This window comes from Yoonia sp., from assembly GCF_030731595.1.
Lineage (GTDB): Bacteria > Pseudomonadota > Alphaproteobacteria > Rhodobacterales > Rhodobacteraceae > Yoonia.
Genome location: NZ_JANQTS010000064.1, coordinates 1 through 54,599 on the forward strand (window position 1 = coordinate 1; position 54,599 = coordinate 54,599).

Below are 54,599 nucleotides of genomic sequence, written 5' to 3' on the forward strand. Positions count from 1 at the left end.
CGGCCCCGGGCATCATTCCCATCATGCCTTCCATGCCGCCCATTTTCATCATCTGCTCAAGCTGCATCTTGAGGTCGTTCATGTTGAAACGACCCTTCTGGAAGCGCTTCATCATGCGTTCGGCCTGTTCGGCCTCGATGGTTTCCTGCGCCTTTTCGACGAGCGCGACGATATCGCCCATGCCAAGGATGCGGCCCGCGATGCGTGACGGCTCGAAGGTTTCGATCGCGTCCATCTTTTCGCCGACACCGACAAAGCGGATTGGCTTGCCAGTGATCGCGCGCATGGACAGCGCCGCACCGCCACGCCCGTCGCCGTCCATCCGGGTGAGGACCACGCCGGTCACACCGATTTTGTCGTCGAATTCCTGTGCGACGTTCACTGCGTCCTGACCAGTCAGGCCGTCGACAACCAGAAGTGTCTCGCGTGGTTTGGCCACGTCACGAACCGCGGCAGCCTGAGCAATCAGTTCGGCGTCAATGTGCAAGCGGCCTGCTGTATCCAGCATGTAAACGTCATAGCCGCCAAGGCTGGCTTGGGTCTTGGCCCGTTTGGCGATCTGAACCGGGTCTTCGCCTTTGATGATCGGCAGGGTGTCTACGCCGATCTGCATGCCCAAGATGGCAAGTTGTTCCATCGCGGCGGGGCGATTGGTGTCCAAAGACGCCATCAGCACCTTTTTGCCTTCACGCTCTTTCAATCGCTTGGCGAGCTTTGCCGTCGTGGTTGTCTTACCAGAACCCTGCAGACCGACCATCAGGATCGGGGCCGGCGGGTTGTCGATTTTCAAAGCACCGGGGTCTTCGTCGCCGGTCAGGACATGCTGCAATTCGTCATGCACGATCTTGACGACCTGCTGGCCGGGCGTGATCGATTTGGTGACGGCTTGGCCTGTGGCCTTTTCCTGCACGGCTTTGATAAAGTCACGCGCCACTGGCAGCGAGACGTCAGCCTCGAGCAGTGCGACGCGCACTTCGCGCAGTGCGGTCTTAACGTCATCCTCGGTCAGCGCACCCTGCTTGGTGAGCTTGTCAAAGACACCTGAGAGGCGTTCGGATAGACTTTCAAACATTGGCCAAGGCCCTCGTCTCGTTTCGGTTGCCCAGCGTATATAAGAACGCAAAGCTTAAAGCAGTAGCGCCCCCGTGGGCGCGACGCGCTGACGGAGGGCGATCCCTATGAACAGGGACCGGAAAGCTGATGCTATCCGGATGTTGAAGGGCGTTTAGTCTTGTGTCGGTCCCGAGTCAACCTGCCGCAGCATGCCAAAGAGTTGGTCGCGATAGGCAAACGCCACGCTTGCGCTGGCGGTCATCAGGACAAGCATGTGCCAATAGGGCGGCCCGACCCAGATCAGCAGCGCACTTAACCCGACGATCATCGTGGCGGTTAGAAAGAGGCCCGCAAAACCTTCAAACCCGCGCTTCCACAAAAGGGCCGCGCCGATCACTTCGACCGAGCCCGTGATATAGCGCGGGAACTGGCCGAAACCGATGGCCTCGTAGATCGCTACGTCGGTGCTGTAGCCGATCAGCTTACGGAGGCCGAAATAGAGGAAGGCCACGGTGAGGAACGCGCGCAGCAGCATCAGGGATCGGGTGTGTGTCATACCCTCCAAGATAGCGCACTTGTAGCGATGTCCAGAGAGCAGGTTTCCCGAAATGAGAGCGCCATCACTTTGTCGCGGCGGTGAATGTATCGGAAAGTGCGCGTGATCCAGAATGCGGCTTTCCGCACTGACATTACGCGCCCTGATCCCCTTGCGGCTGCGGATCGTCACAAGATCACCTGTAATTATGCGGGCTGGGTCAAGATCAGAGAATTGTGATGTCTTGGCGAAGAGATGCGATCTTGCATTTGCGAACGTATTATCCCTAATTGGGCAAAGAGTGTTTGTCAGCGCACAGGATCGCAGCATGGAAAATTGGGACGAAATCAGGACAGCATTCCAGGTCGCCCGCAAGGGGACCGTCAGTGGTGCGGCCGAAGAACTTGGCGTGCATCATGCGACTGTGATCCGGCATATTGATGCGCTCGAGCAGCGTTTGGGGGTTAAACTTTTTCAACGCCATGCCCGCGGCTATACAGCGACAGAGGCGGGGCAGGACCTGCTCCAGGTCGCAGCGGCAACAGATGATCAGTTCACCCAACTGGCAGGGCGGATAAAGGGGCAAGGCGAAGGTGTATCGGGTGATCTGGTCGTTACGTCACTTGATGACGCCTCTGCGATACTGACCCCGATCCTGATCGCCTTCCAGCAAGAGCATCCCGACCTGCGGATCCGCTACAGGACAGGTATGCGGGTCTTCCGGCTGGAATATGGTGAGGCCCATGTCGCAATCCGGGCAGGGGCCATGCCGGAAGAACCAGATAATGTCGTGCAGCCTTTCATGCGCATCAAGGTTTCTTTGGCGGCCTCTGACAGTTACGTGGCGCGTCACGGCCTGCCGGCGGGGCCAGAGGATTTGCCTAATCATTTCTTCGTCACACACGATAGCGACGATCACCGTGCGCCTTTTTCCAGATGGTTGCGGGCGCGTGTGCCGGAAAGTCAATTCATCTATCGGGCGAACGATGACCGCAATATGTTTGATGCTATCCTGCACGGGGCGGGCATCGGTTTCGTCGACAGCTCGAGTGGTATGGACCCGACGCTAACGGAAGTGATCCCCACTCAGCCAGAATGGGATGTGCCGCTTTGGCTTGTGACCCACGTCGATCTGCACCGGACGACCAAAGTGCAGACTTTTCTGCGCTTCCTGAAAGAGCGTATCAAATCGCGCGACGTCTGATGAGCGGGGCACGCGCGGGGCATCTGGCGATGCTCGCTTTTTCGATGTTGGTTGCAGGGTCCTTTGCGCTGGGGGCGCTTGCAGCAAATGAGATCGCGCCAAGTGCGCTCAACGCGGTCCGCTTCTGGGTCGCCACGGTGATCATCGGCAGTATTGCCTATGCCACATCCGGGGTGCCACGCAGTGCCATAGCAGCGCCGTGGCGATACATCGTCCTTGCCGCATTGTTCTGTACTTATTTTGTGCTGATGTTCGAGGGGCTCAAGACAGCACCTCCGGTCAGTGCCGCGGCCGTGTTTACGCTCACGCCTATCCTTGCGGCATTTTTTGGCTGGGTCTTGTTGCGGCAGGTCCTGACCCCGCGCATGGCGCTTGCGCTGGTGTTCGGGGCCGTGGGCGCGCTCTGGGTCATTTTTCGCGCTGATCTGGCAGCACTTTTGCGGTTCGAGATCGGGCGGGGCGAGTTCATCTATTTCTGGGGCTGTATGGCGCATGCGATATATACGCCCTTGGTGCGCAAGCTGAACCGTGGCGAAAGCGCTGTGGTCTTCTCCTTTGGTGTTTTGCTTGCCGGCGCGGTTATGCTGACCCTGTGGGGGTGGGGGGCGATCATAGCAACGGAGTGGACCGCCTTACCGCCTATCGTCTGGATCACGATCCTTTACACAGCGGTTTTCGCCAGCGCGGCGACATTTGTTCTGTTGCAGTTTGCGACACTGCGACTGCCCAGCTCAAAGGTCATGGCCTATACCTATCTGACACCTTCATGGGTGATTGTTTGGGAACTCGCCCTGGGAGGGGCGCCACCACCTGCATTGGTCCTTGTGGGTTTGTTGCTTACGATGACGGCATTGGTGATGTTGCTGCGGGAGGAGTAAAGCAAGGTGGATGCCGATCCACCTTACCCTTCCAGTTCTTGCACCAAGAATGCTTCGAAGGCATCCAGATCGAGGGCTTCCATCTGGCCAAAGCCTTGCATCCAGACCGAGGCCTCGCGCAGCGCGTCGGGTTCCAGCTTGCACCACTTCACACGGCCCCGCTTTTCCTGCGAGATCAGACCGGCCGCTGTCAGGATCCCCAGATGCTTTGAGATCGCCGCCAATGACATCGCAAAGGGCTCGGCCACGTCTGTCACGGCCATGTCATCCTCAAGCAACATCGCAAGGATCGCGCGGCGCGTCGGATCGGCAAGCGCCGAGAAAACCTGATCAAGCTGGGTGGTCATAAGGCGATTAAGCGGCTCGGGGGGAAAACGTCAACCATTTGGTTGAATATCAACGCAAGCGCCGTCAGGGCAGAATGGGCGAAATCGGGTGAATCGATTGACGCTCAACGTATTGAAATTTATACATTAAAATTGAAATTTGGTTCTCTTGACTCTGATATGATCCCACCCTAAACCATCCTCAACCTTCCGAGGGGGCCAAACCGATGTCCGACCCGCATGACGCTGACCGCCTGAGGGCACTTGAAGCGAAAATCGCGGCGCTCAAAGCACCGGCAGACGTCAAAGACCATTCGGAGGAACACTATTCTCAGGCGCAGCTTGCTTGGCGGATGGTGATAGAGCTTGTTGCCGGTCTTGGGATCGGCTTTGGCATCGGATACGGGCTGGATACCTTGTTTGGAACCATGCCGATTTTTCTGGTGCTGTTTATTTTCTTTGGCCTCGCGGCTGGTGTTCTCACCATGATGCGGTCGGCCAAAGAGGTGCAAAGAAAGCAGCTTGAAGCTGCACAAGATGAGGGTGACGCACGTGGCGACTGAAGAACATTCCGAAGGTGGTCTTGTATTCCATCCGTTGGACCAGTTTATCGTCAAACCGCTGTTTGGTGACGGTCCAGTTCACTGGTACACGCCGACGAATGTGACGCTCTGGATGGCCATCGCGCTTTTGGCAATCGCCGCAGTGTTTGTACTGGGAAGTCGCGGTCGCGCCGTGGTTCCGACCCGTCTGCAGTCGATCGGCGAGCTGATCTACGGTTTCATCTACAAAATGGTTGAAGATGTGACCGGGAAAGACGGCGTAAAGTACTTCCCTTATATCATGACGCTGTTCCTGTTCATCCTGTTCTCGAACTACCTCGCCCTGATCCCGATGTCCTATTCGCCAACCTCGATGATCGCGGTGACTGCGGTGCTTGGTTTTGGCGTGTTTATCGCTGTGACCATTTTGGGCTTTGTCAAAAACGGCCCGGCTTTCCTGGGTCTGTTCTGGATGTCCGACGCACCGGCGATCCTGCGTCCGATCATCGCGATTATCGAAGTGATCTCTTACTTCGTGCGCCCTGTCAGCCACTCCATTCGTCTGGCCGGTAACATCATGGCAGGGCACGCTGTTCTGAAGGTTTTTGCTGGTTTTGCCGCGCTGACGCTGGTTAGCCCGCTTGCCATATTCGGGATCGTGGCGATCTACGGTCTCGAGATCCTGGTCTGCGGCATTCAGGCCTATGTTTTCACTATTTTGACGTGTGTCTATCTCAAGGACGCGCTTCACCCCGCACACTAACAACGTGGGATTTCCCACATTCTATCTAACTTCCAATCGTAAGGAGAATACTCATGGAAGGTGAACTCGCACACATCGGCGCTGGTCTTGCTGCAATCGGTTCCGGCGCTGCCGCGATCGGTGTTGGTACAGTTGCAGGTAACTACCTGGCTGGCGCACTGCGCAACCCATCTGCTGCTGCTGGTCAAACAGCAACATTGTTCATCGGTCTGGCATTCGCAGAAGCACTGGGGATCTTCGCGTTCCTCGTCGCGCTTCTGCTGATGTTCGCCGTCTAAGAACGAACCCATATCCTTACGGCTGACTGGCGCGCGATCGTGCGCCAGTCAGTAAAACATCAAGGTATTCGGGGGCCATCATGGCAACAGAAACACACGACGCCGTCGCTGGCACATGCGTTGATGCAGGGGGTTCCGCCCTTGGCATGCCGCAACTTTGCGCGGATTGGATGCCCAACCAGATCTTCTGGCTGGTTATCACGCTAATCGCTATCTACCTGCTGATGTCCCGCATCGCACTGCCCCGCATTGGTGCGGTTCTGGCAGAGCGCTCTGGTACCATCACGAATGATATCGCGGCAGCAGAAGATTTGAAGAATAAAGCAGCCGAAGCCGAAGCTGCATATGACCAGGCTCTTTTGGATGCCCGTTCTGAGGCGCAAAAGATTGTCGCTGCGGCCAAAGCCGAAATTCAGGCAGAGCTGGATGTCGAGCTGCAGAAGGCTGATGCGCAGATCGCGGCAAAGACCGCCGAAAGCGAAGCGGCGATTGCCGAAATTCGCGCCGGTGCCATCAAAAGCGTTACGGACGTCGCCAAGGACACAGCCAAAGAACTGGTTGCTGCCATGGGTGGGACCGCTGATGCAAAAACGATCACCGCTGCTGTGACCGCGCGGATGAAAGGGTAAAAATCATGAGACTGATGATCACATCCCTTTTCGCTCTTGCCGCCACTCCGGCGCTCGCCGCTGGTGACAAACCGTTCTTTTCTCTGGCCAACACGGACTTTGTTGTTTCGGTCGCCTTCCTGATTTTCCTCGGCATCCTCGCCTATTTCAAGGTGCCCGGGCTTGTCGGTGGCATGCTGGACAAACGCGCAGAGAGCATCAAAGCTGAATTGGACGAGGCGAAAGCCTTGCGCGATGAGGCGCAAGCCTTGCTTGCCAGCTACGAGCGCAAGCAAAAGGAAGTGCAGGAGCAGGCTGACCGTATCGTTGCTGCCGCAAAGGAAGAGGCGACAAATGCCGCGACCGCGGCAAAGGACGAAATTGTAAAGTCGATCACCCGCCGCCTCGCCGCTGCCGAAGAGCAGATCGCAAGCGCGCAGGCTGCGGCCATCAAGGATGTGCGCGATCAGGCGATTATGGTCGCTGTCGCTGCGGCCAAGGACGTCATGGCCAAACAGATGGACGCCAAAGCTGCAGGTGCATTGATTGACGACGCGATTGCGACGGTTTCTGAAAAGTTGCACTAGCCGCCAGCAATGTCGGAATACCAGAAGCCCGGATGCTAATGCGTCCGGGCTTTTGCGTTGACAGTTGTGCGCATGTCTTCAACACTTGGACGCGGGGCGAAAGCAGGAGAATGCAGAATGCCGAGCCTCTGGCTTGGACTACGGGCCACAGCGATTTATGCCGCATTTCTTGCGGCTGCTACGCTCTATGTGTTTCAGTTGAGTTCTCCACCCGCGGGACTGATCCAATCGCTTGCGGCCTTATTGCCCTTTCAGTTTCTCGCTGCCCTTTACTGCGTCTCTGTCGCGCTGCGCGGATTTGGTTGGCAGGCCGTCGGATTTGGGCGTTTGCGGTGGAGCGCCCTCATTTGGTTTCTGCCTGCATGGATCGTACTTTTGGCAATGGTGTGGAATATTGCGAAGGCAGCGTCGCTGCATGACTTCATGGCGCTGGGCGCTGTCTCATTGACGCTGCTGATCGTAACGCCCTTCCTGATCGCTTTTGCAGAAGAACTCTTGTTTCGCGGTATCTTGCTGCGTGGCGCAATGGCGACTGTGCCACTGATCTATGCAATGCTGATCAGCGCGGTCCTGTTCGGGGCAATTCACACGATCAGTGCAATCTCTGGGCAGGGACTATCTGGTACAACCCAGCAGATGTTTTTCGCCATATCGGTTGGTTTTTTTCTGGCACCGATTGCTGTCAAGCTGGGCAATCTTTGGCCCTTGATCATCTGGCACTGGCTGTGGAACCTCGCGGTCTATGCGAGTCAGTTGGCCGAGGTCTGGCATCCATTTGTCTTGATCGGCATTGGCATGCAGACCGTGATCTGCATCTGGCTCTGGACAGACATGTTGCGGGGCAGGATTGCCGGCTAGCGCTGACCTTCATGTTCGAGGCGCTTTTGTGCAAAGGCTTCGTGGCGTTCAGATTTTTGTTGATCCGACAGCGCCGTTTCCACAAAGCTCAAATGCGACTCCACCGCCAAGCGTGCCCCGACAGGATCGCGCGCTTGCAGGGCCTCGTTTATCTTGCGGTGCTGCTCGAGAAGCATGTCGCGTGTCGTGCGCTGTTTGAACATGATGGTGCGGTTGTAAAAGACGCCCTCGCGCAGCAGTTCATACATCGAGCGCATCATATGGAGCATGATCATGTTGTGGCTGGCTTCGATGATCGACAAGTGGAAATCTGCGTCCAGATGCGCCTCGTCCGCCGGATTTCGTTTTTGATGCGCGGCTTCCATTTTCCTGAAGATCGCGTCAATCACCTTGAGGTCCGTATCGCTGGCTAAACGTGCGGCACGCTCTGCGGCGAGCCCCTCCATGTCGCGGCGAAAACTGATGTAGTCAAAGACCGCCTCTTCATGGGTTGCGAAAAGTGTAACCAAAGCGGGCGCGAATGCGGATCCCAAGACCTCGGCGACATAGACCCCGGCCCCCGCCTTGGATGTCAACAGCCCGCGCTCTTGCAGGTCCGCCAAGGCTTCGCGCAGCGATGGGCGCGACACGCTCATCCGTTCGCTAAGTTCCCTTTCGGACGGCAGCCGCTCGCCGGGTTTGAGGATTCCACGCAAGATTAACCCTTCGATCTGGCGGATGACGCCGTTTGAAAGCTTTTCTTGGTGAACGGGTTCAAAAGGCATTTGATCTACCATGCTGGATTGGTCAAACGATATGACCGGAACGCGGTGTTCACAACAAAAAAGGGCTGCCTTGCAGCAGCCCTTTTGTCTGATCTGGTTGCCCGCCTTTAGTTCGGCGTAATGATGATCTCGACCCGGCGGTTCATCTGACGACCGGATTCATTCAGGTTCGACGCAATCGGGTTGTTCTCGCCGGCACCGATGGACCGGATGCGCGATGGGGACACGCCGCCACCGATCAGGATCGAAGACACGGCAGAGGCACGACGCTCTGAAAGACCTTGGTTAAAGGAGGCATCACCCACGTTGTCGGTGTGTCCGATGACGTTGACTGTGGTGTTGGGATACTTGTTGAGCGAGTTTGCGACGATCCGCAGTTCGTTCTGTGATGTGCCTGAAACCTGTGTGCTGTTGGTTGCAAACAGAAGGTCTTGGCTCAGGACAACAACAAGGTTGTTTCCGTTGTTGGAAACGCCCACATCGCTGCGCAGCGCGCGGCGCAGTTCTTCTGCTTGACGGTCAAGGCTGTTGCCGATCCCGGCACCAACGCCTGCACCCAGTGCCGCACCGATCAGTGCCGCTTGGTTCCGGTCGCGGATTGTCCCGTCGTTGTTGGTGATCGCGCCAAGCAATGCGCCAGCACCTGCGCCAAGCAATGCGCCTTGCTGGGTGTTCTGGTTCGCGTTCGGACCTGCGGGGTCACACGCAGCGACAAAGGTCAGCGATGCGGCTGCGATGACGAGTGGGAATTTCTTAAGTTTCATGGTCATGGTTCCATTTGTGGAAGCGCGGAATGCGCCAGTGATATGGGTCAGCTTATGCCCGTTTTCCCCATGATATCCAATATCGCCCAAATAACGAGCGAGGAATTGCTTACTTTACGGATGATCCCCTTGTGCATCGACCCGCGCTGATTCCCATGCCAGCATCGCGCGCTTGACCGGAAGTCCCCAATGATAGCCCCCCAAGGCCCCGGATTTGCGCAGGGCGCGATGGCAGGGAATCAACCAACTGACCGGATTGCGGCCCACGGCGGTGCCCACAGCGCGGACCGCTTTGGGGCGCCCGATGGAGCAGGCGATCTCGGAATAGGTCGTCACATGACCCGAAGGGATGTTCAGCAAGGCCTCCCAGACCTGCAATTGGAAGGGCGCACCGATCATGTGCAGCTGTGTCTCGCCTGTCATGCCCAGGGCCGCTGTCGCCCAAGGCCGCAGGAAAGTGGGGTCTTCTACAAAATCAGCCTTGGGCCAGCGCGATTTCAGGTCCGCCATCGCCGGTTCCGGTCCTGCCTCTGCGGCAAAGGCCAGCCCGCAGATACCGCGGTTCGTCCCCATGACAAGGGCAGGACCAAAATGGCTTTCGAACCAGCCCCAAAAGATCGTCAGCCCCGCCCCGTCGCGCGCGTAATCGCCGGGGCTCATCGCCTCCCACCGCACAAAGAGGTCATGCAAGCGACCGCTCCCCGACAGGCCAACCGCATGGGCTGTCTCCAGCGTGGTGAAGCGGTCGCGCAAAAGCGACTTGGCGTGGGTTAGGGTCAGGTACTGCTGGTACCGTTTTGGCGATACCCCGACCCACGCGGAAAACACCCGCTGGAAATGGGCGGGGCTCATGTTCATGTCCGCTGCGAGATCAGCAAGCGAAAGAGGGCTGTCGCCTGCCGCATCAATCGCCGCGATGGCGCGGCGCATGATCTGATAGTGATATGTTTCTGTCTGTTCCATGTATTGAAACTAGGCTCAACGGCGCGCCAGAGCGACCCGAAAATTGCGCATCTGGCGCTTGCCCCTTGGGGTGCATCGGGGCATACCGAAGCAATGGCAAAACAGCTTGATTATCATACCATCCGCGCGATCTTTGAACGCTTCCAGGCGGCAGAGGCCGAACCCAAGGGCGAGCTTGAGCATGTGAATGCCTATACCCTTGTTGTGGCTGTGGCTTTGTCGGCGCAAGCGACGGATGCCGGGGTGAACAAAGCCACGCGCGCACTGTTCCAGATCGCCGATACGCCGCAAAAGATGCTCGACCTTGGGTTGGAAGGACTAACCGAACACATCAAGACCATTGGTCTGTTTCGGCAAAAAGCCAAGAACGTCATCAAAATGAGCCAAATTCTGGTCGACGATTACGGCGGAGAAGTCCCCAATTCCCGTGCGGCGCTACAATCGCTGCCCGGTGTGGGGCGCAAGACGGCGAATGTCGTGCTGAACATGTGGTGGGGGCAACCTGCACAGGCTGTCGATACCCACATCTTCCGCTTTGGCAATCGCAGCGGAGTGGCTCCGGGCAAAGATGTCGATGCGGTGGAACGCGCCATCGAGGATCATATACCCGCCGATTTTCAACTGCATGCACATCATTGGATGATACTGCATGGGCGCTACACCTGCGTGGCGCGAAAACCCAAATGCGCGGCCTGTCTGATCCGCGATCTCTGTCAGTTTGAGGAAAAGAACCTATGAAAAAGTATCAGGTTGTCGGGATCGGCAATGCAATGGTTGACGTTTTGGCGCGGGCCGAGGATTCATTTCTGGCCGAGGCAGGGGTGCAAAAAGGGATCATGCAGTTGATCGATATGGCGCGCGCGGTTGATCTCTATTCCCGTGTGGGTCCCGCGAAAGAAGTCAGCGGCGGATCCGCGGCCAATACGATTGCGGGGATTGCGCATCTGGGCGGACGCACGGCCTATGTGGGGAAAGTCAAGGACGACCAATTGGGTGCGATCTTTGCCCATGACTTGCGCGCGCAGGGGGCGGGCTATGAAACGGCCATGGCCCCCAAGAGCGAAGAGGCCGAAACCGGCCGATGCATCGTGATTGTAACCCCCGATGGGGAGCGTTCGATGAACACTTATCTGGGTGTCACCGAATTTCTGACTGCCGACGATATCGACGAAACGCAGATGGCGGATGCCGAGTGGATCTATCTCGAAGGCTACCGTTTTGACGGGCCCGAAAGCCATGCGGCCTTTGCCAAGGCGATTGCGGCCTGCAAGGGGGCCGGTGGCAAGGTGTCGATCACGCTGTCTGACCCGTTCTGTATCGAACGACATCGCGATGCGTTCCGCGATATGATCCGCGATCATGTGGATCTTCTCTTCTGCAACCGTGCCGAGATGCGTTCGATGTACCAGACGGATGATTTCGACGCAGCACTGGCGCAAGCAGCCTCAGAAGTGGCCATCGTGGCCTGCACGGATAGCGAACATGGCGTCCATATTCTTGCGGATGGGCAGCGCTGGCATGTGCCTGCGGTGCCGACACAGATCGTCGATGCCACAGGTGCGGGGGATCTCTTTGCGGGGGCCTTCCTCTGGGGGCTCACGAACGGGCATGATCTAGAGACCTGTGGCAAGATGGGCAATCTGGCGGCCTCAGAAGTGATCAGCCATATCGGTGCACGCCCCGAGGCGGACCTTAAGGCATTGTTTGCAGAGCAGGGATTGCTTTAAGCCAAAGCGCGTCCAGCGCATCTATTTCTGCGGGATCGAAGCGGTCTTCCTCTTTCCAGTATTTGCCGGAGGGGACGTAGTAACCCAGAGTTTCTTCGCGTGCCAAGGCATCGGTCATAAACCGGCCGTGCATGACAAGCGGGCGGGCCTTGGCGGCAGCTGTCGGCGTCGACCGGGGAAACAAAAGGCGGCTGGGGCCGGTCGACAGGTTGACCATCGCACAGTTCTGACGGGCGGCCAGAGCCATAAGGCGGGCCGACTTCGCTTCAAGCGAGCGCAAGGTGACATCCTTGCGCAATGGGTCAGCGGTGCCGGTGCCGTAAAAATGGGTTCCGCGTGTGCCAGCATAGACCATGTCGCACCCCAAAACCGCAATCACCGATGGCTGCAAAGCCGCAAGCGCCCAATAGGCCGCCGTAAATGCCATTGTGCCACCGGCATAGACGAAACCGCCAAACTTGTTTTGCAGCGGCACATAGTCAGCGGCACGGATAATCCGCTGGTCGCGGGTCACATCGATCGGCATCCGTTCCGGTGGAAAGTCGTCCGGGTGGATCAGATCATCCCAATCCGGGCGTACGGCCCAAGCATTATTGATCGCGACGATACGATCAAAAGGCCCCCGTGGCCAAGCGCGACAGGTAACCACATTCGGGCCACTGCCAAGAATAAGAACGACAGACACTGGCATTTCCTTCTTTCCCGCTCATACAAGCATCTAACGCGGGAAGTGATGCTGTCGAGGGCGCAAGAACTTTAATGCCTCCGGCGGGGATATTTATGCTCAAAAGAAGTGGGAATGTCCGCTGATCTGACCGGTCATCCACCCAGATCAGCGGCTTCTTCGTCGACGGTCATCGGCATCCCTGCCTGTTCCGTGCCATCAGATCACACCAATTTCTCTAATTTTGGGTGAATAACAGCTTCTTTTGAGTAAAAATATCCTCGGGGGTGAGGCCGTAGGCCGAGGGGGCAGACAGCCCCCTCTTTCCCTCGCAGCTATTGTCCGAGTTTGGCGTGTACTTCGTCGAGATCAATTTCGCCAACAGGCATTTTGTTTGCCGGATTTTCGAAATCGTACTGGAAAATCCTGAAGTCCTTTTTGTACATCTCGTAGACGATGTGCATCGACAGATCGTCAAAGTAGTCCTCGACCGGATGCATGCGCTTTGGCCCGTGGCCTTCGCTTTCGTTGAAACGCGGAATTGTCGCCAGATCGATAGGATGAGCGGTCTCGATATTGTCCAGCACGTCCTGCATGCCCTCGTTGAACTTTTCGGTCCAGAATATCTTGTCATAACGTCCGCCGTTCACAATGAAGGTGGAGATATGGCCGGACATCGCAGACCAATGGATGTCAGGCTCCATGGGGCGGCGCCAGCGGATGGTGTCACGCGCAAAAAGCAGGAACCGCCGGAAGCTCTTGATCTGGTCGAATTCGAAACCAGTTTCGGGGTCACCCACTTCGATCCCGTATTTCTGGATCAAGAGCGGCACCAGATTGCCACGGTAGTATTTGCCGTTGCGCTGAATGCCACAGATCTTGTCAAAGAAAGATGACAGTATCCGCGTGTATGGGTTGCGCACACAGGTAAAGGCATAGCTTTCATGCGAGAGCACGTTCTTTGTGATTGGCTCCTGGCTTCCTTCAAGGGCCCATTTGTGCAGTCCGGTTTTGTCGTCATGGATGTCGCCATCAAAAAACCTGCCGTGGTCGGCGTAATGCATGATCTGACCGATGGTCGAGCAGGCGCATTTTGGCACGACCCGATACACAACGCTTTCGCTTGTGGTCATCCATGTTCCGGGAAAACTCGCCACGCAACCGCTCCTCATTCCAATATAATCGGTCTACACCATTTATGGACAAAGAAACCCTGTCACTTCAATGTCTGTTCGCGTTATGACAGCGTGGCGCATAAATCTGGCAACAAGGACCCTCAGGCCTAATGGCACAAGTCGCCTTTATCTTGCTGTGTCACAAAGACCCTGATGCAATCGTGCAGCAGGCGACGCAACTGACGGCAGCAGGTGACTATGTCGCGATTCATTTTGACGCCTCGGCCGATGCTTCGGATTACCGCACCCTTCAGTCTGCATTGTCACCAAACCCAAATGTGGTCTTCTCCAAACGGCGGGTGAAGTGCGGCTGGGGCGAGTGGAGCCTTGTGCAGGCGACGTTGCATGCCGTGGAAGCTGCCTTGCATGGTTTTCCGCGCGCGACGCATTTTTACATGATTTCGGGCGATTGTGCGCCTATCAAGTCCGCAGGCTTTGCCCACCGGTTCCTTGATGACAACGATGTAGACTATATCGAGAACCACGATTTCTTTGATAGTAACTGGATCAAGACCGGCTTTCGCAAAGAGCGCCTTGTCTACCGCCACTTTTTCAACGAACGGACACAAAAGCGGCGGTTTTACACGTCACTCGCGTTGCAGCAGCGGTTCGGTCTGACGCGTCAGGTGCCGGACGATCTTCAGATCATGATTGGTAGCCAGTGGTGGTGCCTGCGCCGCCGCACGATCGAAGCTGTGATGGAATTTGCCTATGCCCGCCGCGATGTGATGCGCTTTTTTCGCACAACATGGATTCCGGACGAGACTTTCTTCCAAACGCTCGTGCATCATCTGGTCCCGAGCCGCGAGATCGAGAACCGAACCCTGACATTCCTGATGTTTTCTGACTACGGGATGCCGGTGAACTTCTATAATGATCACTATGAGTTATTGATGGGGCAGAATGCCCTTTTCGCGCGCAAGATCAGTGCCGAGGCGACAGAACTGCGCAGCCGCTTGGGCGAGCTTTATGCAAGTGACCGGATGGATTTTGTCATTTCGGATGAAGGCCGCAATCTGTTTGACTTCCTCACCGGGCGCGGCAGGATCGGTCGCCGTTTTGCCCAAAGGTTCTGGGAAAGCGAGACATCGTTGGGGCGCAGCCGTGAGTTAATGATCATTGCCTGCAAAAAGTGGCATGTGGCCAAGCGCCTTGTCGCGGCGATCAGCCACCACACCAATATCCCTGCCGTCGAATATCTCTTTAACGAGAATGAAACGCCCCTGCCTGACCTTGGCGGAATCGAGTCTTCGCTCGAGAAACGGGGGCGGCATCGGCGGGCGCTGATGCGTATGCTTTTTGAACATTATGAGAGTGATCGGATGGTCATCTGCCTGGATACATCCAGTATCGACTTGATGGCCGATCTTTTCAGCGATCGCGCCACGGTCCGCCTGTTGGAAATCGAATGTTCGTTTGATGATGATTATCTTGTGGGGCATGCCATGCGTGTCGGTCTTGCCGGCCCTCAGACAAGCCCCGCCACATTAGCGCGACTACTGCCGACAATCCGCCATGACATGATCTATGAACGCGACATGATCCGCGATGCAAAGTTTGCCAATACAACCCGGATCAGGGAAACTGCGGGCACTGATGAAAACGCAGCAGCCTTGGCGCAATTCTTGAGCGTATCGCCGGAAGTAGCCCAGACGCTTGCCCAGACCCCCTATCTTTTTGTTGATTGAGGAAAACTATGGAATACGCCTACGACGACCAGAACATCTTTGCCAAGATCCTGCGCGGAGAGATTCCCAACAAAACGGTCTATGAAAATGACCACGCGCTTGCCTTCGACGATATCGCCCCGCAAGCGCCCGTGCATGTGCTGGTCATTCCCAAAGGCCCTTATATGAGCCTTGATCATTTTGCCCGCGATGCCTCTGCCGCGGAACACCATGGCTTTATGCAGGCCGTTGCAGAAGTCTGCCGGATCACCGGTTTGGAAGCGGGTTTTCGCGGGATATCAAACACGCGCACCCACGGTATTCAGGACGTCCCGCATTATCACATGCATATTCTCGGCGGTCGGCAACTGGGCCGTATGCTGTCGGATTGAAACCGCTAGCGTCCGGATGTGAGGGACAGGAAGACATCCTCTAGATGGGCCTGTTCTGTCGTCACGTCCTTGATCGTGATCCCGGCATCCCGCACCAGTGTCAGGATCTGGTCCGCTGGCGTCACGCCGCTTTGATAAGTGAAGGTCAGCGTGCCGTTCGCCAGCTTTTGCCCTTTGATTGTGTCGGGCAGGGAGGGGAGTTCGGCGGCCTGATCTGGGGTAATGACCAGCGTTTTGCTGTCCAGCCGCCCCAATAGGTTCGCGGTGCTGTCCCGCACGATCACCTCGCCATGGTTGATGATGGCGATATCGTCGCACATTTCCTCGGCTTCTTCGAGGTAATGTGTGGTCAGGATGATCGTCATCCCTTCGTTGTTCAGTTTGCGCACATTCTGCCATAGCAGGTTGCGCAATTCGATATCGACACCGGCGGTGGGTTCGTCCAGCACCAGGATTTGCGGAGAGTGAACAAGTGCCTTGCCCAGCAAAAGCCTGCGGCGCATCCCCCCGGACAGAGACCGCGCATAAGCGTTCGCCTTGTCGGTCAACCCGATCAGTTCAAGAATTTCCGCCGTCTTGCGCTGTGATTTCGGCACGCCGTAAAGCCCCGCTTGGACATCCAGCGATCCGGCAGGCGTAAAGAACGGGTCCAGATGCGGTTCTTGCGGCATGATGCCGATGGCAGCGCGCGATTGCCGTGGGTTTTTGTCCTGATCAAAACCCCAGATCTTGACCGTGCCTGCCGATTTCACGACCAGCCCTGCAAGAATATTGATCAGCGTCGATTTGCCCGCCCCGTTCGGCCCCAGAAGTCCAAAGATCGACCCGCGCGGGATATTGAGGTCGATGCCCTTGAGCGCCTCTTTGGCAGGACTGCGCCCGGTGGCGGCATAGGTCTTTTTCAACCCTGAGATTTCTATCGCATTGTCGGTCATGCTGGTCTTTCCCCCGTCCCGCGCCTGCGGTATGTTCCTTGCAGACTTAAGGTGGGTCGCGGCCCACGGCAACCAGACAGGTAGATCAATGACGACACCCGCCCCGGAAACCCGCATTGTGCATGAATGGCGCGTGGCCTGTGATGGCGGCGAGGGGGCCTTGGGGCATCCGCGCGTCTGGCTGCAAATCCCGCATGAACAAGGGTGGGTCGAATGCCCCTATTGCGACGCCAAACTGGTGCATAAGGAGTTCGAAGGCAAAGTCTGAGCATTTGTGCGAGAAAAGCACATACTATGTTCGGGTCCGCGCGTAGCCACACATGATACGCCGCGCTATATCCTGTGCTAACCGCATAAGGAGCCCCGTGATGACCTTCCGTCCTGTGACCCAATCGACTCGCGCCCAACCCACGATGGAAGGTGCAGGCGTGCACCTTCACCGCGTCTTTGGTTTTGGTGATCCCGCCGAAAGCGATCCGTTCTTGCTGCTGGACGATTTTCGCAACGATATCCCGTCGCACTATGAAAAAGGGTTTCCCTGGCATCCGCATCGCGGGATCGAAACGATCACCTATGTGCTTGAAGGCGAGGTGGAGCACGGCGACTCGCTGGGTAACCACGGAGTGTTGGGGGCGGGCTCGGTCCAGTGGATGACATCCGGGTCCGGCATCCTGCATCAGGAAATGCCACGGGGGAACGCGGCAGGCCAGATGCATGGCTTCCAGCTTTGGGCGAATTTGCCGTCTTCGCTGAAAATGACCGCGCCGCGCTATCAGGATATTGCAGGCAGTGATGTGCCCGAAATCATCGACGATGACGGGACACGGGTGAAGATCATCACCGGCGCGTTCTGGGGCAAAACCGGCCCGGTGGACGGGATCGCGGCGGACCCGCTTTATCTGGACGTCTCGGTACCACCCAATACCCGCAAGACTTTGCCCGTGGATACCCGTGCCAATGCTTTTGCCTATGTCTTTGCTGGCGCTGGCCGGTTTGTAGATGCCGCAGACCCCGTCGGCGTGCGCGTCGAGAAAGAGGTCGCGGGCCAAGAGATCAACATTCGCGACATGACCGGCAACCGGACTTTGGTGCGATTTGGCAATGGCGATGAAGTCACCGTGCAGGCAGGGCCGCAGGGTGTGCGGTTTCTGCTGGTGGCAGGCCGTCCCATTCAGGAACCTGTCGCTTGGCATGGCCCGATTGTGATGAACACACAGGCCGAGTTGCAGCAGGCGATGAAAGACCTGCGCAACGGGACTTTCATCAAGGCCGCGCACTAGACCGTCAGGCCCCCCGCGTATAGGTGTAGGAAACGTATCTGAGGGGGTCCAACATGGCGTTCGGCAAAGGCTGTCATCTGCATCTGATCGATGGATCGGCATTTATCTTTCGGGCCTATCACGCACTGCCGCCTCTGACCCGCAAGTCTGACGGTTTACCCGTTGGCGCGGTCAGTGGTTTTGTGAATATGCTGCAGCGTTATGTAGACGGCAACAATGGCGATGATGCCGCGACCCATGTGGCGGTGATCTTTGACAAGGGCAGTCACACCTTTCGCAACGAGATGTATGACCAATACAAAGCCAACCGCGAGGCGATGCCAGAGGATTTGCGCCCGCAGATTCCGCTGACCCGGACGGCGACCCGTGCCTTCAATATCGCATGCGAGGAAATGGAAGGGTTCGAGGCGGATGACATCATCGCGACCCTCGCCCATCTGGCCCGCAATGCGGGGGGGCGTGTGACGATCCTCACCTCTGACAAGGACATGATGCAGCTTGTGGGCGATGGCGTAGAAATGCTGGACCCGATGAAGAACAAGCGCATCGATCGTGAGGGTGTGATCGAGAAATTCGGTGTGGGTCCCGAGCGCGTGGTGGATGTGCAGGCGCTTGCGGGCGATTCGGTCGACAACGTGCCCGGCGCGCCGGGGATCGGGATCAAGACGGCGGCCCTATTAATCAATGAATATGGCGATCTCGAAACCCTGCTGGATCGGGCAGGCGAGATCAAGCAACCCAAACGCCGTGAAGCGCTGATCGACAACCGCGCACAGATCGAACTGTCCAAACGGCTCGTGCAGCTTGATTGCGATATGACGCTTCCTTTCACTTTGGACGATCTGGAAATTCGTGACCCTGATCCAGAGGTCCTGATGGGGTTCTTGGCGGAAATGGAGTTCCGCACGGTCACCAAGCGGATCGCCGACAAACTGGGCATTGAACCACCGGTGATCGAGGCCGTCGCCCCCGCCGCCGATGCTGCGACCCCCGAGGTCGTGGCGTTCGATCCCGACGCTTACGAATGTGTAAGCGATGAGCGGGCCTTGCAGGACTGGATCGACCGTATCCGCGAGCGCGGTTATGTGGCCGTCGATACCGAAACCACGGGCCTGAATGAAATGATCGCCGATCTGGTGGGCATTTCGCTTTGCGTCGCGCCGGGGCAGGCCTGTTATATCCCCCTGATCCATAAATCCGCATCTTCCGATGACCTTTTCGGGTCGGATGATCTGGCCGCGGGGCAGATGGATTTTGAGACCTGCTTGAAGATGCTCAAGCCCGTTCTCGAAGACCCCTCCATCCTGAAAATCGGCCAGAACATGAAGTACGACGCCAAGATTTTCGCGCGGCTCGACATCGCGGTTGCCCCGATCGACGACACGATGCTGATGTCCTACGCGATGCATGCCGGCCTTCATAATCACGGTATGGATACCTTGGCCGAACGCTATCTGGGGCATACTCCCATCCCGATCAAACCCTTGCTGGGTAGCGGCAAATCAGCGATCACCTTTGACCGCGTGCCTGTGGCCGATGCCGTGCGCTATGCCGCCGAGGACGCTGATATCACCCTGCGCCTTTGGCAACTGTTCAAACCGCAACTGCACGTCAATCGGGTCACGACGGTTTATGAAACACTCGAACGGCCCCTGGTCCCGGTTCTGGCGCAGATGGAACGCAACGGGATCAAGGTGGACCGCGACACGCTGAGCCGGATGTCGAATGCCTTTGCGCAAAAGATGGCCGGACTGGAAGACGAGATTCAAAAGCTGGCGGGGCGTCCGTTCAACGTGGGATCACCCAAGCAATTGGGCGAGATTCTGTTTGACGAAATGGGGCTTGAAATGCCTGACGGCAAAAAGCCCAGCACTGGCAAGACCGGGGCCTATTCCACCGGTGCCGATGTGCTCGAAGACCTTGCCACCTTGCACGACCTGCCGCGACGCATTCTGGACTGGCGGCAGTTAGCCAAGCTGAAATCGACCTACACAGATGCCTTGCAGGAACATATCAACCCTGAAACAGGCCGCGTTCATACGTCTTATTCCATCGCGGGTGCGAACACAGGGCGGCTCGCCTCGACCGATCCGAACTTGCAGAATATTCCCGTACGCTCAGAAGAAGGGCGGCGCATTCGCGAAGCCTTTGTGGCCGAACCTGGTAAAGTGATCGTCAGCCTCGACTATAGCCAGATTGAACTGCGTATTCTGGCGCATATCGCGGGGATTGATGCGCTGAAACAGGCGTTTCTGGACGGGATCGACATTCATGCGATGACCGCATCCGAAATGTTCGATGTACCGCTAGAGGACATGACGCCTGATGTGCGCCGTCAGGCCAAGGCCATCAACTTTGGTGTGATCTACGGCATCTCTGGCTTTGGGTTGGCACGCAACCTGCGCATTCCGCGCGCCGAGGCACAGGGCTTTATCGACCGCTACTTCGAACGCTTCCCGGGTATCCGAAAGTATATGGATGACACGATCGCGTTTGCAAAAGACCACGGCTATGTGCAAACTTTATTCGGGCGCAAGATCAACACGCCCGAGATCAATGCCAAAGGCCCGCAGGCCGGTTTCGCCAAACGTGCGGCGATCAACGCGCCTATCCAGGGGACAGCGGCAGATGTGATCCGGCGTGCCATGATCCGAATGCCAGCGGCGATTGAGGGACTGCCCGCAAAGATGTTGTTACAAGTGCATGATGAATTGTTGTTCGAAGTTGAGGCGGGTGCGACGCAAGACCTTATTGATACCGCACGCGCTGTGATGGAGAATGCAAGTGACCCTGCGGTCAAGCTGGACGTCAGGCTGGCGGTGGACGCAGGACAAGGGTTAAATTGGGCGCAAGCTCATTAGTTTGGAATTAAGAGGTAGCAGATGCGATATCTGATGATTTTGACAATGATGATCCTGGGCAGCGCTGCGGCGGCCCAGAATGTGCTTTATCTTTCTTCTGATGGTGCCTTGTTCAACTATGAAACCAACCGGCATGGTGCGGTCATGACCTCTGTTGAACCACCGGATGCGAACATGGTGGTGGCGTCCGACACAACGCCTGCGGTTGCCCCGGGCCAAGTAATCTACCTGGGCCGGGCTTGCGACGCTTTTTCTAAGCAACTTGGCGAAGGGAGTTGGCGCGCGACCGAAGGTGGCTTTTTCGTTGAATTCGGTGACTTGCGCGTGGCCTTTCCCGGCCAAGAGCTTGGATTGGTCCGCGGTGACCGTTGCAGGGGAACCTCTTGATCCGTTGAAACGCGAAGCGCGCCACCCTGTTGGGTGACGCGCATGAGATTTGGGTGTTCAGATCGGCCTTATCGTCTGCGTGACCTGTTTGTCCTGCGCCACGGACAGAGCTCTCACCCGCGAAGGTGATTTGCGGTCTGCCACGGCGCAATCAAGACCGCAAACGCCCTAGTTGACTGATTTCGCTTCAACAAGATTGGCGTCTGTTTTGCCCTGCGATGCAATCTCAATTCTGCGGGGTTTCAGCGCCTCTGGCACTTCGCGCATCAGATCAATGTGAAGCATCCCGTTCTCATGGCTGGCGCCTGTCACACGGACGTGGTCGGCCAGATGGAAACGCCGCTCAAAGGCGCGTGTTGCAATGCCGCGGTGCAAATAATTGCGCGCGGAATCATCGTTGGCCTTGCGGCCAGTGACGTGCAGCGAACGGTCTTTCAATTCGATCGCGAGGTCATTTTCGGAAAAACCTGCAACGGCAATCGAAATCCGCCAAGCATCATCATCCGTCTTTTCGATGTTGTAAGGGGGGTAGGTGTTCTGGCCGACATCGCTGGCAAGTGCGCGATCCATCAGATCTGCAATCTGGTCAAAGCCAACAGTGGCACGGTAGAGGGGGGTCAGGTCAAATGCTCGCATTTGGGTCATCCTTTTCTTAAGCGATAACAATGTGATGGCCTTCCCGATTGGGACAGGTCCTAAATACGGGACCCATCATTGGCATCCCGTCCCACCCTATGTGGGCACCACATTTTCGACTTTCAAGGGGTCTAGGGCCGCACGAATTTTGCGCCGGTATCGTTGCGTTCACTGCTTGTAATCAGGCGTTGCGTGCCGCCTGGTCGTGCCGGTCCCAGGCTTGCAAAATGCGCAAGAAGCGCGTTGAGCGGCTCTTCCAGCGACGTCCCAAGTGATACCTTTTGCCCGTTCACCTGCGCCATTGCGGAAACCACGGAGGCAATTCGCGTTTCGCCATCGCGGATCATGAAAACCGGCGACCCGCTGGATCCATACTCGACATCGCAGGTCATGACGACCACCCCTGTCTGCCGCCCGAGGACATTGCATACCTCTTGCAAGCTGGCGGCCTCTTCACGACCCCGCCCATACGAAACAACGCCAACCTGATCTCCGGTAATCGGGCGCGCGGCGATCAGGTACGGGCGGATGCGGGAATTGCGGATCGGCTGATCCAGTTCCAGCACAGCAATGTCCATGGCCACGTCTGCTGCATTGGTTGCATCGCCACTATGGTTATAATCCGGATGGGCAATGGCCCGGACGACAGAGCGGACCGCCTGTGCCTGCCCATCCCGAAGCCCGGCCAGAAACTGAAACCGGTCAGGCGAAACAAGACCGCCACCTTCATCATAGAGGCAGTGGGCTGCGGTCAGGATCAACCGGTCTCGGATCAATGAGGCAGTGCAGAAACCCTTGCCCCGGATATCGAGGCGCCCAACGGCTTCCCAACCCTGGCTATCCTGCCGGGTCTGGAGCGTCACCAGTCCGCTTTCCTGGGCTTGCACGGCATGCGCGACACCAAGCCAAATCAGCAGTGCAAATACCAAGTGACGCATGATCGATTCAATCTCCTTGGCGCCAGACTGGTCGAGAGTTAAGGCAGGATTATGGCATCCTTACCGCAGAATCGGGATCTGCGGTGCCCTTTTCCCCGGGGCCTTAAGCGCGGGAGGCTGGGGGCCTCCCGTTGCCCAATCCAGCAGCTCCACCGTATGCACGATAGGCACCTCTGTGCCGCCACCGATCTGCATCATGCAACCGATATTGCCTGCCGCGATGATGTCAGGTGTCAGCGCTTCCAGCGTCTGCACTTTGCGCGCTTTGAGTTGTTTGGAAATCTCGGGCTGCATGAGGTTATAGGTGCCTGCGGACCCACAGCACAGATGGCTATCGGCAGGTTCCAACACCGTGAACCCTGCCCTTTTCAGCAGGTCTTTTGGGAATGTCTTGATCTTCTGCCCGTGCTGCAAGGAACAGGCGGCGTGGTAGGCCACTTTGGTCGCCTTGTTCTCGCCTTCGGGCATGTCGAGCTTCATCAGCACTTCGGACACATCCATCGCAATGGCCGACACGCGCGCTGCATCAGCCGCCAATGGGTCGTTGCGGAACATATGGCCATAGTCCTTTACAGTCGTCCCGCATCCCGAGGTATTGATCACGATGGCATCAAGCCCGCCATTGTCGATTTCTTTGACCCAAGCACGAATGTTCTTTGCCGCCGTTGCATGGCTTTCGGTTTCTTTGCCCATATGGTGGGTCAGCGCGCCGCAGCATCCGGCCCCTTCTGCGACCACAACTTCTGCACCCAGACGGGTCAGCAGGCGGATCGTAGCGTCATTGATGTCGGTGTTCAGTGCCTTCTGGGCGCAGCCCGTCATCAAGGCCACGCGCATCGTCTTGTTCTTTGCCGGAAATGTCTGCGGATCATCGTTGCGACTGACAGGAGGGATCGTTTTCGGTGCCATCTCAAGCATGGCGCGCAGGCGGGCATCGGGCATGAAACGGGCAAAGGGCCGACCGATCTTGGCACCCAGGAGAGCCACGCGAAACCGCGTCGGATAGGGCAGGATCCGTGCAAGCAGCCACCGCAAGGCACGGTCAGACCACGGACGGTCATAGTTCTTCTCGATATAGGCGCGGGCGTGGTCCACCAGATGCATGTAATGCACACCGGACGGGCAGGTCGTCATGCAGGCCAGACAAGACAGGCAGCGGTCGATGTGCTTGACCGTCTTTGCATCGGGTTTGCGCGCGTTTTCCAGCATGTCCTTGATCAGATAGATCCGTCCACGCGGGCTATCAAGCTCGTCACCCAGCACCTGATAGGTCGGGCAAGTGGCGGTACAAAACCCGCAATGCACGCAAGAGCGCAGGATTTCGTTCGAGCGCTGGATCGCCGGGTCGGTCAGCTGTTCAGGGGTAAAGGTCGTTTGCATCAGGTCATCATCCCGGTGTTAAGAATGCCGCGCGGGTCGAATTTGGCGCGCAAACCCGCAGTGATCGCCGCAAGCGCTGGGGCTTGTGGTTGGAAGGTGGGAACCTCGGCCATGCCACGGATCAGCGTCGCATGACCATCATAAGCACCAAGCGCGGCGCGCAGGTCGCGGCCTTCTTCCACCAGCGCCCAGATCAACCCGCCACCCCAGTCATACTGCACTGCTTTGGCGTCCATCCTCGCCACCAGTTCCGGCGCGGCAGAAGGTTTGACGGAAACCCGCCAGACATCGCCGCCTAGATCGGCAAAGGCTGTGACATCGCGCACGGCCTGCCATTCAGCGCCGTCACCGATTGTCACGTCGACTGTGCCATAGGATTTCAACAGCTCTTGCAGCTTGCCCGCCCGGTAACGCACAGATGTTTCAAACCCTTCAATGCGCAGCAATGTGACCGGATCACCCGATGGGCCTTTGGGGAAATGCGCGGCGGCTGTCGCCTCGAAGGGCGATCCAAGTGCGGATGATAGCGCCGCGACAGCTTGTTGGTCGGTCAATCCATGCAGATGCAATGTGCCTGTGCATTCCACATCCGGCAGCACCTTCAACGAGACTTCGGTCAGCACACCCAAGGTGCCATAAGATCCCGCCAGCAGTTTGACCAAGTCATAACCGGTCACGTTTTTCATCACGCGTCCGCCGTTCTTGATGATCGTACCTGCGCCATCAACAAACCGGACACCCAACATGAAATCCCGGCACGCGCCCACGGAAATCCGGCGCGGGCCAGAGACATTGGCCGCAGCCATGCCGCCCAGCGTCGGCGTGCCTTTGGTTCCCAGCAAGACGCGGTGGTCCATCGGTTCAAACGCAAGGCGTTGATTTTCCGCAGCCAGAGTCTTTTCAATCTCGGCAATAGGCGTGCCGGCGCCGGCAACAATCGTCAACGCGCCGGGTTCATAAAGGCTGATGCCACTCAAGCCGGCGGTGCTGAGACGATCGCCCTCAAACTGCCCGACGAAACGTGTCCCGCCGCCTTTGATCTGCAGCGGCCCCTGTGTGCCAGCGATCATCTGGGCAAGCTCTTGTTCTGTTTTTGGCGTCATAACGGGCTTCTTTTGTTCAAAAATACCTTGGGGGAGCCCCGGCACGGGGCGGGGGCAAAGCCCCTTAGGCCGCGCGGCGGGTCTCGGAGGAGGCCAGAGGAAAGACTTTGGCCGCGTTCAACAGCCAAGCGGGATCAAATACATCCTTGATCGCCATCTGCGCCTCAAGATCAGCAGGATCGAACTGCACATTCATCAGATCGCGCTTTTCAATCCCCACACCATGCTCTCCGGTCAGGCAACCGCCAACCTCGACGCAGAGTTTCAAAATTTCTGCGCCGAATGCCTCACATAGCTCCAGATCACCGGGCTTGTTGGCATCAAACAGGATCAGCGGGTGCATATTGCCGTCGCCCGCATGAAAGACGTTGCCCACATCAAGGCCGAATTCTTTCGACATCTCGCCGATCCGTTTCAGAACGAAAGGCAGCGACGATACCGGGATCGTCCCGTCAAGGCACATGTAATCGTTGATCTGCCCCATCGCGCCAAAAGCGGACTTGCGGCCCAGCCAGATGCGTCCTGCTTCTTCGGCATCTTTTGCTTCACGCAGTTCCACGGGGTTGTGCGCGGCTGCAATCTGCTTGATCAGTTTGAGTTGCGCGTCAATCTCGGCGTCCGACCCTTCGACCTCGACGATCAACAGCGCCTCGCACATCGGATAGCCCGCTTTGGCAAAGGCCTCGGTCGCCTCGATGCAAGGGCGGTCCATGAACTCGATGGCAACAGGCAATATTCCAGCCTTGATAATGTCGGTGACAACCTGTCCTGCGACCTCGGAACTGTCGTATCCCATGAGGACAGGGCGCGCGCCTTCCGGCTTATGCAGGATACGCAATGTGGCTTCCGTTACGACGCCCAACTGCCCTTCGGACCCGCAGATCACGCCCAGCAGATCCAGACCGCCCGCATCCAGATGCGCCCCGCCGATTTCGACGATGCTGCCATCCATCAAGACCATCGTCACGCCCATCAGGTTGTTTGTGGTCACACCGTACTTCAGGCAATGCGCCCCGCCCGAATTCATCGCGATATTGCCCGCGATGGCACAGGCCAACTGGCTTGACGGGTCGGGCGCATAGAAAAATCCGTTCGTTTCGACCGCACCTGTCACAGACAGGTTGGTGCGCCCCGTTTGGACTTTGATATAGCGGTCATCGTAATTCGTCTCGATCACGCCGTTCATCTTGGCCACGCCAAGAATCACACAGTCTGCGGTGGGCAGGGCCCCCCCTGCAAGCGAGGTGCCGGACCCGCGTGGGACAACAGGCACGCCCATCTCATGACAGATTCTCAGCACGGCCGAGACTTCCTGAGTATTGGAGGGCAGCACCGCGCAAAGCGGCGGACATTTATAGGCGGTCAACGCGTCACACTCATAGGCCCGCGTCTCCATCTCGTCCGAGATCACGCTATCGCGTGGCAGGACCTGCAAAAACCGCGCGACGATCTGCGCCTTGCGCGAGATGACGCTGGCACTTGGGACTGGCATTTCCATGTGACGACTCCCTGATCCGTATGATTGGTAAAAAGATATTACCAATTTTACAATATGGCAAGTCTGAACTGGACAGGTTACACAATCGCTTATGCCATTGGTTGATCATATGTCCCTTTTGTCCCTGCGCGATTGGCTCGCCGTTGGGCTGATTGTCTCGACGTGGTTCATCATCGGATGGCTGATCGAACACCCCGGCGCCAAGCGCCCCTCTGTGACGATCCTTATGTCAGAGCGGCGACGCGACTGGATGAAAGTCTTTGTCACCCGCGATCCGCGCATCTTTGACAGTCAGATCCTGGGCGGGCTGCGGCAAGGCACGGCGTTCTTCGCATCGACCTGTCTGCTGGCCGTTGGTGGTGTCTTGGCCTTGGCGGGCAATACAGAGCCTTTGCGCGGCGTCGCAGCGGAAGTGACCGATATGGCGGTCCCCGTCCTGATCTTTCAGCTTAAACTCGCACTTGTCGCGCTTTTCCTGACCAATGCCTTCCTCAAGTTTGTCTGGTCCAACCGAATTTTCGGATATTGCGCCGTGATGATGGCCGCCGTGCCAAATGATCCGGACGATCCAATCGCCTACCACCGTGCCGCACAAGCGGCAGAATTGAACATCCGCGCCGCGATCAACTTCAACCGCGGTTTGCGGGCAATGTATTTTGCGCTTGGTGCCTTGGCGTGGCTTTTGGGCCCGATTGCATTGATGATCGCAACCGCAGTGGTGGTCTGGATCGTCTGGTCACGGGAATTTGCGTCAACGCCGCGCTCAATCCTGTTATTGAAAGATCCATGAGATTTTTTCTACCGCTTGCCTGTTTTGCCCTACCAGCCTTCGCTGACGCCCCTGTGGTCGAAGCGGTGACAATCAACGGCGACACTTTCAATGTCACGCTATCGCACCCGGATACAGGATGGGATCACTATGCGGATGGCTGGGAGGTGCTGGATGCCGATGGCAACCGCCTTGGCTTTCGCGAACTCTTCCATCCGCATGTCAATGAACAGCCTTTCACCCGCGCGCTGTCAGGTGTTCTTGTGCCCCAGGACTTGACGGTGGTCTATGTTCGGGCACGATGCAATGTCGATGGATGGTCCGACGATTTGTTCGAGGTTGTGCTGACGCGCTGATCCTATCGGCTGGCCCCCAACCGGTAATCGGCAATGACGGGGTAATGATCGGTTGGCCACTCCCCACTGAATTTTTGCCGCAGCACAACAGGATCACCCACAAGCGTCGCATCACCCGCACTTGCGATGTGATCAATCGCCCCAAACAGGTTGATACCACGATTGAAATGGTATGTGGCCCCTTTGACGGGCGCAAAGCTCAGCCCTGTATCGACCAGAATATCAATTGTACGATCTCCAAGTCTCGCGTTGATATCACCAACCAAAAAGACGGTTTCAGACCCTTCGATCCAGGGTGTGATCCGGTCAGCCACCAATTCCACCGACTGTAGCCTGTTTGACCGACTGGCATAGTCGGTATGCACGTTCACGACCCGGAACAATGCGCCGCTGTCTTTGTCGCGAAACTGCGCCCAAGAGGTAAACGCGGGAAAAGATCCGTTGAACGTTCGGGAGTAGATGACATCGGGTGTGTCTGAAAAGAAGAACCACCCTTGGTCAACAAGCGCGAGCCGGTCTGTCCGGTAAAAGATCGGCTGCGTCGATGGAAAGGCCGCCGGGTCGCCAACCGCTGCCGCCGCATAGCCGGGATTCTGTTCGAGCAGCCAATCAAGTTTCAAGTTGACTTGCCCTTCACTGCCGCGTGCGAAACTTTCCATTTCCTGAAAACCGATCACATCGGCATCCATTGCTTTGAAGGCCTGATCAAGCGGGATCTTGCGCCGCTCCCAATCACCAAGAGACCAAGCGCCGGTATCTTGCTGCAGCACAATGTAGTGGACGTTGTAAGTCGCGATGCGCAGCGCCTCTGTATCAGCATCGGGCAAAACAGCAGTGCCCGAATTGCGGATGGTCTGGCACCCGACCAGTGCAATCAAGCCCAGAACAATCAGTGCAAGGTATTTTATCACAAAGGCCGTCCCTTCACTCAGCGACGGCCTTCGCGCAGCCAAGCACCAATGATCAGCAAGGATGCAAGCAGCAGAAACGCCCAAGCCGGCAAAATAGGCGTAATACTGATATCGGCGGTCCTGTAAGCACCCCGTGGCGTAATCCCGATCCAGCCGCGCCCTGCCGCAGGGCGTCCTGCGCGCACGTCGCGGATATCGACAGCACCATCGGCAATCGACATGATCCCGCCGCGCGTACCTTCCACCAGCGGTGCCAGCGTTTCACCGCTGGCAATCGTCTGTTCAAACTCGCGCGGGGCGGCAGGGCCAAGGGCGATTACGGCGGTCTCTTCGCCATCATCCAGACGATACAGGCCGATTTCGGGAGCCTGCCACAGGGTTTCGAAACGCCCCGGTGATGTCTCTTCTAACGCCAGCGTCGTCTCGGTGCCGTCGGGATGGGTCACAATCACATCACCGGTTTCAAGATCAAGGGTGCGGCGGATGATCCGCATTGTCTGGCCTGTCGGTTCAACCCAAAGTGCCTCTTCCTCAAGCTCGGGTTCCTTCATCATCCAATGCGCAAGGCGGCGCAGCAGTTCCAGTTGCGGCCCGCCGCCTTCATAACCCCGATCCCAGAGCCACGAATGGTCCGAGGCAATCAGCGAAACACGGCCCTCACCGATCCGGTTGAGGGTCAAAAGAGGCCGGTCATCAAGGCCCGCCATGACGGTCATCGCTTCTTCCGGGACCAGAACGTCGACCAGCCGGAACCACCGCCCCCAACCCGGGCCTTCGCCATCAGGATTTGGTGCCAGTGCATCAAGCCCCTCGGTTACGGGATGACGCTGACCAAGATCGGTGATCTGCGGCACAAACCCTTCTTCGAAAACCCGCGCGGTCGGCGCACCCGGCAGGATTTGCCCCAAGGGCGAGCGATAGATACTCTCTGCCGATCCATATTCCGGCCCTGATGAGATCAGGACTGCGCCGCCTTGTTCGACATAGGCGCGGATGTTGTCGAAATAGGCGCTGGGCAGAATGCCACGGCGGCGATAGCGATCAAAAATGATGAGGTCGAAGTCGTTGATTTTTTCCAGAAACAACTCGCGGGTCGGGAATGCAATCAATGAAAGTTCGTTTACGGGCACGCCGTCCTGTTTCTCGGGCGGGCGCAGAATGGTGAAATGGACCAGATCAACAGAGGAATCCGATTTCAGCAGATTGCGCCAGGTCCGCTCACCGGGATGCGGCTCTCCAGAGACCAGCAAGACCCGCAGGCGGTCACGGACCCCGTTGATCTGGACAACCGCAGCGTTGTTGCGGTTTGTCAACTCGCCGGGCGCGTCGGGGATCGTGAATTGCAGCACGTTCATCCCGCCGTGGGGCAGGGTGATGGGCAATTGCACATCCTGACCAACGGGCACTTGTACGGTGATGGGCGGTTCGCCGTCGATCGAGATTGAAAGCGGCACACCGTCAGTTTGCGGAGCGGCCCCCTGATCATCAACGCGCAGTGTCAGCGTGACCTCCTCGCCAAGGATCGCGAAGGCTGGTGCATTTGTGACAATCAGCCGCCGGTCCCAATCATCAGGCTGCCCTGTCAGCAGCGTATGGACGGGGGCAGGCAGGCCCGGAGCCCGTTCGATGTCATGCAGGCGACCGTCCGTGATCAGAATGATCCCTGCAACACGCGCTTGGGGCTCTTCGGCCAGAGCCTCGGCCAGTCCCGTCATCAAGGCGGTGCCCAGATCACCCTCAGCATCTCCGACAGTGACCACACGCAACTCGGTATTGGGCTGTCGGGCCAGTTCCGCTTCGATATTGGCGATAGCGGCGGCGTTTTGCGCAGGTCTGTCACCAATGCGCTGGCTGGCACTCTCATCAACAACCATGATGACGATATCGCTCAAAGCCTCACGCTCTTCGTTTTGCACGGCGGGGTTTGCCAAAGCGGTCAGCAAGGCCAGGCCTGCCAACCCGCGCAGCCACCAACCCGGCAACCGCCGCCAGATCGCAAGCACAAGTGCGGCAAGCGCCAAGGCTGCGACCCCGTAAAGCAAAAGGATCGGGATCAGTGGATCAAGAACGAGGGTCCCTGTCATAGCGCAGTCTCCCACCTTCTTCCGAGCCTAAATATCCCCGCCGGAGGCATCAAATTTCTTGAAATTTGATTGCGCATCACTGACCCAACCGATCGAGCAGATCAGGGACATGGACCTGATCGGATTTATAATTTCCTGTCAGCACATGCATGATGACATTGACCCCGAAACGATAGGCGATCTCGCGCTGCCGTTCACCTGACATGCCGCGTCCGACCGGGAACATACGTCGGCCGTTGTTATCGACCGCCCAAGCGCGCGCCCAATCGTTGCCGCCGATAATCACCGGCGTTACCCCGTCATTGAGGTTCCGGAACGGCATGCCTTCCACCTGTTCGGCGTTCATCGGTGCCGCTTCGACCCAGACATCACGGCTGGCATAGCGGCCAGGAAAGTCTTGCAGCAGATAGAAGGTGCGGGTCAGGACATGGTCGGACGGTATGGGTTCGATGCTCGGAATATCCAGCGAGCGGGCTATGGCCTGCAGCTTGCGCCCCTCGGGAGAACCCGATCCAAAGCGCGCGGTGTCGGCGTCGCGGGTGTCGAACATGATCATCCCGCCCGTGCGCAGATAGCGGTTCAGCTTGGCATAGGCTTCGCGGCTTGGCAAAGGCTGGTCGGCGGTGACCGGCCAGTAAAGAAACGGGAAAAAGGCCAGTTCGTCCGTTTCGATATTTACCCCCACAGGTGCCGCAGGTTCGATCGAGGTTCTGCGGAAAAGCGTCTGTGACAAACCCAAAAGACCCGCCTGCGCGATGTCGTCAGTCTCGGGGTCGCCGGTCAGAACATGGGCCAGCACCACTTCGGTGGTGGCCCGCAATGCAAAGTCATCGGTCGATTGGGCCTGCGCCTGAGGTGCCAAAAGCATAAGCAACACAAGGGCCGCCGCCACATCCGCGCGCGGGCCGCGCAACCGCCCGCCAACAGCAAGCGAGGCAATCACATCAATCAGCAGCAAAAGCACAGTCGCACTCAAGAGCCAGCCTTTCAGGGCCGTTTCGCGCACAATATCCATGCCTTCAATCGTGATGCGCGCGGGCCATTGTGCGACAGTCAACAGAGTCTCCGCACCAATCACGTTGATTGCGAACTGGCGATCCCCGCCGGCATAAAGACCGGGCGGAAGATCGGGACCGGGAACACCCAGGCCAAGCACCTCTCCCGCGACACCGGGCAAGGCGCTGCCATCTTCCAGCCGCCCATAGGCGTCGAGCACCTTGTTTGGCAGCCATGTCGTACCTTCCAGTTCTGTCGCGTCCGGTTGGACCGGACGGGTAGAGACCGCCAGACGTTCCAGCATCTGCACAAAAAGACCGGACAAAGGCAGGTTCGACCATTCGGCATTGGCGGTCACATGGACCAGCACAACCTGACCCTCACCAACCAATTGCCGCGTGACCAAAGGCGTGCCATCCGTCAGTTGTGCGATGACGCGCTCTGCCAATGTCGGGTCCGGCTGGGCCATCACTTGTGATGTCACCGTCACATCCTCTGGCACGGGAAGACCATAGAAAGGGCTGTCTTCTGCAAACGGGGCCAGCGTTTTGGGCTCGCCCCAACTCATTGCGCCGCCAACGGAGCGACCGCCAGATCGCAGGCGCACAGGCAAGAGCGGGTCGGCTGCGTCGCGCCCCATGTCAGAGGCGGCAAGCCGGGGCCCTGCAAAGCGCAAAAGCATCCCGCCATTTTCGACCCACTCCAGCACACTGTCCGTTTCGGTGCCGGCAAGGCTGGCCACATCCGCCAGAATGATCACGTCGGGGTTGGCCAGTAAGATATCTTCCAACGTGCCGTCGATGATATCGGCAGTCGGCTCCAAGGCTTCGCGCAGATAATAGAGCGGCGAAAGCAGTTCCAGCCCCTCGCGGTCGTCCCGCCCGGCGATCAGCGCGACTTCACGCCGTTTGAGCGCATCATCGGTCAGGCTCACAGCACCGGCAGAGCGTGTGCCGCTCACCTCGAACCGCGTGATCCTGTTGCGCAGCTCCGGTGGCAGCACCATGGCCGTTTCTGCAACCGCATCGCCCGGAGCGAAAGAAAGTGGCACGGTCGCCAGTTGCCGCTCGACCCCCGCAGGGTCAAGGCCGATTGCCGTGACATTGGTGTCCAAAGCATTCCCGATGGGCGAACGTGTGGCCGATACGATGACCTGACCGTCTTCAAAGCGGGAAGGGCGCAACCCGACCGTTTGGCGCGGCGTCTGGAAGACAGTGACAGCGCCACGGCTTTCGAGCTCTGCCAGCAAATCATCACGGCCCGCCCAATCAAGACCATCTGAAATCCAGTAAGTTTCGAACGCTTCATCGCTCTGGGCGAACCAGCCGGCAGGATCACCGGGTTGCCATGGCTTGGGCAAGATATTGGGCAGGCGGTTCTGCCAAGCGCTGGGTGCCGCGAATGGCAATTCCCCGACAGGCAGGTCATTGAGGTTGATGACCGCAGTCAGGCGGTCGGCCAAAGCGGCTTCGGTCAGGAGTGTTTCCACCCGGTCGATCCGCGCCTGCCATGACGGTGCGCCCGCCCAAGACCCATCAAGCAGGATCACGAGGTTGCCGGACCCTTCGCGCGCGTTCTGCGGGTTCAGGACAGGGCCTGCAAAGCCGATGATCGCCGCAGCAATCGCGAGGATACGCAACAAAAGCAGCCACCACGGTGTCCGGTCGGTCTGGTTTTCGTCGTCGGTTAGACCCAACAGCAGGGCCACACCGGGAAAGCGGCGGCGGATTGGCGCAGGCGGCACGGCGCGCAGCAAAATCCACAGGATCGGCAGCGCGATCAGCCCAAGCAGCAACCAAGGTGCCACAAACCCTATGGGACCGATGGACCACATCAGGCGTGCCGCTCCAGCGCGCCATAAAGCCAAAGCAGCGCATTGGTGCCGCTTTCGCCTGTGTGGTGGGTCTGGAATTGCCAGCCCGTTGTGCGGGCCAGATGTTGCAGCCGATCCTTGCGGGCGGCCAGACGATCAAGGTAGCGCGCTTTCAGATCGCCCGCCTTAAGCGTTTCATGCTGCAGCGCGCCAGACATGCTTTCGAAAATGGTGCGCCCGTCAAAAGGAAAGGCTTCTTCCTGCGGGTCAAGCACTTGCAAAAGCGCGCCACGTACGCCCCGATCGGCCGCTTTCAACAAGGCATCCTCGATCGGTTTCAAATCACCCAAGAAGTCGCTGATAAAAAGCGCGCGCGAATGCGGCAGCATGCCTTGCGCTTCGGGTGCGCCATAGTCTGTGTCATCTGCGAGCGACAAAAGCTGGGCCATCTGCATCAGTTGCGCCTCGCCCCGGCGTGGTGGCAGCCGCAACCCGGTCAGCCCAACCCTTTCCCCGCCACGGATCAACAGGATCGCTGTGGCCAGCCCCAAGGTCCGCGCCCGCGCAGCCTTGCTTGGCAGGTTGTCATGCGAGCGGAACGACATGGATGCCGCCTGATCGACCCAAAGAATGATCGATTGCGCAATCTGCCATTCCTTGTCCTGCACGAAATTCACGTCGGATCTTGCCGACCTGCGCCAGTCTATCGTGCGCGCCTCGTCATGCGCTTGGGCGGGACGGTATTGCCAGAATGTATCGCCTGTCCCTGCGCGCCTGCGCCCGTGATCGCCCAATAGGACCGTCGACGCCAGATGCTCTGCCTCCGCAAGAAGCGGGGGCAGGGGCGCGGCCAGCGCCTCGGCTGTGGACCTGAGGGTGAGCGGGTCAGTCATGCAGCGCTTGCCACCGTCGTGATCTGATCGGCTACGGTGTTGATGACATTATGGATGCTTTCGCCGCGCGCACGGGCCGCGAATGATAGGGCCATCCGGTGTTCCAGTACGGGGACCGCCATCGCGCGCACGTCCTCTGCCGACGGGGCAAGACGCCCTTCCAGCAAAGCTTGCGCCCGCACGGTCAGCATCAGCGCCTGTGCCGCGCGCGGGCCAGGGCCCCAGCTGACGTTGTGGCGGATGATGTCGGGCGCGTTTGCATCGCCGGGGCGGCAGGCGCGAACCAGATCAAGGATCATCTCGACGATGTTTTCGCCCACTGGCATCCGGCGCAAAAGCGCTTGGGCATCCAGCAATTCCTGCGCGGTAAAGATCTGGCTTGATTTGGCATCAACCGATCCGGTCGTTGCGATCAGGATATCTTTTTCGGTCTGGCGGTCGGGGTAAGGCACATCGATCTGGACCAGGAAACGGTCAAGCTGCGCCTCTGGCAGCGGATAGGTGCCTTCCTGTTCAATCGGGTTTTGCGTGGCCAAGACGTGGAAAGGGACACCCAGAGGGCGGTGTTCGCCGGCGATGGTGACTTCCTTTTCCTGCATGGCTTGCAGCAGCGCCGATTGCGTGCGCGGCGAAGCGCGGTTGATTTCGTCGGCCATCAATAGCTGGCAAAAAATCGGGCCTTCTATAAAGCGGAAGTGACGCTTGCCGTCCTCGGAGGTTTCCAAAACCTCGGAGCCCAGAATATCTGCTGGCATCAGGTCGGGAGTGAACTGGATCCGGTTGCCGTTCAGCCCCATCACCGTGGAAAGTGTGTCAACAAGCCGCGTCTTGCCAAGGCCGGGAAGACCGATCAACACGGCGTGGCCGCCGCAAATCAGGGCTGTCAGGGTCAGGTCAACAACCCGTGGTTGGCCAATAAAACGGGCCGAGATACTGGCGCGGGCTGCGCCCAGTTTTGCGCCCAGAACCTCGATTTGGGCAACAAGATCGGCGTCGTTTGCCATGACTTTCCTCCGGTTGAACTATATCTGTTATACGAACAGATAATACCATGAACCCCAATGGCAAAAAGAATGACCACACAAAAGATTGTGACCCCCTCTGCAGAAAGCCTCGCCAGCAGCGCGCGTGCCGTCCAAAAAGGCGGTTTACCACCGGTACATTTGTGGAATCCGCCTCATTGCGGCGATATCGACATGCGGATAGCGCGGGATGGGACATGGTTTTATATGGGCACACCGATCGGGCGCGTTGAACTGGTGCGCTTGTTTTCAACGATTCTGCGCCGTGATGGGGATGATTACGTTCTGGTCACTCCGGTCGAGAAGGTCGGGATCAAGGTGGATGATGCGCCCTTCGTCGCTGTCGATTTCAACCGGCGCGGGGATGGTTTGGAATTTGAAACCAATGTCGGCGACCGGATGATCGCCGGGCCCGACCATCCGATCCGTGTGGTGCGAGACACCGAAACGGGTGAGCCGTCACCCTACATCCTGGTCCGCAGCAATCTGGAGGCGCTGATCGACCGCAAGTCGTTTTACCGCTTGGTCGAGACCGGTGAACATGCGGATTATGAGGGCGAGCAATGGTTCGGTGTCAGATCTGAAGGTATATTTTTTCCGATTATTCCAACCGCCGAGCTTGCGTAGTTTGCCGTGAACCACCGCTTGCTGACCTAAGATCTCCGGAGTCTGTGCCATGCCAAAATTCTGCGCCAATCTCACGTGGCTCTTTACAGAACTCCCCTTTCTTGAACGGTTTGAAGCCGCCAAAGAGGCGGGCTTTGACGGGGTCGAGGTTCTGTTTCCTTATGACGTCAACGCGCAGGATATCGTGAATGCACGCGCGCGGCATGACTTGCAGATGGTCCTGATCAATTGCCCGCCCCCCAACTACACCGGTGGCGCGCAAGGCTTTGCGGCCGTGCCGGGCGTCGAGGAGCGGTTCCAGAAGGATTTCATGCGCGCGCTCCGTTACGCGCAGACTTTAGGGGCCAAGCACCTGCACATCATGTCAGGTGTGGCCGAAGGGGCTTTGGCAAAAGAGACCTTCATTCGCAATCTGCGCTGGGCAGCCGCCCAGGCACCCAAACAAAGCCTGACAATCGAGCCGATCAATAATGAAACGATGCCGGGTTATTTCCTCAACGACTTCGATCTGGGCCGCGAGATTGTCATGATGATTGGTGCGCCTAACCTGCGCCTGCAATTTGACGCCTTTCATGCTGCAAAGATCACAGGTGACGTCTGGGGCACATGGGAGGCCGTGCGCGATATCACGGCGCATGTGCAGGTCGCGCAAATGCCGGACAGGGGCGAACCGGATCAGGGCGAGATCGACTATCCTGCGTTTTTTGCCGCGCTTGATGCGCAGGGGTACGCAGGTTGGGTGTCGGGTGAGTATAAGCCGCGCAAGACAACAGGCGATGGTCTGGGGTGGATTGCAGGTTGATGACACCAAGGTGCGTGAAGACGGCTTTGTGGACTTTTCAGCGCCCTCTCTAGAATCCGAAATCTTTTGATATCTTATTTCCTACTGAAAACATGCTGACATAACGCTGTCAGCAGGGGTATGCTTAAAGCTGTTCATCAACCTCAACAAAGGAGATGAAACATGAGCGATCGTACTATTATGGCCTGGGGCGAAATCCCTGTGACCGACTTGGAAAAGTCAGTTGCGTTTTATAACGAAGTCTTTGGATACGACATGAAGATCGACACTTCTGGTCCTAATCCAATGGCGGTACTGGGCAGCCTAGAGAATTCCGCCGGAGCGCATCTTTATCCGGGCAAACCTGCCGCCGACGGTGGCAACACCATCCATCTTGCTTTGACCGATACGCTCGAAGCCGGGATCGACCGTGTCTGGAAAGCTGGCGGTAAGGTCGTCAGCCCTCCGATCGCAATCCCTGCTGGCCGTTTTGCTTATGCACAGGATCTTGACGGCAATTCCATCGGCCTGTTCGAGGGCGCCGCCTGATGCGCAAGGCCGACCGCCTTTTTCAGATATTGCAATATCTGCGAGGCGGTCGGCTGACCACGGCAGCACAACTGGCTGAAAAGCTGGAGGTCACGCCGCGCACGATCTACCGCGATGTGGCGCATCTGATTGGCTCTGGCGTGCCCATCGAAGGCGAAGCAGGCGTGGGCTATCTGATGCGCGACGGCTATGACCTCCCGCCATTGATGTTCACCAGCGAAGAGATCGTGGCCCTCGTATCCGGTGCGCGCCTGCTGCAAACTTGGGGCGGAACCAAAATGGCCGCCGCCGCCCAAGAAGCGATGGTCAAGATTGATGCCGTCCTGCCTGAAGAAGCGCGCAGGCAGATCGGGCAGGTCAACGTACATGTGATGGGCGATGGATCAGCCAGCAGCCACTGGCGCGACTATCTGGACCGGTTCGAGGCAGCTTCTGAGGCCAATATCCGCATGCAGATGACCTATGCGGACGAAGCGGGCAACCAGACAGAGCGGATCGTGCGCCCTTTGGGGGTCTGGTTCTGGGGCAAGGTCTGGACCGCCGTGTGCTGGTGCGAGTTGCGCGAGGGGTTTCGGATGTTCCGGTTGGATCGGGTCTCTGATCTGGTGGAATTGGACCGTTTCCGCCCGCAAAAGGACCAAACCTTGCGCGCATTCTATGAAACAGAGGCCTATCGCCACTAAACGCACAGTATTGTGTGTGGCCATCCGGCAGGCGCGTACTAGGCTCTGAGGTGCAAATCAAAGGAGTCAGTCTTGGCCATTACACGCCGCATATTCGTTGCAGGTGCCGCCGCCGCGATCGCGTCGCCGATGTTGGCCCAAGCCGACCCTTGGGCGGGCATCGCTGACGCGGCAGGTGCGCTGTCGCAATGTCATGCGCTGGCGGTCCGCCAACAAGGGCAGCCCGTCCTGACAGAGGTTTTTCGTGGGCCCGCTATCGGGCGTGCTGTCCCCATCAAATCGGTGTCCAAAACCATCGTCGCGGCGCTGACGGGTGCTGCGTTGGATCGTGGGGAAATATCATCGCTGGATGCAACGCTGGGCGAGGTCGCCCCGCGATTGATCCCCGCGGGTGCGGATCCGCGTGTTGCAGGGATCACGATGGAAAATCTGATCACCATGCAAGCCGGATTGGAACGCACGTCAGGCGCAAATTATGGCAGTTGGGTCAGCAGTAGCAACTGGGTGGCAAACGCCTTGGGCCGCCCTTTCGTTGCCGAACCGGGAGAGCGGATGCTCTATTCCACGGGTTCATTCCACGTGCTGGGCGCGGTCTTGGCCGAGGTGTCCGGGCAATCCCTGCTGACGCTTGCGCGCGCACGTTTGGGGGACCCGCTGGGCATCGAAGTACCTGCTTGGACACGCGACCCGCAGGGCCGGTATCTGGGCGGGAACGAGATGGCGCTGACCCTTGATGGCATGGTCCGCTTTGGTGAAATGTACCGGCAAGGTGGTGCATTCGCGGGCGCGCAGGTTCTGAGCCGCGATTGGGTCGCGCGGTCGTTTGACGTGCGGACCCGCTCTGCGTTTTCAGGACTGGATTACGGCTATGGCTGGTTTTTGGGGCAGGGTGATGGAGTGCGATATGCCCTTGCGCGGGGCTATGGCGGCCAGATCATTTGCGTCGCTCCGGCGGTCGGCATGACTTTGGCGTTGACCTCTGACCCGCTGCAACCGGCCCGCAGCGGGGGTTACTTTGGCGATTTGCAGCGGCTGATCGAGCGCCAGATTCTGCCTTTGGCGAAAGCGCAGGTCACGTAAGGTGGGTTGAAACCCACCTTACCTGCGGCTCTAGCGTGACAGGCTTTGCGCAAGCCGCATCAATTGCACCGCTTCGGTCCGGTAGCCAAAGGCATCTTCACCCCTGTTGGCATTGGCCAGCGCGATGGCCGCGTCATATCCCCAATCGCCAAGGTATTGCGGATTGCGCAACAACTGCCCGAAGCCTGCAATCGCGGCGGCGAAATTTGCCTCTGTCCCCGGAATGCCGCTGCCCACTATCGGTGTTTCGATCAACTGGCTGACATCTGCGCCCGGTGCTTTATAGCGCAGTTTGACGAACCCCAATTCGTCCGACGCTGACGCCACCGTATTGGGCGCGTAGCGCAGCGGATCGCTAAGTTGCGCGGGGCTTCCCACTGGGGTGATCTCATAAATCGCCGTGACAGAATGACCCGCGCCAAGCTCGCCCGCATCCACCGCATCGTTGTTGAAATCCTCGCGGTTCAGCGCGCGCGTCTCGTATCCGATCAGGCGGTATTCGGCGACTTGTGCCGGATTGAATTCAACCTGCACTTTCACGTCTTCTGCAATCGCAAACAAAGCGCCGGACAATTGGTCAACCAGCACTTTCTGCGCCTCTGACAGCGTGTCGATATAGGCCGCCGTGCCATTTCCGTTCTGGGCCAGCGCCTGCATTGTCGCATCATCGAGATTGCCACGCCCAAAGCCCAGAACGCTCAGGTAGGTGCCCGTGTCCCGCTTGTCGGCGATGAAAGCCTTCAGTGCGTCAGGGTTGCTGATGCCGACATTGAAATCACCATCCGTCGCAAGGATCACACGGCTCACCTCGCCATTGGTGGCCATGGCATCGGCAATCGCATAGGCCTGTTCCAGCCCGCCTTGCCCGTTTGTGGACCCACCTGCGCCCAAGCCTTGGATCGCCTGCAGGATCGTTGTCCTGTCAGATGCGGGGGTGGGGGCAAGCACCTGACCCGCGCTGCCCGCGTATTCAACAATGGCCACCTCATCTTGGGGGCGCAACCGGTCGACCATCAACCGGAAAGACTGCTTGAGCAGCGGCAGCTTGGCGGGGTCATCCATGGACCCAGAGGTGTCGATCAGGAACACAAGGTTCAGCGGTGGCCCGTCGTCCAGCGCTGGCATCTGTCCCTGCAGAGCGATGTGCACCAGTTGGGTATCGGCGTTCCACGGCGTTTGGAAGGTCGTCACCGTAGGCCGGAACGGTGCCTCGCCCAAATCGGGTGCGGGATAGTCGTAGGGGAAGTAGTTGATCATCTCTTCGATCCGGACCGCCTGCGCGGGGGGCAATTGCCCACGCGACAAAGAGGACCTGACAATCGCATAACTCGCCGTATCCACGTCGATCGAGAAGGTCGAGACAGGGTCCTCTGACGTGATCCGCAGCGGGTTTGTGTCGGCATTGGCAAAAGCCTCGGTTTGCGCGGGCGGCGCGATAAAGCGCGCATCCGGCTGCGATGCGGGTGCCGGAAGGATCATGATTTCCTCAGTGACAGCGCCGGACAATCCACGCATGTTTGGCGGAGCCGCCGGAGCAAGCTCGGCGGCACCCTCCACAGCATCCGAGAGTGCCGTGCTTTCCATCGCTATCGAAGCCTCTGGCGCAGGTGTCGGGGGCGTCGGGGCTGTTTCGCCTGTGTCTTGTGCGTCCTTGATCGCTAGCCGGCTCCGCTCTGCCGGGGCGGTGGCGCGATTTGCAAAGCTCTCGTCTTGCTCTGGCATGGTGAGCGGCAACTGCTGCACTTGCGGCAAAGCCGAGGAGGACTCGGGGGCAATGGTGTTTGTTGCCATCACATCTTCCGCCACAGATGCGACCCCGTCCTGCGGCGCACTGCGGATCGTGTCGAACTCTGTCATTGTGATTTGCGGGTTTGATGGGGGGCGCAGCAAATCCTGCGCTTGCGGTGTCAAAAGCAGAAAGCCGCAAGCGACGAGGGCTGTCGTCGTGGTCAGCGCACCTTTTGTGGTCATTGTGTTCAGCATGGTCCTCACTCCTGTCCAAAGGCCCTTTGGCCTGTTTGTAGAAGTGGGACGCGGGGCAGTGCGCGATCCTTGGATGTCGGCAAAGTTTTTCTGCGCCAATGCGATGTTCTCGGCCCGCCGCGCCGCATCCGGTCGCGGCGTTGCTGCATCCATCATCGCCTTGAGGTCGTCGAGGTCGTCATTCATACCGCGTCCTCCTTTTCCTTGATCGCGCGGAGCGCTTTTTTGGCCTCGGATATCCGCCAGCTGATCGTGCCTTCTGACACGCCCAGCACCTCGGCGGCCTGTGCATGGGTCATGTCGTCCAGCACAAGGGCGAGCGTGTCGCGCAGGTCGTCGTTCAATTGGTTCATCGCGGCAGTCAGCCAATCCAGTTGTGCGCTTGTGTCTGCGATTGCAGCCTTGCGGCCTGTTTCCCAATCGCCCCAACCATCCGAGGCTTTCATATATGTTGCCCGCTTGCGCCTGCGGTCATGGGCGGCATTCACAGCAACACGGTAAAGCCATGTGGTGACCTTTGCCCGGCCTTGATAGCTCGCCAGCTTGGCAGGCAGGGCGGCGCAGATGTCCTGGGTCAGGTCTTCGGCCTCGGCACGGGCGCCGGTCAGACGAAAGCAAAAGGCAAAAAGCCGGTCGTAGTGCCGGTCAAGCAAGCTTGCAAAGGCCGCCCCGTCACCGGAAGCGGCCGCAGTTGCCAGGTCTTCATCGCTTGTCATCATACGCATCACGGTGGTTAGACGCGCGCGATTGGTCAATCCTTGGAATGAGGCGAAATTTTTCTTGCAGTGCCCGTCCGGTGAATTTTTGTCGGCCCCTGCAGGTAAGGTGGATCATGATCCACCTTACTTTTTCAATCACACACTCATGCAGATGTATTTCATCTCCAAGTAGTCCTCGATCCCGTGGTGTGATCCTTCGCGGCCCAGACCGGACTGTTTGACCCCGCCAAAGGGCGCTACCTCGGTCGAGATGATCCCTGTGTTCACACCAACAATCCCGTATTCCAGCGCTTCGGCCACTTTCGTGACGCGGCTCAGGTCCTTGGCATAGAAATAAGAGGCCAGACCAAAGATCGTGTCATTGGCCAAGGCGATCACATCGTCCTCGTCTTCGAATTTGAACAGCGGCGCGAAGGGGCCAAAGGTTTCGTCGGTGCTGACCATCATCTCTTTGGTCGCGTTGGTCACGATCGTGGGTTCAAAGAACTGCCCACCAAGCCCGTGCGGCTTCCCGCCCGTCAGGATCTGACCGCCCTTGGAAAGTGCATCCGCGAGGTGCTCTTGTACCTTGTTCACCGCCGCGGGCTCGATCAGCGGACCAAGCGTTGTGCCGTCGGTCATCCCGTCGCCCACGCGCAGGTTTTCCACTGCGACCTTCAGTTTGGCTGCAAAGGCATCGTAGACACCGGCCTGCACATAAATCCGGTTTGCACAGACGCAGGTCTGGCCGTTGTTGCGGAATTTGCACGCGATAGCACCGATGACAGCTTCGTCCAGATCGGCATCATCAAAGACGATGAAGGGCGCGTTGCCACCCAACTCCATCGAACATTTCATCACCTGATCGGCGGCTTGCTTGAGCAGGATGCGCCCGACTTCGGTGGAACCGGTAAAGGTCAGTTTGCGCACGATGGGGTTTTCGCAGAACTCTTTGCCAACCTCGGAGGATGAGGTGGATGTCACCACAGAAAGCAGACCCTTTGGCACGCCTGCTTCTTCGGCAAGCTTGCCCATCGCCAGTGCGGATAATGGTGTCAGCGATGCTGGGCGCACCACAAATGCACAGCCAGCGGCCAGGGCAGGGGCGACCTTACGGGCAATCATAGCATTGGGGAAATTCCAAGGTGTAATCCCTGCGGCCACGCCGATGGGTTGCTTGATCACGGTGATCCGCTTGTCGGCCATGTGGCCAGGGATGGTTTCGCCGTAGATGCGCTTGGCCTCTTCGCCGAACCATTCCACAAAGGACGCGCCATAGGCCACTTCGCCCCGTGCTTCGGCCAGTGGCTTGCCCTGTTCGGCGGTCATGATGATGGCAAGGTCTTCCTGGTTTGCCATCATGAGGTCGAACCATTTGCGCAGCACTTTCGCACGGTCTTTGGCAGCAAGAGCGGCCCATGGTTTTTGCGCGGCTTCGGCGGCTTTGATGGCGGCCGCAACTTCGGCGCGGGACAAATCGGGCACTTTGGCGATGACGTCACCACGGGCAGGGTTTGTGACGTCAAATGTTTTGCCCGATGCCGCCTGCACCCATTCGCCCGCGACAAAGGCGTCTTCGCAGACAAGGTCGGGACGCGACAGCAGGGATTTGAGGTTTGTGGTTTCGTCAAGCATTGTAGCCTCCGTCGTTGTTCGGGGCTATGTGACCTATGCGGGGGACCGCCGTAAAGGGGGATATGATGGATTGGGATGATGCTTACGCGAATGCGGCCCATATTCCGGGGGCAGATGCCTATCCGGGGAAATGGACACAGGCTGCATCTGCGTTTCGTGCGGAGGCTATGTGCGAGGTCGATTTGCCTTATGGTGAGTCCCTGCGCCAGAGATTTGATCTGTTCCACCCGCCGCGGCTGGCCAAAGGTTTGGTGGTCTTTGTGCATGGTGGCTATTGGCTGCGGTTCGACAAATCCTTCTGGTCGCATTTGGCGGCCGGGCCCTTGGCGCATGGCTGGGCTGTGGCCATGCCGTCCTATGACTTGTGCCCAGCGGTCAGGATTGGCGACATAGGCCGCCAAGTTGCGACAGCGATTGGCGTTGTCGCAGAGCGGATACCCGGACCGATCCGGCTGGTGGGTCATTCGGCGGGTGGCCACTTGGTTGCGCGCATGACAGCCCCGCGTCTTGGTGCACGCTGGCAAGAACGTGTAGAGCGCTTGGTTGCAATCTCGCCGGTTGCCGATCTTGCGCCGCTGATGCGGACCTCGATGAATGTCGACCTGAAGATCGACGCGGTTGAAGCATTGGCAGAAAGCCCGGTTCACTTGCCTCCTCCGTCCATCCCAGTGACAGTCTGGGTCGGGGCTGACGAACGGCCAGTGTTCTTGGAGCAAGCCCAGTCGCTTGCGGAAGCGTGGCAATGCGAACAGGTTGTTGAGCCCGGATTGCACCATTTCAATGTGGTGGAAAGACTGGCCGAACCGAACAGCTTGCTGACATTGGCTGTCGTCAGCGCAGCATGAATCAAAGCATGCACCCTCAATATTCGTGCTGTTGGTAGACCTAAACCCAATATCAACATAGTGTATGGGAGAATTTGAAGAGCGCGAATCGCGCAAGATGTGGGTGGTATCGGAAAATGGGTTTTGTACGCGGTTTAATGATTGTTCTGGCAACTGGTGCTTTGGTCGCTTGCGAGCGTAGCGGCGACGACAATGGCGTGGTCGATGGCGGGATCGATGGTGGCTTGTTGCGCGATGGGGTCGCAAACGTCTGGATTGATCCCGATGGATGCCAGCATTGGTACATCGATGACGGGATCGAAGGTTACATGACGCCTCGTTTGAACCGCGATGGCACGCCAAAATGCCAGGACACACGCGGTACCATTATCCTCAAGGATGGAAGCACAGTGCCGGCAGAGCAAGAGCCGTCGAATTCCTGATTGGTTTGTACAGCTTACAAACCTATTGAAAAGGCATCGGGTCGCGGGTGCCTTTCGTGTTTCGTCCTTATCGCATCGGACTGAATTGCGCGTCAGACAAGGTGCAATCTCGGACAACATCGCTGCCGCAAGTGCGGAACTCCAGATCACGTGTCATGCAAATACGGGCTTCTTGTATATAGCCTGATTTGCAGGTGATCGTGATCTGGTCAGCCGAAAGTTGCGGATTGTCGCGCAGAAACGCCTCTTCGATGAGGGACACGGGCAGGGTCACTGCGCGGTCCAGCCTGCGAAACACTCCCGGTCGCGTGATCCGCCCGAAAGCCTCTCGGGAAAGCGCGAAGTAATCATCCGCCGATAGCCCCGAACAGACACCGTGCTTGCGCCACTGATGCCAAGCCAGACCCGAGGATCCCATGATATCGGCCATCGCAGCTGTGTCGCTGCGGCTTGGCGCACGCTGGTTGGTCGCGCAGTTGGCAGGGTAGCCTTGTTCGTATTGCGGCCAAAGCCCATGCAAAATCCAGCCGAAATCCGCAGAAGGATCGCATTGTGGCGCGTTGCGTGCGTCACCTTCCAAGGCGCACCAATTGGCCGACCATGACAGGGAAACGACGTAGTAGTCGAAGGCGCCTGCACGGTCTTGGGCCGTTGCAGGGGCAGCAAGCAGACAAAGCAGAGCCAAAAAGCGGTGCATTTTGATCTTTCCTATCGGTTTCAGGCTCACTATATAGGCTTCAAGTTCCCCGACAATGCGAACCCGGCCGCCAAAACGGTCTGCCCATTCAAGGGTGCGGGAAAGGCTTGTCTGTTGATAAGATGGAGATGAAAGATGTCCGATAAACCGATTATGGCAAAAGCCACCGCTGTTTGGCTGTGCGATAACACCACACTGACGTTCAAGCAGATTGCAGAGTTCTGCGGCTTTCACGAATTGGAAGTGCAAGGGATCGCCGATGGCGATGTGGCGATGGGCGTGAAAGGCTTTGACCCGATCGCGAACAATCAACTGACGCAAGAAGAGATCAGCAAAGGCGAGGCTGACCCTGCCCACAAGCTGAAGCTCAAGTTCTATGCTGCAGCAGCAGGCGAGGAAAAACGCCGTGGTCCGCGTTATACGCCCCTGTCCAAGCGTCAGGATCGCCCGGCATCCATCTATTGGCTGGTCAAGTTCCACCCTGAATTGACCGATGGCCAGATTTCCAAGCTGGTTGGCACAACCAAACCGACCATTCAGGCGATCCGCGAGCGGACACATTGGAACATCAACAACATCGAACCGATTGATCCGGTTGCTTTGGGCCTTTGCAAGCAATCCGAACTGGACGCCGCTGTGCAAAAGGCAAACGCCAAGCGGGCCAAGGATGGCGAAGCCATGTCGGATGACGAGCGCCGCAAACTTGTCAGCACAGAGCAGTCGCTGGGTATGCCAGCGGAACCCAAGATGCCAAGTGCAATGGCCGGGCTGGAAACCTTCAGCCTGTCTGATCCGCGTGGTGATGATGAAGACGAAGAAGATATGCGCGATGTTTCAGATGCGGACAGCTTCTTTAACTTGCCGGACGATGACGACAGCAAGGACTGATCCGGTCTTTACCTGTCGCGGAAAGAGCGCCCCTCAGTGGGCGCTCTTTTTTATTGCGGCCTGCGGGCAACCACAAAGCGCGCATGGGTGTTCGCGCCGAAATATCCGGCTTCTACAACCTCAAACCCGGTGCGGCGGAATGCATTCTCGAGCTCTTCCGCGCTGAAAAGCAGCACATGGGGTGCTTTGCCAACAAGTTGCATCGCCTTCACGGCCATTGGAATAAAGCGGTTCATCTCGCGCAGGCAGGCGGTTTTGGAAATGATAAAACCGCCGGGTTTCAGCTGCTCGCGCAGGTGCATCAATGTCTCGGGCAGGTCATCGGCCAGATGCAGGATGCTGAACGCGCAAATCGCGTCAAAGGGTGCGCCCGTGACCGAAGTCATGATTTCGGACTGTACGAAACTGACGTTTGCAACCCCCTGATCCCTCCGCTTGCCTTCTGCGATGGCAAGCATCTTTTCCGAAACATCGCTTGCAGTGATAGCGCGGACCGATTTGGACAGGGTCAATGCTGTCGTGCCGGTGCCGCACCCGACCTCGAGCAGATGATCATTGGGGTCTAGGTAGTGCCGCGCTCTTTCCAGCGTATCCTCGTAGGCCACCATGTCCTTGATCGGGCTGGCTGCATACTTCTGCGCGGCCTTGTCCCAAAACTTTGCCTTATTCATCACCACATCGCTCCTTGGCGGGTCTACACTCTTGGGCATGCGCTATATATACACAGACAATATATGAATTGCGAAAATTTGCAGTGTTAGTATACAAATATGCATGAATTGGCGGGCGATCTCTTTTGACTGGAATCAGGTGCGGGCCTTTTTGGCCACCGCCGAGGAAGGGTCATTGAGTGCGGCGGCCCGTGCGCTGGGATCGACCCAGCCAACGCTGGGCCGTCAGGTGACCGCGCTGGAAGAAGCGCTTGGTGTCACCTTGTTTGAACGATCGGGGCGGTCTTTGGTCATGACCACGGCGGGGCATGATCTGCTAGAGCATGTCAAAGCTATGGGCGATGCCGCCAGCCGCATTTCCATGGTGGCATCCGGTCAGTCGCAGGATGTGGCTGGCAAGGTCACGATCACGGCAAGCGAGTTGTTCGCGGCCGGTTTGCTGCCGGCCATCGTGCAAAAACTGCGAAGCGAAGCGCCCGGCATCGAGATTGAAGTCGTCGCTTCCGACCGGTTGGAGGACCTCACCCGCCGTGACGCCGACATCGCCATCCGGCACGTGCGCCCCGATCAGCCTGACCTGATCGCCCGACAACTGACCAATTTCACGGCGAGTTTCTATGCATCATCCGCCTATATCGCCCAGAACGGGCGGCCTGAAACTGCGGATGACGTTGCCGGGCACCAGTTCATTGGCCCACGTGATACCGCGCAGATGCTGGCAATTCTGGCAGGTATGGGGATCATCATCGCCCCCGATCAGTTCAAGACAACGTCCGACAGCGGTTTTGTGATGTTGGAAATGATGCGCGCGGGGCTGGGGATCACCGTTTTGCCGGACAGGGTATGGCCTGATACCGGCGGGGTAGAGCGGGTCTTGACCCAAGTAGATCCTATCAGTTTTCCTGTCTGGCTCGCTACTCATCGCGAACTCAAGACCAGCCGACGTATCCGGACCGTTTTTGACGCTTTGGCAATAGGTCTTTCAGGCGTGCGGACTGGCCCTATGGCGTAACCAATGATCGGACGATGTCGCGCAGGTCGTTTGCATTCATCTGGTCTTGCGCCGCAAAAACGACGAAGGTTGCCAAAGTGTCGATCCGTTGCGGATTTGTGCCCGCAGGCAAGGCCTCAAGATCCGTGATCCAGAGTTCTTTGACATCTATGGTCACGTTCGCCAGTACGCAGTTCCCAAAGCGGGTACGCACTTGGTCACAGATATCCTGCGCTTGCGTCATGGCAGCGCGGCGCGTTGCGGCGTCATTGGGAGGAAGGAGATTTCCCTCATAGGGCAGTTGCGCTGCGGTACGGATCAGCGTCCCATTCTCAATCGCAGAAGGATCACCCAGAGGCGATGCGGGGATAAAGCGCAACAAGCCCCGCAGCTCAATCTTGCCCTGACGGTTTTCGCGTGCTTCCGAGTAGTGCAGATCGCAGGAGAGTCCGATGCTCTGGATGATATCCTCGCAATAGCGGATCAGGCGAGCGGGTGCCCGCGCGGCAGCATAAAGCGGGATACGGGCCTCGGCGGGTGGCGTTTCGTCTGCGGCAAGCAAGTCTTCCAGTGTGACGATCTCGGAAATGGCCACATAGCGCGAGTCGGTCAGCGTATCGGTGTCGAACATATCCCTGACATCGGCGCGATTGCGCAGCCAAGCCAAGGGGTTGCTGGGCATCTCCCGCACAACGGGGACATCAGTCTCTCCATTCAAAACGGCTTCATTCTGCGCGGTCACTTCATTGACCCAGAGGCTCATGTTGATCCCCCAGACATTCAGCGCGATGAACGGTGCCGCAACAATGAGGCCAACAATCGCGATAAGGATACGGATGCCTGTCATTGTGCAGCCCTCGTCACAACCGCTGGGTCAAGCAGGCTGGCATCGCCGCCAATTGCAGCCACAAGCAGGTCGTTGTGCAAACGTTCGGTCATCGCTTGGCGCGTGGCTGTGTCGCCCGCAATCATGTGATCGGTTTGCATGAAATAAACGTCACGTCCGGCCATAGAGCGGTAAGGGATCGGTTCCGAAGGCTGCGGCCCGACCAAGACATGCGCGGCATCGCGTGCTGTCACCAGATTGGTGCTTGCGTCCACACCTAAGGTTGCGGTGTACCAACTGTTATAGGCAGCATATCCTTTGGCATAAGAAGACATCTGGTTTTCATAAAGCGTGTTGCCGCGTTCGGCCTTGATTGACCCGATCCAGTCCGGTTGCGGGTTGCGCCAAGGCCGGATCATGCAGGGGCGGATTTCGTCATCCGCGCCGAAACTATGCGCTGCGACAAAATCCGGAACAAGCAGAGCTTCGAAAGTGGCGTTGTTGGGTGGAGCAACAAGCCCGGAAAAGCTGGAGGCGATGATAGCAACATGGGCCACGGTGACATTCGGCGCCGAGTGGATATTCCAGATCACGCCTGGGCCGAGGTTCTGCAAGACCAGATAGAGCGGGGCACTTGTGTCAGTGAGAAAGACATCAAGACTGGTTTTTTGGTCAGTGATGCGTGCGTCCGAGACTGCGGACTTTCCGTTTTTTGTCACCGCCTCGATATTGGCAAGCAAAAGCGCTGCAAGCGCCTGGTCGGAAAAGGCTTGGATCGGTGCGGGAAGTAACGCGGTTTCAATCCGTACGTTGACGACTTTTTCCGTAGGGAGAGGATTGCGCAGATCGCATTGTGCATTGCGCGCAAACGGAAGAAGGGCACCAATCGCCGTATCACCCGTTGGAAGAGCAATCTGTGTCGCGATGTCATTCAGGCTCAGTGGCCCTGTTCCCTGATGCGCCACCGCTGGCGATGCAAAAAGAGGCCCCTGATCTGACATGGTATCAGACTCGACAGGGCGCGGTGCCGCGACCTCGGTGGTTGCGTCGACGTCAACAGATGCAACAGAGTTTACCTCCGAGGAGGTCAGCCCCGCTACAGCCTGCTTCAGATCTTCTGGGATTGCGTGCCAGCCATAGTAGCCGCCGGCGCCGAGTGCCGCAAAGATGAATGCCCAGATGATACCGTTACGCACAGTATTGTCTTCTTTTGGAACACCGTAAGTGTTGTTCGGCTCCGACCGGCTTGGGCGCTGTGGCGCAGGTTGTTCTGCCGCCCCGGCTTTCTTTTGTTCAATACGACGGAGGCGTTCTGCGAAGTCTTGCTGGCGTTGCTCATTACTCATCTCTTGGGATTCCATCACTGTTGCTCGTGGCTAAGCCAAGATTGGGGCACTTCATGTCCGAAGATGTGTCAATATCTTGAAGAATGCAGCCTTCTAGAGTGCTTTTCGGGCATTCAGCGCAGCGGTGATCGTCCCATCGTCGAGATAGTCGAGTTCTCCGCCGACCGGCACGCCTTGGGCCAATGAGGTGACAGTGATTCCGGGAAGTTGGTCGGCGATGTAATGCGCGGTCGTTTGGCCATCTATCGTGGCACCCAGGGCCAGTATGACTTCGGTCACCTCTTCGGTCTTGATCCGGTCAAGCAATTTGGGAATGCGCAATTCGTCAGGGCCAATCGCGTCCAGCGCCGAAAGTGTGCCGCCAAGTACATGGTAACGCCCCTTGAACACCTGTGCGCGCTCCATCGCCCAAAGATCGGCCACGTCTTCGACAACAGCGATCTGGCCGATGCCGCGCTTTTCGGATTGGCAGATATCGCAGATGTCAGCAGTGCAGACATTCCCGCAATTCAGACATTCGCGGACGGTTGCCCCAACCCGCTGCATGGCATCGGCAAGAGGCAAGAGCACAAGCGACCGTTTCTTGATCAGGTGAAGCACTGCCCGCCGGGCAGAGCGTGGCCCCAGCCCCGGCAGTTTCGCCATCAGCGCGATAAGGTTGTCGAGGTCTTCTGTGCCGTTTGTCATGCTACTCTTGCTGGTGCGAACAAATTTCGCCGAAATTTGTTCGGCGCCCTAAGAATTTTCGCGAAAATTCTTCCGCGCTAGAAGGGCAGGTTCATACCCGGTGGCAAGCCCAAGCCTTCGGTCAGCTTGCTCATCTCGGCTTGCGCCCGCTCGGTTGCCTTGCTCTGGGCATCTTTGATTGCGGCAAGGATCAGGTCCTCGACCACTTCCTTGTCATCGCCGTTGAAGATGGACGGATCAATATCCAGGGCCTTCAATTCGCCCTTGGCTGTGGCTGTCGCCTTGACCAGACCGGCACCGCTGACACCTTCGACCATGATGTTTTCAAGGTCTTCCTGCATCTGGGCCATCTTGCCCTGCATCTCTTGCGCCTGCTTCATCATCTTGGCCATATCGCCAAGCCCGCCTAGTCCTTTGAGCATCCTGCTGATCTCCCGTCATTCACTGCGTCGCGCTTTGGGCGCTGTATAAAGCACTACACCGATACCAATAGCCACAGCAACCGTAATGAAAAGCGCGGGGCTGCCCACGCAACCCTCGGCCATCGCGGCCTGTCTGAGACCATCGCTGTTGCCCCAGCCCGTGACCATATAGGTTGCAATGCTCCACCCCACGACCACCGCAACGCCGCCCAATTCGTGGCGCAAACGCACCGCAAGTGCCGAGGCGAGCACCAAGATCAGAACCAGCGGAGTCTGGAACATCACAAGCAACTCTCCCAGGGCTGTCACTTCCGCGCCGTCCCAGCCCGGGCGCACAGTCGTGCAGGCATCGGCCCAAGCCGGTGCGGGCCCAAGCAAAGTGGCCGCAGTGATCAATCGTCGTCGAACGGGTCCCATTCTTCGTCAACCTCTGGCAGGGCATCCATCAAGGCGTCCTGCGTTTTATCTGCTTCAGTGCGGATTTCGGTGATCTTTGCCTTTGGGAATGCCGCAATAACCGCCTGCACCAACGGATGTTGTTCAGCCTTCAGCCGGAGCGCATTCTCGGCCGCATCGCGGGTTTCTGCGATAGTTGGTGCGCCACCTTCGGGAACCACTGTGATGGCCCAGCGGTTTCCGGTCCATGCCTGCAGGCGCGACCCAAGCCGTCCGACAAGATCAGGCGATGCGGTGTCGGTCGGGTTCACCTCGATCCGGCCCGGCTGGTAGTTGACCAGCCGCAGTCCGGTTTCGACCTCGACCAACAGCTTTACGTCGCGGTGCGCGCGGATCAATTCCACCACATCTTCGAACCGCGCATAGTGGTGCAGCGCATCGGTGGCGAGGGCTGTTGCTGTTTGCGCCCCGGATGCTGACGGCCCGCTTGGCCCCGCATGTGTCGGCGTGACCGTGTTCCCGCTGGCATGGGTGGTCCCGCCCCGAGGTGCGGGCCGCCCGCCCGACGGGCCACCTTGTGGTGGCGTCGCGTCTTGCAGTTTACGGACCAGTTCTTCGGGGCTGGGCAGATCGGCCACATGCGTCAGCCGGATCACCGCCATTTCGGCGGCCATCATCGCGTTCGGGGCCATGCCGACCTCTTCCAGTGCTTTGAGCAGCATCTGCCACATGCGCGACAGGACCCGCATCGGCAATGTGCCGGCCATGGCTTGACCGCGTGCGCGTTCATCGGGGCTGATCGTGGGATCTTCTGCGGCCTCTGGCGTGATTTTGACCACGCTGATCCAGTGGCAGACTTCGGCCAGATCGCGCAGGACCGCCATCGGATCGGCGCCGTCGGCGTATTGGCCGGACAGTTCTGTCAGTGCCGCAGCGGCCTCGCCCTTCAGAATCAGATCGAAAAGGTCCAGCACGCGGCCACGGTCCGCCAGCCCCAGCATGGCGCGGACCTGTTCGGCGGTCGTTTCGCCCGCACCGTGGCTGATTGCCTGATCCAGCAGGGATTGCGCATCGCGGGCCGATCCTTCGGCGGCGCGCGTAATCAAGGCAAGCGCCTCATCGGTGATATCGGCCCCTTCGGCGGTGGCAATTTTGCGCAGAAGGGCAATTTGCGTTTCCGGTTCGATCCGGCGCAGGTCAAAGCGCTGGCAGCGCGACAGAACCGTGACCGGAACCTGCCGGATTTCGGTTGTCGCAAAGATGAATTTTACATGGGCGGGCGGTTCTTCCAGCGTCTTGAGCAGCGCGTTGAAAGCGTTCTTGGACAGCATGTGGACTTCGTCGATAATGTAAATCTTGAAGCGGGCAGAGGCCGCCCGATAATGCACACTGTCGATGATTTCACGGATATCGCCCACGCCGGTGCGCGATGCGGCGTCCATTTCCATGACATCCACATGGCGGCCCTCCATGATCGCCACGCAGTGTTCGCATTGTCCGCAAGGTTCTGTCGTGGGGCCGCTCTTGCCATCCGGCCCGATGCAATTCATCCCCTTGGCGATGATCCGCGCCGTGGTGGTTTTACCCGTCCCGCGGATGCCCGTCATGATGAAGGCCTGTGCAATCCGGTCTGCCGCAAAGGCATTTTTCAGCGTGCGCACCATGGCGTCCTGCCCCACCAGATCGGCGAAGGTTTCAGGCCGGTATTTCCGGGCAAGCACTTGATAGGCGGGTTGGTCAGTCATGGCGGCCTTTGCACAGGATTCGGGCGTTGCAACAGACTAGGTGCTGCGCCGGTGAAGGTCTACCGTATCAAAGCAGGATAAGATCAGGCCAGTTGCCTCTTGCGCGGGGTCGCATGACCCGTGCACCTTATTTCAAGACGCGCAGAACCGCGTGCGGGAAGGAACAAGGGTCACCATGCAAGAGTTTGTCATCCATAGTTTGCCCGCTGGCGGAGGAGTGCTTGCGCTTTCGCCGTTGCCCGGCCGTACCCGCCACTACCATGCGGATTGGTTGCGGTTGCTGGAATGGCAGCCACACCTTGTTATTTCCATGACTGAGCAAGCAGAACTTGACCGTAAGGGGGCAGGGAGTTTGGGCACCGATCTGGCCAATGCGGGTATCGACTGGCTGCACCTGCCTGTTCCTGATTTTGGTGTTCCGGTGGCGATGGATTGGCCCGCCGTCCGCGATCAGGCTCTTGGTATTCTGATGCAAAGGCGGCGTGTGCTGGTCCATTGTTTTGGTGGATGCGGCAGGTCAGGCATGATGGTCTTGCGCCTGATGATCGCAGCAGGCGAGGCGCCTGACGCGGCCCTGGCGCGGTTGCGGCACATCCGGCCCTGTGCGGTCGAGACCGAGGCGCAGATGGATTGGGCCGTGCAGGTCGCAGCGACCTAGCGCCCCTTTTTCTTGACCGCCGACTTGATCATCTTGCCCAGCTTGCGGTTGCGATCCCGTGCTTGCGCAATGGTATCTGTCGCATGTTGGTTTTCGCGCTTGAGCTTTTTGAAGCGTTTGAGCCGCTCGGGGTCGATCTCGCCGCGCTCAATCGCGGCTTGGACGGCGCAACCCGGCTCTGTCTCGTGGTCGCAATCGCGGAATTTGCAGGCTTCGCCCAGTTCTGAAATCTCTGGGAATGTGGCATCAATCCCAAAGGCGACCTCGGCTACCCCCAGCCCCCGCATCCCCGGCGTGTCGATCAGCCAGCCGCCAGTCTTCATGCGGTGGAGCGACCGCCCTGTGGTCGTGTGCCGCCC

At 58.2% G+C, this 54,599-nt stretch carries 60 protein-coding genes (1 of these 60 running past the window's edge); 29 read left to right on the forward strand and 31 right to left on the reverse strand.

The genetic code is table 11. From position 1 onward, the window contains the following. Together ffh and NWQ23_RS06395 are read right to left on the reverse strand one after the other, a co-directional pair. Positions 1-1,072, reverse strand: a 1,072-nt coding sequence (gene ffh / locus NWQ23_RS06390; protein ID WP_306165426.1) for a signal recognition particle protein, incomplete at its 3' end; no start/stop codon positions are given. A 153-nt stretch (positions 1,073-1,225) separates the two neighbouring features. Beyond that, positions 1,226-1,609 (reverse strand): hypothetical protein, encoded by a 384-nt coding sequence (locus tag NWQ23_RS06395; RefSeq protein ID WP_306165427.1) that lies wholly within the window; start codon positions 1,607-1,609, stop codon positions 1,226-1,228. A gap of 84 nt (positions 1,610-1,693) precedes the next feature. Between NWQ23_RS06395 and NWQ23_RS06400 the strand changes: the two genes are divergently transcribed. From NWQ23_RS06400 to NWQ23_RS06410, 3 genes are all read left to right on the forward strand, one after another. Next, positions 1,694-1,828 (forward strand): hypothetical protein, encoded by a 135-nt coding sequence (locus tag NWQ23_RS06400; protein ID WP_306165428.1) that lies wholly within the window; start codon positions 1,694-1,696, stop codon positions 1,826-1,828. Positions 1,829-1,916: 88 nt separating this feature from the next. Then, on the forward strand, positions 1,917-2,792 hold the full coding sequence (locus NWQ23_RS06405) for a LysR family transcriptional regulator (RefSeq protein WP_306165429.1): 876 nt from the start codon (positions 1,917-1,919) through the stop codon (positions 2,790-2,792). Beyond that, positions 2,792-3,670, forward strand: coding sequence for a DMT family transporter (locus NWQ23_RS06410; protein ID WP_306165430.1), 879 nt, complete (start codon positions 2,792-2,794; stop codon positions 3,668-3,670). Before NWQ23_RS06405 ends, NWQ23_RS06410 begins: the two co-directional genes overlap by 1 nt. Before the next feature lie 23 nt (positions 3,671-3,693). On the opposite strand, the gene NWQ23_RS06415 is transcribed toward NWQ23_RS06410, so the two are convergent. After that, the gene (locus NWQ23_RS06415; protein WP_306165431.1) at positions 3,694-4,017 is read right to left on the reverse strand and encodes a helix-turn-helix transcriptional regulator; all 324 of its coding nucleotides are present in this window, start codon (positions 4,015-4,017) and stop codon (positions 3,694-3,696) included. A gap of 206 nt (positions 4,018-4,223) precedes the next feature. Here NWQ23_RS06415 and NWQ23_RS06420 point away from each other — a divergent pair, with 206 nt between their 5' ends. From NWQ23_RS06420 to NWQ23_RS06445, 6 genes are all read left to right on the forward strand, one after another. Next, positions 4,224-4,559 (forward strand): AtpZ/AtpI family protein, encoded by a 336-nt coding sequence (locus tag NWQ23_RS06420; protein WP_306165432.1) that lies wholly within the window; start codon positions 4,224-4,226, stop codon positions 4,557-4,559. After that, entirely contained in the window at positions 4,549-5,301 is a 753-nt protein-coding gene (locus NWQ23_RS06425; RefSeq protein WP_306165433.1) for a F0F1 ATP synthase subunit A, read from the forward strand. Before NWQ23_RS06420 ends, NWQ23_RS06425 begins: the two co-directional genes overlap by 11 nt. 53 nt (positions 5,302-5,354) lie before the next feature. Next, positions 5,355-5,579 (forward strand): F0F1 ATP synthase subunit C, encoded by a 225-nt coding sequence (locus NWQ23_RS06430; RefSeq protein ID WP_296429445.1) that lies wholly within the window; start codon positions 5,355-5,357, stop codon positions 5,577-5,579. A gap of 80 nt (positions 5,580-5,659) precedes the next feature. After that, on the forward strand, positions 5,660-6,208 hold the full coding sequence (locus tag NWQ23_RS06435) for a F0F1 ATP synthase subunit B' (protein ID WP_306165434.1): 549 nt from the start codon (positions 5,660-5,662) through the stop codon (positions 6,206-6,208). A 5-nt stretch (positions 6,209-6,213) separates the two neighbouring features. Further along, positions 6,214-6,774 (forward strand): F0F1 ATP synthase subunit B, encoded by a 561-nt coding sequence (locus tag NWQ23_RS06440; RefSeq protein ID WP_306165435.1) that lies wholly within the window; start codon positions 6,214-6,216, stop codon positions 6,772-6,774. A 117-nt stretch (positions 6,775-6,891) separates the two neighbouring features. Beyond that, positions 6,892-7,632, forward strand: a complete 741-nt coding sequence (locus NWQ23_RS06445; protein ID WP_306165436.1) for a CPBP family intramembrane glutamic endopeptidase — start codon at positions 6,892-6,894, stop codon at positions 7,630-7,632. On the opposite strand, the gene NWQ23_RS06450 is transcribed toward NWQ23_RS06445, so the two are convergent. The 3 genes from NWQ23_RS06450 to NWQ23_RS06460 all read right to left on the reverse strand — a co-directional run bounded on the left by NWQ23_RS06450 (position 7,629) and on the right by NWQ23_RS06460 (position 10,123). Next, positions 7,629-8,396: a FadR/GntR family transcriptional regulator gene (locus NWQ23_RS06450; protein ID WP_306165437.1), complete on the reverse strand. Its 768-nt coding sequence runs from the start codon at positions 8,394-8,396 to the stop codon at positions 7,629-7,631. The genes NWQ23_RS06445 and NWQ23_RS06450 overlap by 4 nt on opposite strands. A gap of 107 nt (positions 8,397-8,503) precedes the next feature. Next, positions 8,504-9,160, reverse strand: coding sequence for an OmpA family protein (locus tag NWQ23_RS06455; protein WP_306165438.1), 657 nt, complete (start codon positions 9,158-9,160; stop codon positions 8,504-8,506). Between the two features lie 114 nt (positions 9,161-9,274). Next, positions 9,275-10,123 (reverse strand): methylated-DNA--[protein]-cysteine S-methyltransferase, encoded by an 849-nt coding sequence (locus NWQ23_RS06460; protein WP_306165439.1) that lies wholly within the window; start codon positions 10,121-10,123, stop codon positions 9,275-9,277. 93 nt (positions 10,124-10,216) lie between these two features. On the opposite strand from NWQ23_RS06460, the gene nth reads away from it, so the two are divergent. Next, complete coding sequence (gene nth, locus NWQ23_RS06465) at positions 10,217-10,861, forward strand: endonuclease III (RefSeq protein ID WP_306165440.1); 645 nt, start codon at positions 10,217-10,219, stop codon at positions 10,859-10,861. Next, on the forward strand, positions 10,858-11,850 hold the full coding sequence (locus NWQ23_RS06470; RefSeq protein WP_306165441.1) for an adenosine kinase: 993 nt from the start codon (positions 10,858-10,860) through the stop codon (positions 11,848-11,850). Before nth ends, NWQ23_RS06470 begins: the two co-directional genes overlap by 4 nt. Here the strand turns inward: NWQ23_RS06470 and NWQ23_RS06475 are convergent. Together NWQ23_RS06475 and NWQ23_RS06480 are read right to left on the reverse strand one after the other, a co-directional pair. Further along, positions 11,816-12,541 (reverse strand): hypothetical protein, encoded by a 726-nt coding sequence (locus NWQ23_RS06475; protein WP_306165442.1) that lies wholly within the window; start codon positions 12,539-12,541, stop codon positions 11,816-11,818. The two genes, NWQ23_RS06470 and NWQ23_RS06475, sit on opposite strands and share 35 nt — an antisense overlap. A gap of 308 nt (positions 12,542-12,849) precedes the next feature. Continuing rightward, positions 12,850-13,686 carry a sulfotransferase family protein gene (locus NWQ23_RS06480; protein ID WP_372340112.1) on the reverse strand — a complete coding sequence of 279 codons (837 nt, stop codon included), beginning with the start codon at positions 13,684-13,686 and terminating at the stop codon, positions 12,850-12,852. Positions 13,687-13,799: 113 nt separating this feature from the next. Here NWQ23_RS06480 and NWQ23_RS06485 point away from each other — a divergent pair, with 113 nt between their 5' ends. Both NWQ23_RS06485 and NWQ23_RS06490 read left to right on the forward strand, forming a co-directional pair. Continuing rightward, the gene (locus NWQ23_RS06485; RefSeq protein WP_306165443.1) at positions 13,800-15,377 is read left to right on the forward strand and encodes a DUF5928 domain-containing protein; all 1,578 of its coding nucleotides are present in this window, start codon (positions 13,800-13,802) and stop codon (positions 15,375-15,377) included. 8 nt (positions 15,378-15,385) lie between these two features. After that, positions 15,386-15,748, forward strand: coding sequence for an HIT domain-containing protein (locus NWQ23_RS06490; protein WP_306165444.1), 363 nt, complete (start codon positions 15,386-15,388; stop codon positions 15,746-15,748). A 5-nt stretch (positions 15,749-15,753) separates the two neighbouring features. On the opposite strand, the gene NWQ23_RS06495 is transcribed toward NWQ23_RS06490, so the two are convergent. Continuing rightward, positions 15,754-16,683 (reverse strand): ABC transporter ATP-binding protein, encoded by a 930-nt coding sequence (locus NWQ23_RS06495; RefSeq protein ID WP_306165445.1) that lies wholly within the window; start codon positions 16,681-16,683, stop codon positions 15,754-15,756. Between the two features lie 88 nt (positions 16,684-16,771). Here NWQ23_RS06495 and NWQ23_RS06500 point away from each other — a divergent pair, with 88 nt between their 5' ends. From NWQ23_RS06500 to NWQ23_RS06515, 4 genes are all read left to right on the forward strand, one after another. Then, positions 16,772-16,951 (forward strand): zinc-finger domain-containing protein, encoded by a 180-nt coding sequence (locus tag NWQ23_RS06500; protein WP_306165446.1) that lies wholly within the window; start codon positions 16,772-16,774, stop codon positions 16,949-16,951. 100 nt (positions 16,952-17,051) lie between these two features. Beyond that, positions 17,052-17,963, forward strand: a complete 912-nt coding sequence (locus tag NWQ23_RS06505; protein ID WP_306165447.1) for a pirin family protein — start codon at positions 17,052-17,054, stop codon at positions 17,961-17,963. 53 nt (positions 17,964-18,016) lie between these two features. Then, positions 18,017-20,824: a DNA polymerase I gene (polA, locus tag NWQ23_RS06510; protein ID WP_306165448.1), complete on the forward strand. Its 2,808-nt coding sequence runs from the start codon at positions 18,017-18,019 to the stop codon at positions 20,822-20,824. Between the two features lie 21 nt (positions 20,825-20,845). Next, entirely contained in the window at positions 20,846-21,211 is a 366-nt protein-coding gene (locus NWQ23_RS06515) for a hypothetical protein (RefSeq protein WP_306165449.1), read from the forward strand. A gap of 168 nt (positions 21,212-21,379) precedes the next feature. Here NWQ23_RS06515 and NWQ23_RS06520 read toward each other — a convergent pair whose 3' ends face one another. The 5 genes from NWQ23_RS06520 to NWQ23_RS06540 form a co-directional block, all read right to left on the reverse strand. Beyond that, positions 21,380-21,847, reverse strand: a complete 468-nt coding sequence (locus tag NWQ23_RS06520; protein ID WP_306165450.1) for an Hsp20 family protein — start codon at positions 21,845-21,847, stop codon at positions 21,380-21,382. A gap of 131 nt (positions 21,848-21,978) precedes the next feature. Continuing rightward, on the reverse strand, positions 21,979-22,785 hold the full coding sequence (locus NWQ23_RS06525; protein WP_306165451.1) for a serine protease: 807 nt from the start codon (positions 22,783-22,785) through the stop codon (positions 21,979-21,981). Positions 22,786-22,845: 60 nt separating this feature from the next. Continuing rightward, entirely contained in the window at positions 22,846-24,165 is a 1,320-nt protein-coding gene (glcF, locus tag NWQ23_RS06530) for a glycolate oxidase subunit GlcF (protein WP_306165452.1), read from the reverse strand. Further along, entirely contained in the window at positions 24,165-25,268 is a 1,104-nt protein-coding gene (locus NWQ23_RS06535; RefSeq protein ID WP_306165453.1) for an FAD-binding protein, read from the reverse strand. The genes glcF and NWQ23_RS06535 overlap by 1 nt, the downstream gene beginning before the upstream one ends. A gap of 64 nt (positions 25,269-25,332) precedes the next feature. Continuing rightward, positions 25,333-26,766: an FAD-linked oxidase C-terminal domain-containing protein gene (locus NWQ23_RS06540; protein WP_306165454.1), complete on the reverse strand. Its 1,434-nt coding sequence runs from the start codon at positions 26,764-26,766 to the stop codon at positions 25,333-25,335. A gap of 91 nt (positions 26,767-26,857) precedes the next feature. Here NWQ23_RS06540 and NWQ23_RS06545 point away from each other — a divergent pair, with 91 nt between their 5' ends. Both NWQ23_RS06545 and NWQ23_RS06550 read left to right on the forward strand, forming a co-directional pair. After that, on the forward strand, positions 26,858-27,556 hold the full coding sequence (locus NWQ23_RS06545; protein WP_306165455.1) for a DUF599 domain-containing protein: 699 nt from the start codon (positions 26,858-26,860) through the stop codon (positions 27,554-27,556). Continuing rightward, the gene (locus NWQ23_RS06550) at positions 27,553-27,891 is read left to right on the forward strand and encodes a hypothetical protein (protein ID WP_306165456.1); all 339 of its coding nucleotides are present in this window, start codon (positions 27,553-27,555) and stop codon (positions 27,889-27,891) included. Before NWQ23_RS06545 ends, NWQ23_RS06550 begins: the two co-directional genes overlap by 4 nt. A gap of 2 nt (positions 27,892-27,893) precedes the next feature. Here the strand turns inward: NWQ23_RS06550 and NWQ23_RS06555 are convergent, their stop codons facing one another. The 5 genes from NWQ23_RS06555 to NWQ23_RS06575 all read right to left on the reverse strand — a co-directional run bounded on the left by NWQ23_RS06555 (position 27,894) and on the right by NWQ23_RS06575 (position 35,592). Beyond that, the gene (locus tag NWQ23_RS06555; RefSeq protein ID WP_306165457.1) at positions 27,894-28,802 is read right to left on the reverse strand and encodes an endonuclease/exonuclease/phosphatase family protein; all 909 of its coding nucleotides are present in this window, start codon (positions 28,800-28,802) and stop codon (positions 27,894-27,896) included. 17 nt (positions 28,803-28,819) lie between these two features. Next, positions 28,820-30,886, reverse strand: coding sequence for a hypothetical protein (locus NWQ23_RS06560; protein WP_306165458.1), 2,067 nt, complete (start codon positions 30,884-30,886; stop codon positions 28,820-28,822). Between the two features lie 76 nt (positions 30,887-30,962). Beyond that, the gene (locus tag NWQ23_RS06565) at positions 30,963-33,716 is read right to left on the reverse strand and encodes a DUF4159 domain-containing protein (protein WP_306165459.1); all 2,754 of its coding nucleotides are present in this window, start codon (positions 33,714-33,716) and stop codon (positions 30,963-30,965) included. Beyond that, positions 33,716-34,588 carry a DUF58 domain-containing protein gene (locus tag NWQ23_RS06570; RefSeq protein ID WP_306165460.1) on the reverse strand — a complete coding sequence of 291 codons (873 nt, stop codon included), beginning with the start codon at positions 34,586-34,588 and terminating at the stop codon, positions 33,716-33,718. The genes NWQ23_RS06565 and NWQ23_RS06570 overlap by 1 nt, the downstream gene beginning before the upstream one ends. After that, positions 34,585-35,592, reverse strand: coding sequence for a MoxR family ATPase (locus tag NWQ23_RS06575; protein WP_306165461.1), 1,008 nt, complete (start codon positions 35,590-35,592; stop codon positions 34,585-34,587). The genes NWQ23_RS06570 and NWQ23_RS06575 overlap by 4 nt, the downstream gene beginning before the upstream one ends. A gap of 69 nt (positions 35,593-35,661) precedes the next feature. Between NWQ23_RS06575 and NWQ23_RS06580 the strand changes: the two genes are divergently transcribed. The 5 genes from NWQ23_RS06580 to NWQ23_RS06600 all read left to right on the forward strand — a co-directional run bounded on the left by NWQ23_RS06580 (position 35,662) and on the right by NWQ23_RS06600 (position 39,330). Then, positions 35,662-36,237, forward strand: a complete 576-nt coding sequence (locus NWQ23_RS06580; RefSeq protein ID WP_306165462.1) for a DUF1285 domain-containing protein — start codon at positions 35,662-35,664, stop codon at positions 36,235-36,237. A gap of 49 nt (positions 36,238-36,286) precedes the next feature. After that, a complete protein-coding gene (locus tag NWQ23_RS06585) occupies positions 36,287-37,039 on the forward strand; it encodes a hydroxypyruvate isomerase family protein (RefSeq protein ID WP_306165463.1) in 753 nt (250 codons plus the stop codon). A 162-nt stretch (positions 37,040-37,201) separates the two neighbouring features. Further along, positions 37,202-37,567 (forward strand): VOC family protein, encoded by a 366-nt coding sequence (locus NWQ23_RS06590; RefSeq protein ID WP_306165464.1) that lies wholly within the window; start codon positions 37,202-37,204, stop codon positions 37,565-37,567. Continuing rightward, positions 37,567-38,250, forward strand: coding sequence for a YafY family protein (locus NWQ23_RS06595; protein WP_306165465.1), 684 nt, complete (start codon positions 37,567-37,569; stop codon positions 38,248-38,250). The genes NWQ23_RS06590 and NWQ23_RS06595 overlap by 1 nt, the downstream gene beginning before the upstream one ends. Before the next feature lie 72 nt (positions 38,251-38,322). Continuing rightward, entirely contained in the window at positions 38,323-39,330 is a 1,008-nt protein-coding gene (locus NWQ23_RS06600; RefSeq protein ID WP_306165466.1) for a serine hydrolase, read from the forward strand. 30 nt (positions 39,331-39,360) lie between these two features. On the opposite strand, the gene NWQ23_RS06605 is transcribed toward NWQ23_RS06600, so the two are convergent. From NWQ23_RS06605 to NWQ23_RS06615, 3 genes are all read right to left on the reverse strand, one after another. Further along, positions 39,361-41,499: a VWA domain-containing protein gene (locus tag NWQ23_RS06605; protein ID WP_306165467.1), complete on the reverse strand. Its 2,139-nt coding sequence runs from the start codon at positions 41,497-41,499 to the stop codon at positions 39,361-39,363. Next, on the reverse strand, positions 41,496-42,032 hold the full coding sequence (locus tag NWQ23_RS06610; RefSeq protein ID WP_306165521.1) for an RNA polymerase sigma factor: 537 nt from the start codon (positions 42,030-42,032) through the stop codon (positions 41,496-41,498). The genes NWQ23_RS06605 and NWQ23_RS06610 overlap by 4 nt, the downstream gene beginning before the upstream one ends. Positions 42,033-42,167: 135 nt before the next feature. Beyond that, complete coding sequence (locus tag NWQ23_RS06615; protein ID WP_306165468.1) at positions 42,168-43,646, reverse strand: NAD-dependent succinate-semialdehyde dehydrogenase; 1,479 nt, start codon at positions 43,644-43,646, stop codon at positions 42,168-42,170. Between the two features lie 65 nt (positions 43,647-43,711). Between NWQ23_RS06615 and NWQ23_RS06620 the strand changes: the two genes are divergently transcribed. Further along, a complete protein-coding gene (locus NWQ23_RS06620; protein WP_306165469.1) occupies positions 43,712-44,491 on the forward strand; it encodes an alpha/beta hydrolase in 780 nt (259 codons plus the stop codon). 116 nt (positions 44,492-44,607) lie between these two features. After that, entirely contained in the window at positions 44,608-44,913 is a 306-nt protein-coding gene (locus NWQ23_RS06625; protein WP_306165470.1) for a hypothetical protein, read from the forward strand. A 67-nt stretch (positions 44,914-44,980) separates the two neighbouring features. Here the strand turns inward: NWQ23_RS06625 and NWQ23_RS06630 are convergent, their stop codons facing one another. Further along, positions 44,981-45,610, reverse strand: coding sequence for a ribonuclease T2 (locus tag NWQ23_RS06630; protein WP_306165471.1), 630 nt, complete (start codon positions 45,608-45,610; stop codon positions 44,981-44,983). Positions 45,611-45,745: 135 nt separating this feature from the next. Here NWQ23_RS06630 and NWQ23_RS06635 point away from each other — a divergent pair, with 135 nt between their 5' ends. After that, on the forward strand, positions 45,746-46,498 hold the full coding sequence (locus NWQ23_RS06635) for a DUF1013 domain-containing protein (RefSeq protein WP_306165472.1): 753 nt from the start codon (positions 45,746-45,748) through the stop codon (positions 46,496-46,498). Positions 46,499-46,548: 50 nt separating this feature from the next. Here the strand turns inward: NWQ23_RS06635 and NWQ23_RS06640 are convergent, their stop codons facing one another. Continuing rightward, complete coding sequence (locus NWQ23_RS06640) at positions 46,549-47,169, reverse strand: class I SAM-dependent methyltransferase (RefSeq protein WP_306165473.1); 621 nt, start codon at positions 47,167-47,169, stop codon at positions 46,549-46,551. A 103-nt stretch (positions 47,170-47,272) separates the two neighbouring features. Here NWQ23_RS06640 and NWQ23_RS06645 point away from each other — a divergent pair, with 103 nt between their 5' ends. Then, on the forward strand, positions 47,273-48,181 hold the full coding sequence (locus NWQ23_RS06645) for a LysR family transcriptional regulator (RefSeq protein WP_306165474.1): 909 nt from the start codon (positions 47,273-47,275) through the stop codon (positions 48,179-48,181). Here NWQ23_RS06645 and NWQ23_RS06650 read toward each other — a convergent pair. From NWQ23_RS06650 to NWQ23_RS06675, 6 genes are all read right to left on the reverse strand, one after another. Continuing rightward, positions 48,171-49,007: a hypothetical protein gene (locus tag NWQ23_RS06650; protein WP_306165475.1), complete on the reverse strand. Its 837-nt coding sequence runs from the start codon at positions 49,005-49,007 to the stop codon at positions 48,171-48,173. The two genes, NWQ23_RS06645 and NWQ23_RS06650, sit on opposite strands and share 11 nt — an antisense overlap. Then, the gene (locus tag NWQ23_RS06655; RefSeq protein WP_306165476.1) at positions 49,004-50,332 is read right to left on the reverse strand and encodes a hypothetical protein; all 1,329 of its coding nucleotides are present in this window, start codon (positions 50,330-50,332) and stop codon (positions 49,004-49,006) included. Before NWQ23_RS06655 ends, NWQ23_RS06650 begins: the two co-directional genes overlap by 4 nt. Positions 50,333-50,425: 93 nt before the next feature. After that, on the reverse strand, positions 50,426-51,019 hold the full coding sequence (gene recR / locus NWQ23_RS06660; RefSeq protein ID WP_306165477.1) for a recombination mediator RecR: 594 nt from the start codon (positions 51,017-51,019) through the stop codon (positions 50,426-50,428). A gap of 77 nt (positions 51,020-51,096) precedes the next feature. Continuing rightward, on the reverse strand, positions 51,097-51,441 hold the full coding sequence (locus NWQ23_RS06665) for a YbaB/EbfC family nucleoid-associated protein (RefSeq protein ID WP_306165478.1): 345 nt from the start codon (positions 51,439-51,441) through the stop codon (positions 51,097-51,099). Between the two features lie 15 nt (positions 51,442-51,456). Continuing rightward, the gene (locus NWQ23_RS06670; RefSeq protein ID WP_306165479.1) at positions 51,457-51,858 is read right to left on the reverse strand and encodes a hypothetical protein; all 402 of its coding nucleotides are present in this window, start codon (positions 51,856-51,858) and stop codon (positions 51,457-51,459) included. After that, complete coding sequence (locus NWQ23_RS06675) at positions 51,834-53,582, reverse strand: DNA polymerase III subunit gamma/tau (RefSeq protein WP_372340114.1); 1,749 nt, start codon at positions 53,580-53,582, stop codon at positions 51,834-51,836. The genes NWQ23_RS06670 and NWQ23_RS06675 overlap by 25 nt, the downstream gene beginning before the upstream one ends. Before the next feature lie 175 nt (positions 53,583-53,757). On the opposite strand from NWQ23_RS06675, the gene NWQ23_RS06680 reads away from it, so the two are divergent. Beyond that, positions 53,758-54,240 (forward strand): protein-tyrosine phosphatase family protein, encoded by a 483-nt coding sequence (locus tag NWQ23_RS06680; protein WP_306165480.1) that lies wholly within the window; start codon positions 53,758-53,760, stop codon positions 54,238-54,240. On the opposite strand, the gene rsgA is transcribed toward NWQ23_RS06680, so the two are convergent. Further along, a protein-coding gene (gene rsgA / locus NWQ23_RS06685; protein WP_306165522.1) for a ribosome small subunit-dependent GTPase A crosses the window boundary here: on the reverse strand, positions 54,237-54,599 show its 3' end. The gene runs 660 nt beyond the window's last position; 363 of the gene's 1,023 nt are visible here — the last part of the coding sequence; its start codon lies off the right edge, out of view; the stop codon is at positions 54,237-54,239. The two genes, NWQ23_RS06680 and rsgA, sit on opposite strands and share 4 nt — an antisense overlap.

Coding starts and splice junctions, on each gene's coding strand:
- NWQ23_RS06395 (WP_306165427.1), bottom strand. CDS start 1,609: ATGACACACACCCGATCCCTGATGCTGCTGCGCGCGTTCCTCACCGTG.
- NWQ23_RS06400 (WP_306165428.1), top strand. CDS start 1,694: ATGTATCGGAAAGTGCGCGTGATCCAGAATGCGGCTTTCCGCACTGAC.
- NWQ23_RS06405 (WP_306165429.1), top strand. CDS start 1,917: ATGGAAAATTGGGACGAAATCAGGACAGCATTCCAGGTCGCCCGCAAG.
- NWQ23_RS06410 (WP_306165430.1), top strand. CDS start 2,792: ATGAGCGGGGCACGCGCGGGGCATCTGGCGATGCTCGCTTTTTCGATG.
- NWQ23_RS06415 (WP_306165431.1), bottom strand. CDS start 4,017: ATGACCACCCAGCTTGATCAGGTTTTCTCGGCGCTTGCCGATCCGACG.
- NWQ23_RS06420 (WP_306165432.1), top strand. CDS start 4,224: ATGTCCGACCCGCATGACGCTGACCGCCTGAGGGCACTTGAAGCGAAA.
- NWQ23_RS06430 (WP_296429445.1), top strand. CDS start 5,355: ATGGAAGGTGAACTCGCACACATCGGCGCTGGTCTTGCTGCAATCGGT.
- NWQ23_RS06435 (WP_306165434.1), top strand. CDS start 5,660: ATGGCAACAGAAACACACGACGCCGTCGCTGGCACATGCGTTGATGCA.
- NWQ23_RS06440 (WP_306165435.1), top strand. CDS start 6,214: ATGAGACTGATGATCACATCCCTTTTCGCTCTTGCCGCCACTCCGGCG.
- NWQ23_RS06445 (WP_306165436.1), top strand. CDS start 6,892: ATGCCGAGCCTCTGGCTTGGACTACGGGCCACAGCGATTTATGCCGCA.
- NWQ23_RS06450 (WP_306165437.1), bottom strand. CDS start 8,396: ATGCCTTTTGAACCCGTTCACCAAGAAAAGCTTTCAAACGGCGTCATC.
- NWQ23_RS06455 (WP_306165438.1), bottom strand. CDS start 9,160: ATGAAACTTAAGAAATTCCCACTCGTCATCGCAGCCGCATCGCTGACC.
- NWQ23_RS06460 (WP_306165439.1), bottom strand. CDS start 10,123: ATGGAACAGACAGAAACATATCACTATCAGATCATGCGCCGCGCCATC.
- nth (WP_306165440.1), top strand. CDS start 10,217: ATGGCAAAACAGCTTGATTATCATACCATCCGCGCGATCTTTGAACGC.
- NWQ23_RS06470 (WP_306165441.1), top strand. CDS start 10,858: ATGAAAAAGTATCAGGTTGTCGGGATCGGCAATGCAATGGTTGACGTT.
- NWQ23_RS06475 (WP_306165442.1), bottom strand. CDS start 12,541: ATGCCAGTGTCTGTCGTTCTTATTCTTGGCAGTGGCCCGAATGTGGTT.
- NWQ23_RS06480 (WP_372340112.1), bottom strand. CDS start 13,686: ATGAGGAGCGGTTGCGTGGCGAGTTTTCCCGGAACATGGATGACCACA.
- NWQ23_RS06485 (WP_306165443.1), top strand. CDS start 13,800: ATGGCACAAGTCGCCTTTATCTTGCTGTGTCACAAAGACCCTGATGCA.
- NWQ23_RS06490 (WP_306165444.1), top strand. CDS start 15,386: ATGGAATACGCCTACGACGACCAGAACATCTTTGCCAAGATCCTGCGC.
- NWQ23_RS06495 (WP_306165445.1), bottom strand. CDS start 16,683: ATGACCGACAATGCGATAGAAATCTCAGGGTTGAAAAAGACCTATGCC.
- NWQ23_RS06500 (WP_306165446.1), top strand. CDS start 16,772: ATGACGACACCCGCCCCGGAAACCCGCATTGTGCATGAATGGCGCGTG.
- NWQ23_RS06505 (WP_306165447.1), top strand. CDS start 17,052: ATGACCTTCCGTCCTGTGACCCAATCGACTCGCGCCCAACCCACGATG.
- polA (WP_306165448.1), top strand. CDS start 18,017: ATGGCGTTCGGCAAAGGCTGTCATCTGCATCTGATCGATGGATCGGCA.
- NWQ23_RS06515 (WP_306165449.1), top strand. CDS start 20,846: ATGCGATATCTGATGATTTTGACAATGATGATCCTGGGCAGCGCTGCG.
- NWQ23_RS06520 (WP_306165450.1), bottom strand. CDS start 21,847: ATGCGAGCATTTGACCTGACCCCCCTCTACCGTGCCACTGTTGGCTTT.
- NWQ23_RS06525 (WP_306165451.1), bottom strand. CDS start 22,785: ATGCGTCACTTGGTATTTGCACTGCTGATTTGGCTTGGTGTCGCGCAT.
- glcF (WP_306165452.1), bottom strand. CDS start 24,165: ATGCAAACGACCTTTACCCCTGAACAGCTGACCGACCCGGCGATCCAG.
- NWQ23_RS06535 (WP_306165453.1), bottom strand. CDS start 25,268: ATGACGCCAAAAACAGAACAAGAGCTTGCCCAGATGATCGCTGGCACA.
- NWQ23_RS06540 (WP_306165454.1), bottom strand. CDS start 26,766: ATGGAAATGCCAGTCCCAAGTGCCAGCGTCATCTCGCGCAAGGCGCAG.
- NWQ23_RS06545 (WP_306165455.1), top strand. CDS start 26,858: ATGCCATTGGTTGATCATATGTCCCTTTTGTCCCTGCGCGATTGGCTC.
- NWQ23_RS06550 (WP_306165456.1), top strand. CDS start 27,553: ATGAGATTTTTTCTACCGCTTGCCTGTTTTGCCCTACCAGCCTTCGCT.
- NWQ23_RS06560 (WP_306165458.1), bottom strand. CDS start 30,886: ATGACAGGGACCCTCGTTCTTGATCCACTGATCCCGATCCTTTTGCTT.
- NWQ23_RS06565 (WP_306165459.1), bottom strand. CDS start 33,716: ATGTGGTCCATCGGTCCCATAGGGTTTGTGGCACCTTGGTTGCTGCTT.
- NWQ23_RS06570 (WP_306165460.1), bottom strand. CDS start 34,588: ATGACTGACCCGCTCACCCTCAGGTCCACAGCCGAGGCGCTGGCCGCG.
- NWQ23_RS06575 (WP_306165461.1), bottom strand. CDS start 35,592: ATGGCAAACGACGCCGATCTTGTTGCCCAAATCGAGGTTCTGGGCGCA.
- NWQ23_RS06580 (WP_306165462.1), top strand. CDS start 35,662: ATGACCACACAAAAGATTGTGACCCCCTCTGCAGAAAGCCTCGCCAGC.
- NWQ23_RS06585 (WP_306165463.1), top strand. CDS start 36,287: ATGCCAAAATTCTGCGCCAATCTCACGTGGCTCTTTACAGAACTCCCC.
- NWQ23_RS06590 (WP_306165464.1), top strand. CDS start 37,202: ATGAGCGATCGTACTATTATGGCCTGGGGCGAAATCCCTGTGACCGAC.
- NWQ23_RS06595 (WP_306165465.1), top strand. CDS start 37,567: ATGCGCAAGGCCGACCGCCTTTTTCAGATATTGCAATATCTGCGAGGC.
- NWQ23_RS06605 (WP_306165467.1), bottom strand. CDS start 41,499: ATGAATGACGACCTCGACGACCTCAAGGCGATGATGGATGCAGCAACG.
- NWQ23_RS06610 (WP_306165521.1), bottom strand. CDS start 42,032: ATGATGACAAGCGATGAAGACCTGGCAACTGCGGCCGCTTCCGGTGAC.
- NWQ23_RS06615 (WP_306165468.1), bottom strand. CDS start 43,646: ATGCTTGACGAAACCACAAACCTCAAATCCCTGCTGTCGCGTCCCGAC.
- NWQ23_RS06620 (WP_306165469.1), top strand. CDS start 43,712: ATGGATTGGGATGATGCTTACGCGAATGCGGCCCATATTCCGGGGGCA.
- NWQ23_RS06625 (WP_306165470.1), top strand. CDS start 44,608: ATGGGTTTTGTACGCGGTTTAATGATTGTTCTGGCAACTGGTGCTTTG.
- NWQ23_RS06630 (WP_306165471.1), bottom strand. CDS start 45,610: ATGCACCGCTTTTTGGCTCTGCTTTGTCTGCTTGCTGCCCCTGCAACG.
- NWQ23_RS06635 (WP_306165472.1), top strand. CDS start 45,746: ATGTCCGATAAACCGATTATGGCAAAAGCCACCGCTGTTTGGCTGTGC.
- NWQ23_RS06640 (WP_306165473.1), bottom strand. CDS start 47,169: ATGAATAAGGCAAAGTTTTGGGACAAGGCCGCGCAGAAGTATGCAGCC.
- NWQ23_RS06645 (WP_306165474.1), top strand. CDS start 47,273: ATGAATTGGCGGGCGATCTCTTTTGACTGGAATCAGGTGCGGGCCTTT.
- NWQ23_RS06650 (WP_306165475.1), bottom strand. CDS start 49,007: ATGACAGGCATCCGTATCCTTATCGCGATTGTTGGCCTCATTGTTGCG.
- NWQ23_RS06655 (WP_306165476.1), bottom strand. CDS start 50,332: ATGAGTAATGAGCAACGCCAGCAAGACTTCGCAGAACGCCTCCGTCGT.
- recR (WP_306165477.1), bottom strand. CDS start 51,019: ATGACAAACGGCACAGAAGACCTCGACAACCTTATCGCGCTGATGGCG.
- NWQ23_RS06665 (WP_306165478.1), bottom strand. CDS start 51,441: ATGCTCAAAGGACTAGGCGGGCTTGGCGATATGGCCAAGATGATGAAG.
- NWQ23_RS06670 (WP_306165479.1), bottom strand. CDS start 51,858: ATGGGACCCGTTCGACGACGATTGATCACTGCGGCCACTTTGCTTGGG.
- NWQ23_RS06675 (WP_372340114.1), bottom strand. CDS start 53,582: ATGACTGACCAACCCGCCTATCAAGTGCTTGCCCGGAAATACCGGCCT.
- NWQ23_RS06680 (WP_306165480.1), top strand. CDS start 53,758: ATGCAAGAGTTTGTCATCCATAGTTTGCCCGCTGGCGGAGGAGTGCTT.